Annotated in this window: 52 protein-coding genes and 1 pseudogene (1 of these 53 only partly in view); 28 read left to right on the top strand and 25 right to left on the bottom strand. The window is 69.0% G+C overall.

The features are described from left to right. The 4 genes from VHB92_RS10915 to VHB92_RS10900 form a co-directional block, all read right to left on the bottom strand. Window positions 1-1,164 carry the 5' portion of an extracellular solute-binding protein gene (locus tag VHB92_RS10915; RefSeq protein ID WP_325453779.1) on the bottom strand. It extends 162 nt beyond the left edge of the window, so the window shows 1,164 of its 1,326 coding nt (coding positions 1-1,164); its start codon is at window positions 1,162-1,164; the stop codon falls past the left edge of the window. A 405-nt stretch (window positions 1,165-1,569) separates the two neighbouring features. Continuing rightward, window positions 1,570-2,328, bottom strand: coding sequence for a DNA alkylation repair protein (locus VHB92_RS10910; RefSeq protein ID WP_325453778.1), 759 nt, complete (start codon window positions 2,326-2,328; stop codon window positions 1,570-1,572). Between the two features lie 293 nt (window positions 2,329-2,621). Then, on the bottom strand, window positions 2,622-3,497 hold the full coding sequence (locus VHB92_RS10905; protein ID WP_325453777.1) for a phospholipase: 876 nt from the start codon (window positions 3,495-3,497) through the stop codon (window positions 2,622-2,624). 588 nt (window positions 3,498-4,085) lie between these two features. After that, on the bottom strand, window positions 4,086-5,192 hold the full coding sequence (locus tag VHB92_RS10900) for an ionic transporter y4hA (protein ID WP_325453776.1): 1,107 nt from the start codon (window positions 5,190-5,192) through the stop codon (window positions 4,086-4,088). A gap of 107 nt (window positions 5,193-5,299) precedes the next feature. On the opposite strand from VHB92_RS10900, the gene VHB92_RS10895 reads away from it, so the two are divergent. The 4 genes from VHB92_RS10895 (at window position 5,300) to VHB92_RS10880 (ending at window position 11,173) form a co-directional block, all read left to right on the top strand. Continuing rightward, a complete protein-coding gene (locus VHB92_RS10895) occupies window positions 5,300-6,229 on the top strand; it encodes a biopolymer transporter Tol (protein WP_325453775.1) in 930 nt (309 codons plus the stop codon). A 268-nt stretch (window positions 6,230-6,497) separates the two neighbouring features. Continuing rightward, window positions 6,498-7,916: a DUF6421 family protein gene (locus VHB92_RS10890; RefSeq protein ID WP_325453774.1), complete on the top strand. Its 1,419-nt coding sequence runs from the start codon at window positions 6,498-6,500 to the stop codon at window positions 7,914-7,916. A gap of 498 nt (window positions 7,917-8,414) precedes the next feature. Then, a complete protein-coding gene (locus tag VHB92_RS10885) occupies window positions 8,415-9,494 on the top strand; it encodes a low specificity L-threonine aldolase (protein ID WP_325453773.1) in 1,080 nt (359 codons plus the stop codon). Window positions 9,495-9,787: 293 nt separating this feature from the next. Beyond that, window positions 9,788-11,173, top strand: coding sequence for an L-serine ammonia-lyase (locus VHB92_RS10880; protein WP_325453772.1), 1,386 nt, complete (start codon window positions 9,788-9,790; stop codon window positions 11,171-11,173). 66 nt (window positions 11,174-11,239) lie between these two features. On the opposite strand, the gene VHB92_RS10875 is transcribed toward VHB92_RS10880, so the two are convergent. Beyond that, window positions 11,240-11,809, bottom strand: a complete 570-nt coding sequence (locus VHB92_RS10875) for a TetR/AcrR family transcriptional regulator (protein WP_325453771.1) — start codon at window positions 11,807-11,809, stop codon at window positions 11,240-11,242. 495 nt (window positions 11,810-12,304) lie between these two features. Here VHB92_RS10875 and VHB92_RS10870 point away from each other — a divergent pair, with 495 nt between their 5' ends. Beyond that, window positions 12,305-13,804 (top strand): MFS transporter, encoded by a 1,500-nt coding sequence (locus tag VHB92_RS10870; protein WP_325453770.1) that lies wholly within the window; start codon window positions 12,305-12,307, stop codon window positions 13,802-13,804. Between the two features lie 191 nt (window positions 13,805-13,995). On the opposite strand, the gene VHB92_RS10865 is transcribed toward VHB92_RS10870, so the two are convergent. From VHB92_RS10865 to VHB92_RS10855, 3 genes are read right to left on the bottom strand one after another with little or no spacing between them, the layout of a single operon-like run. Continuing rightward, window positions 13,996-14,772, bottom strand: coding sequence for an SDR family NAD(P)-dependent oxidoreductase (locus VHB92_RS10865; protein ID WP_325453769.1), 777 nt, complete (start codon window positions 14,770-14,772; stop codon window positions 13,996-13,998). Beyond that, on the bottom strand, window positions 14,769-15,785 hold the full coding sequence (locus tag VHB92_RS10860; protein ID WP_325453768.1) for a zinc-dependent alcohol dehydrogenase family protein: 1,017 nt from the start codon (window positions 15,783-15,785) through the stop codon (window positions 14,769-14,771). Before VHB92_RS10860 ends, VHB92_RS10865 begins: the two co-directional genes overlap by 4 nt. A gap of 43 nt (window positions 15,786-15,828) precedes the next feature. After that, a complete protein-coding gene (locus VHB92_RS10855; RefSeq protein WP_325453767.1) occupies window positions 15,829-16,314 on the bottom strand; it encodes an FBP domain-containing protein in 486 nt (161 codons plus the stop codon). A 697-nt stretch (window positions 16,315-17,011) separates the two neighbouring features. On the opposite strand from VHB92_RS10855, the gene VHB92_RS10850 reads away from it, so the two are divergent. Together VHB92_RS10850 and VHB92_RS10845 are read left to right on the top strand one after the other, a co-directional pair. Then, window positions 17,012-17,440: a DUF6916 family protein gene (locus VHB92_RS10850; protein ID WP_325453766.1), complete on the top strand. Its 429-nt coding sequence runs from the start codon at window positions 17,012-17,014 to the stop codon at window positions 17,438-17,440. Next, a complete protein-coding gene (locus VHB92_RS10845) occupies window positions 17,437-17,940 on the top strand; it encodes a GNAT family N-acetyltransferase (RefSeq protein ID WP_325453765.1) in 504 nt (167 codons plus the stop codon). The genes VHB92_RS10850 and VHB92_RS10845 overlap by 4 nt, the downstream gene beginning before the upstream one ends. A 73-nt stretch (window positions 17,941-18,013) precedes the next feature. Here the strand turns inward: VHB92_RS10845 and VHB92_RS10840 are convergent, their stop codons facing one another. Next, window positions 18,014-18,892 (bottom strand): AraC family transcriptional regulator, encoded by an 879-nt coding sequence (locus tag VHB92_RS10840; protein ID WP_325453764.1) that lies wholly within the window; start codon window positions 18,890-18,892, stop codon window positions 18,014-18,016. 91 nt (window positions 18,893-18,983) lie between these two features. Between VHB92_RS10840 and VHB92_RS10835 the strand changes: the two genes are divergently transcribed. From VHB92_RS10835 to VHB92_RS10800, 8 genes are all read left to right on the top strand, one after another. Further along, window positions 18,984-20,357, top strand: coding sequence for a cellulase-like family protein (locus tag VHB92_RS10835; protein ID WP_325453763.1), 1,374 nt, complete (start codon window positions 18,984-18,986; stop codon window positions 20,355-20,357). Window positions 20,358-20,395: 38 nt separating this feature from the next. Further along, window positions 20,396-21,679, top strand: a complete 1,284-nt coding sequence (locus VHB92_RS10830; RefSeq protein ID WP_325453762.1) for an ABC transporter substrate-binding protein — start codon at window positions 20,396-20,398, stop codon at window positions 21,677-21,679. Then, entirely contained in the window at window positions 21,676-22,611 is a 936-nt protein-coding gene (locus tag VHB92_RS10825) for a sugar ABC transporter permease (RefSeq protein WP_325453761.1), read from the top strand. The genes VHB92_RS10830 and VHB92_RS10825 overlap by 4 nt, the downstream gene beginning before the upstream one ends. 1 nt (window position 22,612) lies before the next feature. Next, on the top strand, window positions 22,613-23,482 hold the full coding sequence (locus VHB92_RS10820; protein ID WP_325453760.1) for a carbohydrate ABC transporter permease: 870 nt from the start codon (window positions 22,613-22,615) through the stop codon (window positions 23,480-23,482). Window positions 23,483-23,542: 60 nt separating this feature from the next. After that, the gene (locus tag VHB92_RS10815; RefSeq protein WP_325453759.1) at window positions 23,543-25,720 is read left to right on the top strand and encodes an alpha-galactosidase; all 2,178 of its coding nucleotides are present in this window, start codon (window positions 23,543-23,545) and stop codon (window positions 25,718-25,720) included. A gap of 122 nt (window positions 25,721-25,842) precedes the next feature. Further along, window positions 25,843-28,794 carry a DUF5107 domain-containing protein gene (locus tag VHB92_RS10810; RefSeq protein ID WP_325453758.1) on the top strand — a complete coding sequence of 984 codons (2,952 nt, stop codon included), beginning with the start codon at window positions 25,843-25,845 and terminating at the stop codon, window positions 28,792-28,794. 41 nt (window positions 28,795-28,835) lie between these two features. Then, window positions 28,836-29,807, top strand: coding sequence for a DUF4380 domain-containing protein (locus VHB92_RS10805; RefSeq protein WP_325453757.1), 972 nt, complete (start codon window positions 28,836-28,838; stop codon window positions 29,805-29,807). Window positions 29,808-29,809: 2 nt separating this feature from the next. Further along, window positions 29,810-30,187: a DUF977 family protein gene (locus VHB92_RS10800; protein ID WP_325453756.1), complete on the top strand. Its 378-nt coding sequence runs from the start codon at window positions 29,810-29,812 to the stop codon at window positions 30,185-30,187. A gap of 3 nt (window positions 30,188-30,190) precedes the next feature. Here the strand turns inward: VHB92_RS10800 and VHB92_RS10795 are convergent, their stop codons facing one another. Then, window positions 30,191-32,347 carry an ATP-dependent Clp protease ATP-binding subunit gene (locus tag VHB92_RS10795; RefSeq protein ID WP_325453755.1) on the bottom strand — a complete coding sequence of 719 codons (2,157 nt, stop codon included), beginning with the start codon at window positions 32,345-32,347 and terminating at the stop codon, window positions 30,191-30,193. Window positions 32,348-32,537: 190 nt separating this feature from the next. Between VHB92_RS10795 and VHB92_RS10790 the strand changes: the two genes are divergently transcribed. The 3 genes from VHB92_RS10790 to VHB92_RS10780 all read left to right on the top strand — a co-directional run bounded on the left by VHB92_RS10790 (window position 32,538) and on the right by VHB92_RS10780 (window position 33,743). Further along, a complete protein-coding gene (locus VHB92_RS10790) occupies window positions 32,538-32,897 on the top strand; it encodes a hypothetical protein (protein WP_325453754.1) in 360 nt (119 codons plus the stop codon). Further along, a complete protein-coding gene (locus VHB92_RS10785) occupies window positions 32,894-33,145 on the top strand; it encodes a hypothetical protein (RefSeq protein WP_325453753.1) in 252 nt (83 codons plus the stop codon). The genes VHB92_RS10790 and VHB92_RS10785 overlap by 4 nt, the downstream gene beginning before the upstream one ends. Window positions 33,146-33,302: 157 nt before the next feature. Beyond that, window positions 33,303-33,743 carry a hypothetical protein gene (locus VHB92_RS10780; RefSeq protein WP_325453752.1) on the top strand — a complete coding sequence of 147 codons (441 nt, stop codon included), beginning with the start codon at window positions 33,303-33,305 and terminating at the stop codon, window positions 33,741-33,743. A gap of 27 nt (window positions 33,744-33,770) precedes the next feature. Here the strand turns inward: VHB92_RS10780 and VHB92_RS10775 are convergent, their stop codons facing one another. From VHB92_RS10775 to VHB92_RS10760, 4 genes and pseudogenes are all read right to left on the bottom strand, one after another. Next, window positions 33,771-34,283 carry a glycine cleavage system protein R gene (locus VHB92_RS10775; protein WP_325453751.1) on the bottom strand — a complete coding sequence of 171 codons (513 nt, stop codon included), beginning with the start codon at window positions 34,281-34,283 and terminating at the stop codon, window positions 33,771-33,773. A gap of 60 nt (window positions 34,284-34,343) precedes the next feature. Then, window positions 34,344-34,523: pseudogene (locus VHB92_RS10770) on the bottom strand (isocitrate lyase/phosphoenolpyruvate mutase family protein); the annotation flags it as partial. Window positions 34,524-34,525: 2 nt separating this feature from the next. Beyond that, the gene (locus tag VHB92_RS10765; protein ID WP_325453750.1) at window positions 34,526-35,806 is read right to left on the bottom strand and encodes an RNA polymerase sigma factor; all 1,281 of its coding nucleotides are present in this window, start codon (window positions 35,804-35,806) and stop codon (window positions 34,526-34,528) included. A 36-nt stretch (window positions 35,807-35,842) separates the two neighbouring features. Continuing rightward, on the bottom strand, window positions 35,843-36,271 hold the full coding sequence (locus tag VHB92_RS10760; protein WP_325453749.1) for a YciI family protein: 429 nt from the start codon (window positions 36,269-36,271) through the stop codon (window positions 35,843-35,845). 320 nt (window positions 36,272-36,591) lie between these two features. Between VHB92_RS10760 and argG the strand changes: the two genes are divergently transcribed. Next, window positions 36,592-38,019, top strand: a complete 1,428-nt coding sequence (argG, locus tag VHB92_RS10755) for an argininosuccinate synthase (protein WP_325453748.1) — start codon at window positions 36,592-36,594, stop codon at window positions 38,017-38,019. A 200-nt stretch (window positions 38,020-38,219) separates the two neighbouring features. Here argG and VHB92_RS10750 read toward each other — a convergent pair whose 3' ends face one another. The 3 genes from VHB92_RS10750 to VHB92_RS10740 form a co-directional block, all read right to left on the bottom strand. Beyond that, window positions 38,220-39,428: a glycoside hydrolase family 3 N-terminal domain-containing protein gene (locus VHB92_RS10750; RefSeq protein ID WP_325453747.1), complete on the bottom strand. Its 1,209-nt coding sequence runs from the start codon at window positions 39,426-39,428 to the stop codon at window positions 38,220-38,222. A 172-nt stretch (window positions 39,429-39,600) separates the two neighbouring features. Continuing rightward, window positions 39,601-40,602 carry a type I glyceraldehyde-3-phosphate dehydrogenase gene (gene gap, locus VHB92_RS10745; RefSeq protein WP_325453746.1) on the bottom strand — a complete coding sequence of 334 codons (1,002 nt, stop codon included), beginning with the start codon at window positions 40,600-40,602 and terminating at the stop codon, window positions 39,601-39,603. 380 nt (window positions 40,603-40,982) lie between these two features. Next, window positions 40,983-41,972, bottom strand: a complete 990-nt coding sequence (locus tag VHB92_RS10740) for a GlxA family transcriptional regulator (RefSeq protein WP_325453745.1) — start codon at window positions 41,970-41,972, stop codon at window positions 40,983-40,985. A gap of 340 nt (window positions 41,973-42,312) precedes the next feature. Between VHB92_RS10740 and VHB92_RS10735 the strand changes: the two genes are divergently transcribed. Further along, window positions 42,313-42,720 (top strand): hypothetical protein, encoded by a 408-nt coding sequence (locus VHB92_RS10735; RefSeq protein ID WP_325453744.1) that lies wholly within the window; start codon window positions 42,313-42,315, stop codon window positions 42,718-42,720. Between the two features lie 90 nt (window positions 42,721-42,810). After that, the gene (locus VHB92_RS10730) at window positions 42,811-43,701 is read left to right on the top strand and encodes an EamA family transporter (RefSeq protein WP_414653103.1); all 891 of its coding nucleotides are present in this window, start codon (window positions 42,811-42,813) and stop codon (window positions 43,699-43,701) included. Window positions 43,702-43,717: 16 nt separating this feature from the next. Here VHB92_RS10730 and VHB92_RS10725 read toward each other — a convergent pair whose 3' ends face one another. The 3 genes from VHB92_RS10725 to VHB92_RS10715 all read right to left on the bottom strand — a co-directional run bounded on the left by VHB92_RS10725 (window position 43,718) and on the right by VHB92_RS10715 (window position 46,489). After that, entirely contained in the window at window positions 43,718-44,185 is a 468-nt protein-coding gene (locus VHB92_RS10725; protein WP_325453742.1) for a hypothetical protein, read from the bottom strand. A gap of 259 nt (window positions 44,186-44,444) precedes the next feature. Beyond that, window positions 44,445-45,743, bottom strand: a complete 1,299-nt coding sequence (locus tag VHB92_RS10720; RefSeq protein ID WP_325453741.1) for an alpha/beta hydrolase — start codon at window positions 45,741-45,743, stop codon at window positions 44,445-44,447. Window positions 45,744-45,916: 173 nt separating this feature from the next. After that, window positions 45,917-46,489 (bottom strand): helix-turn-helix transcriptional regulator, encoded by a 573-nt coding sequence (locus VHB92_RS10715; RefSeq protein WP_325453740.1) that lies wholly within the window; start codon window positions 46,487-46,489, stop codon window positions 45,917-45,919. Window positions 46,490-46,583: 94 nt separating this feature from the next. Here VHB92_RS10715 and VHB92_RS10710 point away from each other — a divergent pair, with 94 nt between their 5' ends. The 5 genes from VHB92_RS10710 (at window position 46,584) to VHB92_RS10690 (ending at window position 49,711) form a co-directional block, all read left to right on the top strand. Continuing rightward, window positions 46,584-47,585 carry an NAD(P)/FAD-dependent oxidoreductase gene (locus VHB92_RS10710; RefSeq protein WP_325453739.1) on the top strand — a complete coding sequence of 334 codons (1,002 nt, stop codon included), beginning with the start codon at window positions 46,584-46,586 and terminating at the stop codon, window positions 47,583-47,585. 276 nt (window positions 47,586-47,861) lie between these two features. Continuing rightward, window positions 47,862-48,224, top strand: a complete 363-nt coding sequence (locus tag VHB92_RS10705; protein ID WP_325453738.1) for a hypothetical protein — start codon at window positions 47,862-47,864, stop codon at window positions 48,222-48,224. 4 nt (window positions 48,225-48,228) lie between these two features. Further along, window positions 48,229-48,579, top strand: coding sequence for a UBP-type zinc finger domain-containing protein (locus tag VHB92_RS10700; RefSeq protein ID WP_325453737.1), 351 nt, complete (start codon window positions 48,229-48,231; stop codon window positions 48,577-48,579). Next, entirely contained in the window at window positions 48,576-49,271 is a 696-nt protein-coding gene (locus VHB92_RS10695; RefSeq protein ID WP_325453736.1) for a uracil-DNA glycosylase, read from the top strand. Before VHB92_RS10700 ends, VHB92_RS10695 begins: the two co-directional genes overlap by 4 nt. Then, complete coding sequence (locus tag VHB92_RS10690) at window positions 49,268-49,711, top strand: YchJ family protein (protein WP_325453735.1); 444 nt, start codon at window positions 49,268-49,270, stop codon at window positions 49,709-49,711. Before VHB92_RS10695 ends, VHB92_RS10690 begins: the two co-directional genes overlap by 4 nt. A 738-nt stretch (window positions 49,712-50,449) precedes the next feature. Here the strand turns inward: VHB92_RS10690 and VHB92_RS10685 are convergent. Together VHB92_RS10685 and VHB92_RS10680 are read right to left on the bottom strand one after the other, a co-directional pair. Then, window positions 50,450-51,166 carry a PadR family transcriptional regulator gene (locus VHB92_RS10685; protein ID WP_325453734.1) on the bottom strand — a complete coding sequence of 239 codons (717 nt, stop codon included), beginning with the start codon at window positions 51,164-51,166 and terminating at the stop codon, window positions 50,450-50,452. Between the two features lie 286 nt (window positions 51,167-51,452). Further along, a complete protein-coding gene (locus VHB92_RS10680; RefSeq protein ID WP_325453733.1) occupies window positions 51,453-51,965 on the bottom strand; it encodes a VOC family protein in 513 nt (170 codons plus the stop codon). An 84-nt stretch (window positions 51,966-52,049) separates the two neighbouring features. Between VHB92_RS10680 and VHB92_RS10675 the strand changes: the two genes are divergently transcribed. Next, window positions 52,050-52,898 (top strand): helix-turn-helix domain-containing protein, encoded by an 849-nt coding sequence (locus VHB92_RS10675; RefSeq protein ID WP_325453732.1) that lies wholly within the window; start codon window positions 52,050-52,052, stop codon window positions 52,896-52,898. A 9-nt stretch (window positions 52,899-52,907) separates the two neighbouring features. Here VHB92_RS10675 and VHB92_RS10670 read toward each other — a convergent pair whose 3' ends face one another. Both VHB92_RS10670 and VHB92_RS10665 read right to left on the bottom strand, forming a co-directional pair. Continuing rightward, window positions 52,908-53,348 (bottom strand): YdeI/OmpD-associated family protein, encoded by a 441-nt coding sequence (locus tag VHB92_RS10670; protein ID WP_325453731.1) that lies wholly within the window; start codon window positions 53,346-53,348, stop codon window positions 52,908-52,910. A 152-nt stretch (window positions 53,349-53,500) separates the two neighbouring features. After that, on the bottom strand, window positions 53,501-54,112 hold the full coding sequence (locus VHB92_RS10665; RefSeq protein WP_325453730.1) for a helix-turn-helix domain-containing protein: 612 nt from the start codon (window positions 54,110-54,112) through the stop codon (window positions 53,501-53,503). A gap of 72 nt (window positions 54,113-54,184) precedes the next feature. Between VHB92_RS10665 and VHB92_RS10660 the strand changes: the two genes are divergently transcribed. Beyond that, window positions 54,185-55,069, top strand: a complete 885-nt coding sequence (locus VHB92_RS10660; RefSeq protein ID WP_325453729.1) for an NmrA family NAD(P)-binding protein — start codon at window positions 54,185-54,187, stop codon at window positions 55,067-55,069. 178 nt (window positions 55,070-55,247) lie between these two features. Here VHB92_RS10660 and VHB92_RS10655 read toward each other — a convergent pair whose 3' ends face one another. After that, window positions 55,248-56,666, bottom strand: coding sequence for a hypothetical protein (locus VHB92_RS10655; protein ID WP_325453728.1), 1,419 nt, complete (start codon window positions 56,664-56,666; stop codon window positions 55,248-55,250). Window positions 56,667-57,018 lie beyond the last annotated feature (352 nt).

Genomic DNA, 57,018 nt, shown 5'->3' with positions numbered 1-57,018 from the left:
CACGTGCGGATCGGTGATCTGCTCGACGGCGGCCTGCGTCGACGGCATCGCGCTCGACGCGTTCATGAGCTTCGAGTACACGCCCTCGGAGTAGAGGTATTTGAGGAACGTGAGGGCGGCATCCTTGTTCTTGCTCGTCTCGGAGACCGCGAGGCCGGCGCCCGCCTGGTCGGCGGTCCAATGCCGCGCACCGCTCTTGATCGCGGGCGTCTTCATGATCTTGTAGCGCTTCACGAAGTCGGGCGACGCGTTCTGGATGAGACCAGACGGCGTCCACGATCCGGCGAAGAACATCGCGGCGCCACCCGTGTAGAACAGCTGCTGCGACTGGTCGCCCGAGGTGCCCGTGGTTCCCGGCTGGAAGACCTTGGCCTTGACGATCTTGTCGTTCAGCTCGAGCGCCTGCACCACGGGCTTGCTGGTGTAGCTGTAGCCCTTCTCGAGCTGGTCGAGCTTGAGGTACCACGTCGGGTCGTTCGTGACCTGCGTGATGAGCGGCAGGAAGAAGTCGAGCGCGCTGGTGCCGGGGTTGCAGCTGATCGAGACGGCGGACTTGCCGATGGCGTTGATCTTCGCGGCGACGTCGATGAGGTCGTCCCAGGTCTCCGGCTCGCCGTCGACGCCCGCCTTGGCGAACAGGTCGGGGTCGTAGAAGATGCCGAACGTCTGGGCCTCGAACCCGAGCGCGTACTGCTTGCCGTTCTTCGTGTACTCCTGGTTGGTCGACGGGAAGAAGCCCTTCAGGAAGCTCGATCCGAACTCCTTCTTGAGGTCGGCCGAGATGCCCTGCTCGCCGTACGTGATGGCGCGCACGTGCGGGGCGAAGATCTCCGGCACGTCGCCGCCCGAGACGGCCGCCGTGAGCGCAGGCAGGTACTGGTCGGGCGTTCCGAAGATGCGGCTCTCGATCTTGATGTTCGGATGCTTCGCCTCGAAGTCGGCGATCACCTTCGGCAGGGTGTCCTTCACCTCGGTGTACCAGGTCCACATGCGCACGGTGGCCTTGCCGCCGGATGACGACTGGCCACCGGACGAGCAGGCGGCCAACAGGCCCGTGAGCCCGAGGGCGGCGGCGCCGGCCCCCGTCGCCTTCAGAAGGCCGCGACGGGTGATGGGGGCGTTCGCCGCATCGGCGAAGAAGGATGACCCGCGGTTGCTTGGCATTCTCTACTACTCCTCGTTGAGTCGGCGTCGGTCCCTTCGGGCCGCGCTGTCAAGTGGGTGCTCGGTTTGGGCTCTCACCGGATGTTGCCGGTTCGATCGCCGTCGTCACTTTCTATCTCAAGGTAAGGAAGTTTGTCAACGGAGAGTGCGGCCATTGCACGTCGCCCACCGAGGCCGCCGCACCGTCTCCGTCACAGCACCACCGCCATCACCGCCATCGCCATCGCTGCCGCCCTCGCGATCGCCATCGAGAATCCGTCTCACTGACAGAAAATGCGGCGCGCATCCGCTCAGACGACAATTTCTGCGAGTGAAACGGCTGCGGCGAATGACTCAACAGGGGCATCAAGGCGTCGCGGCAGGCTCAGCGCGATTCCGCTGCCCGCCGGCTCAATCGGATGTCGCTCAGCGAGCCGGGATGCGCAGCGCGCGGTACGCTGCGCGCTCGTCCGCGCTCAGGTGCTCCGTCGCGTAGGACAGCATGACGGCGGGCATCCGTGCCGCGTTGTCGTCGAGGAACGCGATGAGCAGCGCCCGGTCGACGCGCTTGCCGACCTCGCGGAGCATCCAGCCGACGGCCTTCTGCGTGAGGTCGCGCCGGTCACCCGTGTCGAGCACGCGGGACGCGAGCTCGAGCGTCGTGGAGGCATCCGACCGCTTGATGAACGCGAACGTGGACAGCATCGCGACCCGGCGCCACCAGAGGTCGTCGGAGTCCGCGAGCTCGAACAGCACGGCGCGCGGCTTGTCGACGAGGAACTCGCCGAGCACGTACTCCGCCGAGGCGTCCACGAGATCCCAGTTGTTCACCCGTCCTGCGCGCACGACGCTGAGGTAGAAGCCGGCGAGGCGTTCGCGCTCCGCCTCGTCTCGCCCGCGGGATGCCGACGCTCGAGCGAACAGCGCATTCAGGCCCACCAAGGCGGCGAGCCGGTGCTCGTGCACGCGGCTCTCGAGCAGCTCACGGATGCTGTCCAGGTCGAGCGGACCGAGCCGCTTCACGACGGAACGCACCACCGGCACGCGCACGCCGATGAAGACGTCGCCCTCGCCGTACTCGCCCGGTGCCGTCTTGAAGAACCGCTGCAGAAAGGCGGCGTCATCGGCATCCGCAACGGATGCGAGCGCCGCGACGACCTCGTGCGCCTGGTCCACATCGCCCACGCCATCACTGTACGTTCCGCGTCTGTCGCGCCCGCGTCGCCCGGTGCTTCTACCCGATCGGACACCCGCGCTCGATCGCGTCCGTCAGCCGTCGAGTCCGAACCCCGTTTGAAATGCAGAAAATGCTCTTCGCCCCGAGGGGAAGAGCATTCTCTGCGAGTGAGACGCGATCTCACGAGCGCGATCTCACGGCGCGATCTCACGGCGCGGTCACGCGGTTGATGCGGTGGCGCAGTCGCTGGGCGACTACGCCTCGCACCGGCGGGACGGAGGACCGCCGGCCTAGCGCGGGATCAGTACCAGCCGGACGACTGCGAGTGGCCCCAGGCGCCGCACGGAGTTCCGTAGCCGCGCGCGATGTAGTCGAGGCCCCACGAGATCTGCGTGGCGGCGTTCGTGGCCCAGTCGCTGCCGGCCGATGCCATCTTGGAGCCGGGGAGCGCCTGCGGGATGCCGGTGGCACCACTCGGGTTCTCGGCCTGGTAGTTCCAGCCGGACTCGCGGTTCCACAGGCTGTTCAGGCACTGGAACTGGTCGGCTCCCCACCCGTACTTGCTGGCCATCATGGACTGCGCGACCGAGCGAGCGCCATCCGGCGTGTTGACGCGCGCAAGGGCCTCCGCGGCCGCTTGCGCTTCCGCAGCTGCCTTGGCGGCGGCCTCCGCTGCTGCCTTCTGCGCGGCTGCGACGGCGGCATCGTGAGCCTTCGCCGCCTTGTTCGCGTTCGCCACCGCGGTGTCGGCTGCGGCGGTCAGCTTGTGCAGCGTGCCAGCGTCCGACGAGTAGTTGTGCTGGAGCGCGGAGATCGCGCCGTCGAGCTCGGTGAGGTCGGCTCTGCCGGCCACCTGCTGCTCGGTGATCTGGGCAACGGCGAGCGCGTCGAACGAGTCCTGCGCCGCCTTGTGGTCATCGGAGATGGGGTCGATGGGCGAGCCCTTGGCCACCTCGGATGCCTCGACACCGGTGTGCTTGGCCGGCTCGGCGTACGCGTTCTGCACGACCACAGGGGTGACCACGGCGGCCACGGCGACGGCCGCAGCAGCGCTGACGATCAGTGCGCGCTTGTGCTGCGCGATGGTGGTCGAGCCGCGATGACGAGCGGACGTTCCGACCAGCGAGCGGAGCGAGTTTCGGATGTTGTCTGGAGCGATTCTCGTGAAGAAGGTCAAAGGGTTCCAATGCTGGGGGCTTCCCCGCTTCGTCCACTCGGCGGCACGCGTACGCGCCTTCCGGGCAACGGATGCCCGCCACGCGCGTGCGCGGCGTCATCCGAGCGGGCCGGTCACCCCGGATGCCGGCACGGCTCACCGCCGTGTGGGGGCACGACGGCGGCCGCGACGCGCGCACTGCGCGCCGGCCTTAGGCCCCGCGGAGGCAACAGGCGGCATCCGTCGGGTCGGGGCGTCCGCCGGAACGGCACGCGCCCCTGAGGCTTGGGGTATTCGGAACGTCATGCCAAAATCCGACGACTCCGACACGGTACTCATGCGCTCTGGACAGGCTGTGCACAGAACCTCCGAGGGCCCTGGGAGGCGATTTGCCCCGGAATCACGCGGATTTCGCGGCCGTGATCACGATGTCCCCGAAATCGCAAGCCGAGCCGCCCTCGCTCGGATGCCGTTTGACAGGTTGGCCGGACCGCCGGTTGAGCTCGTCGAAACCGCACCGGTACCGGGTTTCGACGAGTTCAACCCAGGGTGGGACACGCTTAACCCGCGGCGGGCACCCTCGGTGGGACAGGCCCACCCTCGATGGCGTTACGGCGATACGGAGAGGAACAGGAACGCCGCGAAGATCACCAGGTGCACGCCGCCCTGCAGCTTCGTCGCCCTGCCGGGCACGACCGTGAGGATGCTCACCACGATCGAGAGCAGAAGCAGCACGATCTGCGTTTCGCCGAGTCCGAGCACGAGCTGCTGCGGCATCCAGATGGATGCGACGGCCACCGCGGGAATCGTCAGCCCGATGCTCGCCATGGCCGAGCCGAGCCCGAGGTTGAGGCTCGTCTGAATGCGGTTGCGCTGCGCGGCGCGCACGGCGGAGATGCCCTCGGGAAGCAGGATGACGAGCGCGATGATCACGCCGACGACGGATTCCGGCAGACCGAGAGCGACCACGCCGCCCTCGATCGACGGCGACTCCACCTTCGCCAGCCCGACGACCGCGACAAGGGCCACGAGCAGCAGCACGAGGCTGGTCAGCGTCGCGGCCAGGCTCGGCGGGTCACCGTGCTCCTCCGCTTCCTCATCGGCGGCGGGCGCGGATCCGGACTCCGTGACGGGCAGGAAGAACGTGCGATGCGAGATCGTCTGCGTGATGACGAACAGCACGTACAGCAGAAGCGAGGCGATCGCCGCGAACGTCAGCTGCATCGGCGAGAAGCGCGGTCCGGATGCCTCGGTGAAGTCCGGGAGCACGAGGCACAGCACCGCGAGCGTCGAGAGCGTCGCCAGCGCGGCGCCGGATCCTTCCGAGTTGAACCGCACCGTGCCGAACTTGAACGCACCGATGAGTATGGCCAGCCCGACGATGCCGGTCGTCGTGATCATGAAGGCAGAGAAGACGGTGTCCCTGGCGAGCGTGGCCGCATGCTCGTCGCCTCCGGCGGACAGCGACACGATGAGCCCGACCTCGATGATGGTGACCGACACGGCGAGGATGAGCGAGCCGAACGGCTCGCCGACGCGGTGGGCGATCACCTCGGCATGGTGAACCGCGGCCAGGATGGCGGCGATCAGCACGATCGCGAGCACGATGGCCACACCGATTCCGGGTTTCGTTCCCCAGGCGAGCACGAGCACGACCGCCGCGATCACCGGCACCCCCAGCGGGACCCATCTGTTGATCGCGTGCAGCGTCGTCACCCGTCCATCTTCTCAGGCGAGCGATCGGCGCCCAGGGGCATCCGGCGACACGTCGAGGGCGGCTAGGGCAACAATGGGAGCGATTCCCCGAGCGAAAGCGAAGACCTATGGCAGTGCGTGCATGGCGCAACCTCGAACCCGGCCAGCTCTCCCGACTCGTCGTCGTCGACATCCGCAACGGTGAGCGACGCGTGGTGCACGAGAGCACGGATGCCGTCTTCGAGGCGCCGAACTGGACCGTCTCTCCCAACTGGGGCGACGACGAGTGGCTCGTGTTCAACCAGGACGGCCTCATGTACCGCGTTCCCGTCGCGGGCGGCGACGTCGAGCACGTGCCGACGGGCAGCATCGACAGCTCGAACAACGATCACGTGGTCTCCCCAGACGGACGCTTCCTGTACGTCTCGGCCGAGGACAAGCACATCCACGAGGTCTCGCTCGCCGACGGCACGACCCGGCGCGTGACGCACGAGCACGACCGCCCGTTCAACCACTACCTGCACGGCATCTCGCCGGACGGCCGCACGCTGTCGTACATCGGCTTGGAGCCGCTGGGCGAGCCCGGTCCTGGGGCTCCCGCCAGAACCAACGTGTTCACCATCGGGGTCGACGGATCGGATGACACCCAGTTGACCCATTCGGACAAGCCGCACGACGGGGCGGAGTTCGACCCGACCGGCGAGTGGATCTACTTCAACTCGGAGCGCGAGTCGGTGCATCCCGGTCACGCTCAGCTGTTCCGCTGCCGACCTGACGGGTCGGCCGTGGAGCAGCTCACGTTCGACGAGCGGGTGAACTGGTTCCCCCATGTGGCGCCGGGCGGTCGCGACCTCGTGTACGTGAGCTACGGCCCTGGTGTGGTCGGGCATCCGGCCAACGAGCGTGTGCGCATCCGGCGCATCCATCCCGACGGCGGCGAGCCCACGGATGTCGTGGACCTGTTCGGCGGTCAGGGCACGATGAACGTCGGCAGCTGGTCGCCCGACGGCACGCGCTTCGCCTACGTGGAGTACCCGATCGCCCCCGCCGCCGGTTGACCCCCACCGGTTGACCTCCGCCGCCGGTTGACCCCACCGCCGGTTGAGCGTGTCGAAACCGCGCTCCGGAACGGGTTTCGACAAGCTCAACCCGCGGTAGGTGCGGGCTCAACCCTCGGGGTTGGGGGCTTCCGGCCTCGGACGCAAGGACGTTGCGCCGATGTGCCTGTAGACGCAGCTCTGATCCGCTACTCGGCAAACTCGACCCCGAACCTCGTCGTTACCCTCGAAAGAGACGCAAAAGAGTCGCCAACGAGGAGGTCTCGTCATGTCCATCGCTCTTTCCCAGACGGCCGACGAGGCCCTCGGAGCCGCGGCCGCCACACGCCTGGCGCAGATCGCCACCGATCCGGCGTGGCTCGCGCTGAAGCAGGCGGCCACCGACATCCAGGCCGATCAGATCAAGGATGGTTCGATCCCCGACGAGGCCCGCCATGAGGATGCCCGTGCCCGGGTCGCCACCATCGTGGAGTCGATCCGCGACCTGGCCCCGCTCTTCCCGCACGACGCCGACTACCTCACCGCCCTGCGATCGGACTTCGACCGCTGGGCCGATGGCGGCTTCGGGGTGCCGGACTTCTACGACGCGCTCGTCGCCTTCCAGCCGCAGCTGCACCGCGTGGACGGCCTCCGGCACCTCGTGGTGTTCCCCATGTACACGCAGAACGGATCGACCGATCGGCACGTCGAGGCGCTGATCGTCGAGACCATCTGGCCCGAGTTCGTCGCGGAGCTCGAGCGCACCGACTACGGCAACAAGCTGTTCGTCTCGCTGCGGCTGATCGACTTCACTCCCGGTTACGACACGAACTCGGCCGTGCTGTTCCCCGAGACGGTCGCCATGCGCGAGCTGCCGACGTTCACCTGGGGCGCGATCTTCCAGGACCGGGAGGCCGCGCGCTACCGCGTGGTCGTGCGTGCGGCATCCGAGATCACGAAGCTCGAGCTTCCGGACGACGCCGCCCGGCTCCTGGATGACCAGGGGCTCGTCGAGGAGACGTTCGTGATGTGGGACATCATCCACGACCGCACGCACATGCGCGGCGACCTGCCGTTCGACCCGTTCATGATCAAGCAGCGCATGCCGTACTTCCTGTACTCGCTGGAGGAGCTGCGCTGCGACCTGACGGCGTACCGCGAGGCGTTCCGCCTGGAGAAGACGCTGTCGGGTGAGCAGGACCTCACGGCCGACCAGCAGCAGATTCTCGAGCACGCCAAGCTCGTGCGTTATGCGATCCTGTTCGACCGCATCTTCCGGTTCCCGATCACCGGAACGCGCGTGCGCAACTACGACGGCCTGGGCGGCCAGCTGCTGTTCGCGTGGCTGCATCAGCACCACGTGCTGGACTGGACGGACACGCAGCTATCGATCGACTGGGACGCGGTCGGCGACGCCGTCGTCTCGCTCAGCGACGCGATCAACGAGCTGTACTGGCGCTCGATCGACCGCCCCAAGACGGCGCACTGGCTCGCCGCCTACGAGCTGGTGAGCAGCGTGCTCACCCCGAACCCGGCATCCGTCTGGGCGAAGGGCCTGCCGGCCGAGGTGCTCGCCGGGGCAGCGAAGGGGTACACGGATGCCGTGCTCGACGACGAGTTCCCGCTCTCGATGTTCTACGAGGCGCTGAACAAGAAAATGGCAGCGACCATCGAGTCGACGAAGGGCATCACGGCGACGACCGTCTGACGACGCCGAGCGGGTGCGAGCCGAGCGGGCCTGCCGGGAGAAGGTGCGAGCGAGCAGCGCGCGAGACGACCGGGCGCGAGCCGAGCAGCGCGCAAGACGACCGGGCGAGCCGAGCAGCACGCAAGACGACCGGGCGCGAGCCGAGTGCAGGTCGAGCCGTCGCGAGGCGACTACCGCGCAGCGAGCATCCGAGTCGAACGGGCGCCCGGAGCAGCGCGAGCCCCTGGCCGCGCTACGACCGCCCAACCGTAGAGCACCTGCGGCCCGGCGAACGCCGGCACTCGCAACAGCTCCCACGAGCTCGAGCTCGCACCGACGCCGAGCCGGTGCGGACCCCGACACCGACGCGACGCCTACGCATACGCCGACATCGACGCCGACGCCGACGCCGACGCCGACGCCGACGCGCAAGCATGCGCCACGCGAAGACGGCGTCTCACCCTGCCGTCGACTTCCGCGTCGCGCGACGCCTCGACCGAGACGAGAGAATGGATCACTGTGACCCTCCGACTGCACGACCCCGAAGCCCGCGCGTTCGCCTCCGACAACTATGCGGGGGCGCATCCCGAGATCATCGACGCGATCGCCGCGGCCAACGGCGGGCACCAGATCTCGTACGGCGAGGATGCCTACACCGAGCGCCTGCACGAGGTGTTCGCCGAGCAGTTCGGCGAGGGTGTCGAGGTGTATCCCGTGTTCAACGGCACGGGTGCGAATGTGACGGCGCTCCAGTCGATGCTTCCGCGGTGGGGCGCCGTGGTGACGTCGGCGACGGCGCACATCAACACCGACGAGAACGGCGCGCCGGAGCGCGTGGGCGGACTGAAGCTGCTCACCGTCGAGACCCCTGACGGCAAGCTCACACCCGAGCTGATCGACAAGCAGGCGTGGGGCTGGGGCGACGAGCACCGCGCGCAGCCCCTCGCGGTCTCGATCACGCAGACGACCGAGCTCGGCACGTGCTACACCGTCGAGGAGGTGCGCGCCATCGCCGAGCACGCGCACTCCCTGGGCATGCGCGTGCACATGGACGGCGCTCGCATCGCCAACGCCGCCGCCCACCTGGATGCTCCGCTGCGCGCGTTCACGACGGACGCCGGCGTCGACGTGCTCAGCTTCGGCGGCACGAAGAACGGTCTGCTGTTCGGGGAGGCGGTCGTCGTGCTCAACTCCGAGGCATCCGAGGGGATGTCCTACCTGCGCAAGCTGGACATGCAGCTCGCCTCCAAGATGCGTTTCATCTCGGCGCAGCTCATTGCACTGCTCACCGACGACCTGTGGCTGCGCAGCGCGCGCCACTCCAACGCGATGGCCGCCAGGCTGCGGTCCGAGCTGGAGGATGCCGTCGCATCCGGCCGCGCCCCTGGCCTCGGGTTCACCCAGGCGACGGAGTCGAACGGCGTCTTCGCGACGCTGCCGAAGGATGCCGCCAACGCGGTTCGCGAGCAGTACCGCTTCTACGACTGGGATGCGGCGCGCGGCGAGGTGCGCTGGATGTGCTCGTGGGACACCACGGAAGACGACATCGACGGCTTCGTCGCCGCCATCGTGGAGTCGCTGCAGCCCGACGCCCGCTGAACCCGTCTCCCACGGAACCCCGCCCGCTGCGCCCGTCCACCCGAGCTTCCCGTCCGCCACGAGGGCTCGGACATACCGATCCGGATGAGGCATGCCGCCTGGCGGTCGGTCTCGACCCGATCCGTATGTCTCGGCGGTTGTGGGGCGGGCGGGAGAGGGCCGGGGTCCGGCGCCGGGCGGGAGGGACGCCGGAGAGACGGGCTGCGGGTCCTGACCCGCCAGGGCGGCGCACGGTCCGGGATGCCGGACCCGCGCACGGTCGCGAGGCGCGGCCGCCGGCGCACACTGAGGGTATGTCCGTGTACGTGTCAGCGCTGGAGCTGTTCTCGATCGGCATCGGGCCGTCGAGCTCGCACACGGTCGGTCCGATGCGCGCCGCAGGATCGTTCGTGTCCGGGCTCGCAGAGGGGGGCATCCTCGGCGACGTGACGCGCATCGAGTGCACGCTGTACGGATCCCTCGCCGCCACCGGGGTGGGGCACGGAACACCGGATGCCGTCGTCGCAGGGCTCGCAGGCGAGCGCTCCGAGACCTGCCACCCGGCCGCCGTGCACGGCGCATGGGCGCGTGCGACGGAATGCGGTGAACTAGCGCTCGCCGCGAGCAGCGGGGGACCGAGTGTGAGCGTGCCGTTCCGGGCATCCGATCTCACGTTCGAGCCGCGCACGCGGATGCCCGAGCATCCGAACGCGCTCACGCTCCGCGCTTACACAGCCGACGACGACGTGCCGGCGGCCGAGCGCACCTTCTTCTCGATCGGCGGCGGATTCGTCGCCGAGCGCGGCGTCGTCTCCGAACCGGATTCCACGGCGACGGCCACTCGGTGGCCGTTCTCGACCGCGGCCGAGCTGCTCGCGCTGTGCGCCGAGCACGCGCTGGGGGTGTGCGACATCGCGTACCGCATCGAGCTCGAGCGGCGCGGCGAGCCGGACGTGATCGCCGGACTCGACGCCATCCGCAACGCCATGCACGACTGCGTCGAGCGCGGCCTCCACTCCGACGGGGAGCTGCCAGGTGGACTGCACGTGCCGCGCCGCGCCGATGCGATGCGCGAGCAGCTCGAGACGATGCCGCCGGAGTCGCCCGACTTCGCCGCCGAATGGATGCGGGCCTTCGCCCTGGCCGTCAACGAGGAGAACGCGGCGGGCGGTCGTGTCGTCACGGCTCCCACCAACGGTGCTGCGGGCATCGTGCCCGCCGTGCTCGAGTACCACCTGCGGTTCAACCCGCGCGCGACGGATGCGGACGCCCGCCGTTACCTGCTCACCGCCGCCGCGATCGGCTCCATCCTCAAGGCGAACGCGTCGATCTCCGGCGCGGAGGGCGGATGCCAGGCCGAGGTCGGATCCGCGTGCGCGATGGCGGCGGCCGGGCTGTGCGCCGTGCTCGGTGGAACGCCCGATCAGGTGGAGAACGCGGCGGAGATCGCCGTCGAGCACCACCTGGGACTGACGTGCGATCCGGTGGGCGGCCTCGTGCAGATCCCGTGCATCGAGCGCAACGCGATCGCGTCGTCCACCGCCGTTACGGCGGCCCGGCTAGCGCTGCACGGCGACGGCAGGCACCTGGTGCCGCTCGACGTGGCGGTGGAGACCATGCGCCAGACCGGCGCCGACATGAGCGACAGGTACAAGGAGACGAGCGCCGCGGGCCTCGCCGTCAACGTCATCGAGTGCTGACGCGGAACTCGCGCGCGTTGGGTTCGCCTTGATGGCCCCTGCCGTATGGGGCCGCGGTCCTGGGACTCAGTGGATGCCTGAGGTGGCGAGCGCGAGCATCCGCTCGAGCCCGGCATCCGAGTCGCGGCGCCGCTGCGATGCCCATGCCACCGACGAGACGAGGGCGAAGAGATCCCGCGAGTCGACGTCGTCTCGGATCGCGCCAGCCTCCTTGGCCCGCGCCACGAGCACGGCCGTCGTGTCGGTGAGCGGCCGGCACGAGTTGCGCAGCGGGGAGTCGTCGGTGCGGAACGCCTGCGCGATCGACTCCGGCAGGTTGTCGTAGGTGCGCAGGTGGTTGGCGAGCGCGAGCATCCACTCGTCGAGCGCTGCTGCCGGGTCATCGGATGCCGTGAGCTTCGTCGAGAGCGCCTCCAGCCGATCGAGGCTGTCGCCCAGTGCCGCAGCGATGAGGCCGTCGCGGGTGGGGAAATGGCGGTAGAGCGTACCGGGACCGACGCCTGCGCGGCACGCGATGTCGTCCAGCGAGGTGAGCACACCGCGCTCGGCGAAGGCGTCGCTGGCCACTTCGACTATGCGGTCGTAGTTGCGCTGCGCATCGGCTCTCAACGGCCGTGACGCTACTGCGGCGCCCATCTCGATTCGCTTCCTTCCTTCGCTGTCGCGCGACGTTCACGCGGCCTGATCGCAGGGAACCCGAAAATGTCACCCGTTCCCTGCAGACTGTTTGCCGCCGACCCGGCGGCCCGGTGCGGCGGTCTGCTCCAGGCTATGCCTCATTGCCGTGAGCGGCCTTTTTCGCCATTGCTCGCGCACCCGCCGACGCCGCGCCGTTCGCCCAGGACGAACGGCGTCTCGTTGACAAAGCGGAGACTGCCTCCGTATTGTTGAGTCCTACCCGGAGAGCTCCTCCGGATATCAACCAGGGTACGCCCCGGCCCTCGCACCCGCATTCCGTTCGCAGCGAACGAGCGGACTACCGAAGCCGAGTGCACACGTCCGCCTTCGTGGCGGCGATCCGTCCCACCACACCCACCCGCGACGCAGGCGTCGCATCCGGCGCCGGCTTCCCCGGTCGACGCCGCGACGACCCGCCTCACCCGCAGTCACTCCATCAAAGGAGAACGGCATATGGCCGATACCGCACTGATACCTCCCACCGACGGCATCCGGTTGCCGCAGCGGCACGACGCCCCTTCGGCTTCGCCCGCATCCGTCGAGGCGGATGCCCGCCCCACCCGCTTCCGCACGCTCGGGCTGATCGTCGTGTTCATCACGCAGCTCATGCTCGTGGTCGACGCGAGCATCGTGAACGTGGCGCTGCCCGACATCCAGAAGGCCCTCGGCTTCACGCCCGTCGGGCTCTCCTGGGTCGTGACGGCGTACGCCCTCGCGTTCGCCGGTCTCATGCTGCTCAGCGGCAAGGTCGGATCGATGATCGGCGCCAAGCGCGCCCTCATCATCGGCACGCTCGTGTTCATCGTCGCGTCGGCAGCGGGCGGGCTCGCGCCCACCGCGGAGATCCTGGTCGCCGCGCGCATCGTGCAGGGCATCGGCGCGGCCATCGCGGCACCCAGCACGCTCGTGCTCATCATGGCCAGCACCACTCCCGGAAAGCAGCGCAACCGCGCGCTGTCCCTCTTCGTGCTCGCCTCCGGCAGCGGCGGCGCCATCGGGCTCATCCTCGGCGGCATCCTCACCACCGGGTTCGGCTGGGAGTGGGTCATGTTCGTGAACGTGCCGGTCGGCATCCTCATCGTGGTCGGCGCCGTGCTCTTCCTTCGTGAGACGGATCGCGAGCGCGCCCGGCTCGACGTCGGCGGCGCCGTCGCCTCCACCATCGGCATGGTGGCCCTCATCTACGGGTTCACGACGGCGGCATCGGCCGGCTGGACCAACCCGGTCGCCCTGGCCGCATTCGCCGTGGCCGCTGTGTCGCTCGTCACACTCGTGTTCCTGGAGCGCAGGCACCACAGCCCGGTGGTTCCGCTGCAGCTCTTCCGCGGTCCGCGCAACATCGCTCCCCTCGTGGCGATGCTGCTCGTTCCGGCCGGCATGTTCGCGTTCTTCTACTTCATCACGCTGTTCACGCAGCAGGTGCTGGGCTTCAGCCCGCTCGAGACCGGACTCGGCCTGCTGCCGTTCGTCGTCACGCTCGTGACGGTGAGCCAGGTGGTGCCGCGCTTCCTGCCCCGCATCGGCGAGTGGATCGTGGGTGCCATCGGCCTCGGGATGCTCGCGGGCGGCCTTCTCTGGCTCAGCACGCTCGACTCGCACGACACGTTCCTCAGCGGCATCCTCGGCCCCATCCTCGTGATGGGCGTCGGGGCAGGCATGACGTTCGCGCCCATCACCGCCGTCGTGATGGATCGCGCGCCGGAGGAGCACGTGAGCGCGGCATCCAGCGTGCTGCAGACCATGCAGCAGCTCGGCGGATCCATCGGGGTCGCCGCGCTCACCACGGTGTTCGTCTCCGTCACGGCGGTGAGCGGCGAGGCCGGAGGTGTCGCAGCCGCGGTGCTCGGCGGAGCCGTGTTCGTGCTCATCGCGTTCGTGCTCTTCGCCCTGTGGGGCAGCAAAGTGACGCAGGACGGCGACGCAGAGGATGCTCCGGCTCCGATCGGCCACTGAGCGGGGCATCCGTCACTGATAAGCAGACCGAACGCGGCCCGTTCGCATCGTTCCAGCCGAACATCGGCTGCCAACCGCGGACGGGCCGCGTTGGCGTACGCGACGCCCGGGAGGGAGCAGGCGGTCCGTCGCTCTTCCGCCGCCGTCGCCGGATGCCGCGGCGGACCCACCCCTCGCGCCGGCGACTGGACTCAGCGACCGCCTGCCACCCGCAGCGTCGTCGCCGTGATGTAGGACGCATCCTTCGACACCAGCCACTCGACCGCTGCCGCGATTTCGTCCGGCTGGGCAGCGCGTCCGAGGGGCAGGTGCTGCGCCATCCGTTCCGGTCGACCGGGGTCGCCGGTGCGCGCGTGGAGTTCGGTCTCCACCAGGCCGGGGGCCACGCCGACGACCCTGATGCCGAGCGGACCCACCTCTTTGCCCAGCCCGACGGTGAAGGCGTCGACGGCGGCCTTCGCCGCCGCGTAGTGCACGTATTCGCCTGGGCTGCCGATCGTCGCCGCGCCCGACGAAAGCGTGACGATGACACCGGGAGCGCCGAGGCGTGTGAACTCCTGAACGGCTCGCCGCGCCGTGAGCACGGTCGCGGTGAAGTTCACGTCGATCGTGTGGCGTATCTCGTCGACGGGTGTATCGACGAGTGGCGCGTATCTCGTCGTGACACCCGCATTGCACACGACGGCGTCCACACGGCCGAAGCGTTCCCGCGCGACGGTGAACGGCGCCTCCACTCCGGCGTCCGTCGCGAGATCCGCCTGCACCACCTCGACGTGTGCACCGAGCTCCCGGGCCGCTGTCGCGACGGATGCGGCGACCTCGCTCTCGGAGCGGAACGTGATCACGAGGTCGTAACCTGCGCGGGCCAGGCGAAGGGCGATCGCGGCGCCGATTCCCCTCGACCCGCCGGTCACGATGGCGACGGGCCGCTCTGCCCCCACGGCATCCGCGGCCGAACCGGAGCTCACGGCCGCAGCAGCACCTTGATGCCGCGCCGCTCGTCCATGGCGGCGTAGGCCTCGGCCACGTCGGCCAGCGGCAGCTCGAGGTCGAACACGAGACCGGGCTCGATCGCACCGCTCATGATGTCGACCAGCAGCTCGTCCGCATAGTTGCGCACCGGCGCCATGCCGCCGGCAAGGCGGATGTTGTCGCTGAACAGCGGGCGGAGCGTGAGTTGCGGAACGCCGTTCGGCACGCCGACGAAGCCGACCGTGCCGCCCGGTCTCGTCGAGCGCACCGCCTGCTCCATCGATTCGGACGTGCCGACCGCCTCGAGTACCGACTGCGCACCGATGCCGTCGAACATCTCGTTCACGATGGCGGCGCCCTCTTCACCGCGCTGCTCCACGATCTCCGTCGCGCCGAAGCGCCTGGCCAGCTCCTGCCGAACGGGGTTGCGTGACATCACGACGATGCGGGATGCCTGCAGCCGCTTGGCCGCGAGCACCCCGCTCAGTCCCACGGCGCCGTCGCCGACGACGACCGCGTCGCCACCGGCGGTGACGCCTGCGGAGTGAGCGGCGTGGTGTCCGGTGCCCATGACATCCGCCAGCGTGAGCAGGTGCGGCACGAGCTCGTCGCGCACGTCGGGCACGACGACGAGCGAGCCGTCGGCGTGCGGCACGCGCACGAGCTCCGCCTGGCATCCGTCGTACCAGCCGAGCTCCCGGCACGACGAGCTGAAACCGCTGCGGCACACGTCGCACGTGAAGTCGCAGTCGTAGAACGACGCGATCACGAAGTCACCTTCGCGCACCCGCTGCACCTCGGCGCCCACGCGCTCCACGATGCCGACGAACTCGTGCCCCATGCGTCGCGGGCTCTTCGTCGGCACGACGCCGCGGTAGCCCCACAGATCGGATCCGCACACGCAGGAAGCGACGACCCGCACCACAGCGTCGAGTCCCGTCTCCAAGTGAGGGTCGGGAAGCTCCTCGAGCCGAACGTCCCGTGGTCCATACATCACCGTGCCGCGCATGCTCCGAGCGTAGAGCGTGCCGCTCGGTACCGCTGACGACCGGTTACTCGAGCACTCTGGCGGCGAAGGCCGCGACGTGGTCGCGCAGCGCCGCCACCCGCTCTGCGCGCGCGGCCTCCACGTCGAATCCCGGATAGGGAGCGGGATCTCTGCGCCGCACGTTCGTCGAGCACTGGAAGGCCTCGCAGACGAGTGTGCCGATGGTGTCGCCGTTGCGTCCCGCCTTGCCTGCACGCTTCGCGCTGTAGAAGGCGACGTCGTTGGGAAGGTGCACGTCTTCGCACCAGGAGCACTGCGACATGCGGCGGCTGCGGGCCTCGGCCTGTCGCAGCAGGATGCCGACGGGCGCGTCGCCGAGCCACACGATCAGGTAGGCGATGCCGTCGTACTTGCGGTCGCGCCATCCGAGGTAGTCGAGGCGCTCCCAATCGATGGCATCGAAGTCGGTGGGAAGCGTGAGGTTATTGCGTTCGCGGAGAGTGGCGTTGACGAAGCACGCGCGGATCTCCCGCTCGGTCACGGGAAGCATGGATGGTCCTGTTCTGGAGTGTTCGGCCGCAATGGCCGGGATTCGTGGGAGTGGCGGCAGGAGCCGCGGTCGGCACACCGTGCCGATCAGCGTTGATGCGCGCGAGCGGGACTACTGAGCCCGGTCGCGCGGACGCGGCTATCTGCCGCCGGCGCGGACGCCGGCGACCTCCTCACGCCCAGCGGGCGGAACGAACTCCAGAGAATGCATCGCCGGTAGCCTACCCGCTGCGGCCTGCACGGTCGTGGTGGTGCGGATCGGCGGGCGTCTCCCCAGGACGATCCGCAGCGCCTGCGCGCGGACAGTCAGCATGCTGTCCAACCGTCAGCATGCGGTGGCCCGAAAATCGGAGATCTGTCGAGGCGCACCGCGCCTACCTGTGCACGGCGGCGCGTCGCTGCAGATCTCCTTCATTTCGCACACTCCCTTTTCGCACACTCACTTTCACACTCGGCCGTCTCGGACACTCGCCCGTTCGGGCACTCGGCCGTCTCGGGCGCTCGGCCGTGTCCGCTGACGCTGTCAGCTGCGGCGGATGCCGCCTCCGATAACGCACGAATCGGAGGGTGTCGCGGGCGACACGCGGGCATCCGGCAAAAAAGTCGGCAGGAGTGTTCACGCACCTCTTCCGTCGGCCCCGGGAGAGTCCTAGGGTGTCACCCAGACTTACGTCGAACGACGCTGGGGGAGCGACGATATGGCGAGACGCAATGTAGGGGACGCGCGCTCGGTGACGCGGCGCACGGTCATCATGGCCGGCGCACCGCAGTACGCCGGAGTGGCGATGGCGTCGACCGTGCTGCCGGCTGTGGCACAGGCATCCCTGCCCGCTTTGGACACGTACGCGGATGCCGTCGGGCAGCACTTCGAGGCGGCCAGCGAGTACGGCCGCTACGACCTGACGCTGGCCTCGGTCGAAACGCTGGCCGGCGACGCGAGCACCGCCGCGACTCGCTTCGGCCTCATGTTCACCGCCGCCTCCGCACCGCCTCCTGCCGGCGTCTACCGGCTGAGCACCGCTTCGTGCCGCGTGCCCGACGCCCAGTTCTTCGTGGCGGAGTCGCGGCCACGGCGAACCGGATCACGCCGCTTCTCCTCGTCGCGCATCAGCGGCGGGCACCGGTGATCGCCGCGACGGAGTTGCGCTACCGTCCGACCACGGCCACCGACGGGCCCGCGCTGTTCCGCCTTTTCCAGCAACTGCACACCGACGAGATCGCGACGCTCGCCGTCGATGCCGCCACCAGGGCCGCGCTGGCCAGCATGCAGTACGTCGAGCAGCGCGTGCGCACGGCAGCCGAGTTTCCGGATGCCGTCGACGTCGCCATCGAGAACGCGGCCGGCCTCTGCGGACGCATGGTGACGGTGATGCGGGGCGGCGGCATCCAGCTGCTCCAGCTCGGCGTGCTCGTCGAGCACCGCGGGCAGGGCATAGGCACACTGGCCATGCGTCGTCTGGCCACTATCGCCGAGGAGCACGGATGCCCGATCTGGCTCCGCGCGGATGCCACCAGCAGCGACTGCCGCGGCTTCCTCGAGCGCGTGGGGTTCACGGTCTCGGGACGTGGCGGGCGCCTGCTCGTGGAGCGGGCGACAGCGGCCGCCGACCGGTTCGTGGCCGCGTAGCCGACGGGCGCGGCCGCCGCCGACGGGCCCGCACGACGTGCGGCAGCGACGCGCACGAGACGGCGCCGCCGGCTCAGATGACGTCGCGCATGGCACCGGCCCGGAATGCGCTGGGCGAGGTGCCGTTCACGGCGCGGAACTGACGTGAGAAGTAGAAGGCATCCGCGTAGCCGATCTGGGTCGCAATCTCTCCGATGGAGAGGTTGGTGGTCATGAGCAGTTCGCGTGCACGGGCGCTGCGCAGCCGCTTCACGTACTCGACGACGCCGTACCCGGTGGAGGCCTTGAACAGCGCGGAGAAGTGCGAGTTGCTGAGTCCGGCGAGGCGCGCGAGTTCGGCCACCGACACCGGGGAAGCGAGGTTCGCGCGCAGGTACTCCTGCACGACGTGGATGCGATCGCTCGTCTGAGGTTCGCCGCGCAGCCGGTCGGAGCAGAGCAGACCGAAGAGGTTCCAGGCCGCCCCGGCCGCCTGATAGAGCGTGGCCGTCGTCTCGTCGTTCTCCAACGCCGACACGACCTGTTCGGCGAGGGCGACCGCCGTGTAAACGTCGCGCAGGTGGAGGACGGGATCGGAGTCGGAGCCGAGGATCTGCGCGACCAGCTCGTCGACATCCGTGCCGGTTGCGTGCAGCCACCAGATGCTCCACGGATCGGCGGCGTCGGCGACATACACATGCGGCGTTCGCGCGGGGATCACCGCCGCGTCACCCGACTCGATCCTGCGTCGCTGACCGCCGAGCGTCAGGATGCCGCTGCCTCCCGTGCACACCATGACGATCGCCTCGCCTGCCCCATCTGGCCGCGTCCGTCCATGTGCGGCAGCGTGCGGGAAGTACCCGGCATCGGTCACGAGCAGCCGCTTCGTGACCGGCTCCTCGATCGCCTTCCGCACCAGAGGCGCGGGCAGCACCCGAAGCCGCTGGCCGGGGAATCCGTCTCGCAGAAGCATGTCCGCGAGCGTAGCAGGATCAGAGAATCGTCCAGGAATGTCGTAGGAACCGTCATTCCCGGCCGATGAGCGGCATTTCTATGCTGACCACATGCTCAATGGTGAGAATGGAAGCCGCCCCCAGACGACGAATACGTCGCACACCCGGTCTTTCGGCACCGGCTATGTTCCCGTCCAGGTTCCCGCCCACCTGCCCGACCGTCTGACGATCACGCTGTGGGACTTCTCCTGGTATGTACGCAGCGGATCCGGGGAGCCTTTCGAGGATCTGGATCGCGCTGCCGCCGAAGCGGTGGAGCGCGGGTACAACACGGTGCGGATCTGCGCCATGCCGTTCCTGCTGTTCGGATCCGGCCTCGACACGAGCAGCGTCGAACTCGATCGGCTCGGGGGCGACTACGGGCAGGGCGTGCGCTGGTACGACGTCAAAGCGCCGACCCGGTTCGACGGCAAGGCGAAGCTCCTCGAACTCTTCGAGACCTGCAGACGACACGACCTGTTCGTGATTCTGTCGTCGTGGGAGTACCAGCAGTCCTCCTCGTTCAGCGTGGACTCGCGATGGTGGGATGCGCTGCGTGCGGTCGATCCCGATGACCGCCCCGTCGCCCTCGCCGACGCGCTCTCCGAGCTCATCGACTTTCTCGCCGAACACGGTCTCGACGATCGGATCGCCTTCACCGAGTTGCACAACGAGGTGCAGGCCGGGCACCTCGCCGACGGCGTCACCCCGGGCCGGGTCGACCAGGAACGCGCCCTTGTCGAGCTCGAACCGCGACTGAGCCGCGGCCTCGCGCGCTTCCACGAACTGCAGCCGGAGCGTCCGGTCACGGTGAACTACGCCCACGTCCCCGTCGCCGCCATGCGGGCGATCCCCGCCGAGATCGATGTGCTGGTGGTTCATCCGTACATCTACGGCGTGCTCGACGAGACCACCGCAGCCTTCGACCTGCGTGGCGACCTCGCAGACTTTCCGCGAGCGGCCGTCGAGGCTGCAGGCATCCTTCGCGCGGATGCCCCGGACCCGGAGACCTGGGTTCTCACGGATGACTCGGCATGGAAGATGGACGCGACCATCGTCGGCAAGCCGGAGATCTACCTCCACGACTGGGTCGACGCGTCGGCGTTCGACCGCTTTCTGTACGAGAGATACCAGGTGCACCGCGTCGAGATGGACCGCGTTCTGCGCATCTGGATCGACGTCGCCGCCGATCGGGCCAAGGAGCGTGGCATCCCCCTGGTCTTCGGGGAGGGCTGGATCGGCTACACACCCCTCCACGGAACGTTCGAGGAAGGCCCCGTCGGGGCCGAGTTCTGCCGACGAGCGGTCAGGGAGTCCGCGCGCGTGGGCGCCTGGGGCACGATCGTGTGCTCGAACGCCGCACCCCACCATCCGATGTGGAACGACGTCGCGCTTCAGGTCGAATGCACGCGTCTTTTCACCGAGCCGCAATCAGAGAAGCACTAGCCGGCCCCTGCATCGCACGGGCTGTCAAGGAGGACACCATGGCAACACAGACACACGTGACACGCCGCACCTTCCTCGCGGGCGCGCTCGCCATCGGCGGCGTTGCAGCACTCGCCGGATGCGTGACGGGCGGCAGCGGCGGCGGAAGCTCGAGCGGATCCGGCGCGATCACCTTGCAATCCTCACTGTCCGACCCCGCGCCGAAGGCGGCCCTGACCAAGCTGGTCGGCGAGTACAAGGGCGGCAAGGTCACCCTGAACACGGTGGCTATCGAGCAGTTCAGAGCGCAGCTCTCGACCTACCTCTCGTCGAACAATCCGCCGGATGTGCTCACCTGGTATGCCGGCTCCGTCGCCCGGGACTACGCCAGCAAGGGCTACCTGCTCGACATCTCCGACCTGTGGGAGGGAGACGGCGCGGCGGCGCATTACTCGAAGGCGCTGAAGACGCTCTCCACCGACGACAAGGGGCGCCAGATCTTCATGCCCACCAACTACTACTGGTGGGGCGTCTTCTACTTCAAAGACGCCTTCCAGAAGTGGGGCGTCAAGGTTCCCACGACGTGGGACGACTTCATCGCGCTGTGCGACAAGCTCAAGTCGATGGGCGTCAACCCGCTCGCGAACGGCATCGGCTCGACGGCGTGGATGGCATCCGGCTGGTTCGACATCCTCGACCTGCGCGTCAACGGCGCCCAGTTCCACCGTGAGCTGCTGGCCGGCAAGCATTCGTTCGACAGCGCAGAGGTGAAGAAGGTGATGAAGTACTACGCCCAGCTCGTGCCCTACTTCGATCCCGACATGACCTCGTTCGCGTGGCAAGACGCGGTGACTCCGCTGGTGCAGGGCAAGGATGCGATGTACCTCACGGGCGCCTTCATCAGCCAGAACATCACGAGCAACGCCGACAACCTCGACTTCTTCAGCGTGCCGGTCATCGACAAGAGCATCCCGACGGCCGAGGAGGCACCGACAGACGGCTACTTCGCGAGCTCCAAGACCAAGAACAAGGCGGCGACGAAGAAGTTCCTCAGCTATCTGGCGAGCTCGAAGTCGCAGCAGGAGTTCATCGAGGCATCCAAGTCGTCGAACCTGCCCACCTCGCCAGACGTCGACACGTCGAAGTTCTCGCCCCTGGTGCAGAAGGGCCTGAAGATGCTCAACGACACGAAGGAGATCACGCAGTTCTTCAACCGCGACTCCTCGGATGCGCTCCAGACCACGGCGGACACGGCGCTCACCAAGTTCCTGGCCAACCCGGGTGACGTCGATCAGATCCTGAAGGACTGGCAGGCGGCGGCGCAAAAGGTGTGGAACTCGTGACCGCCACGGTGGGGGCGTCGAACCGAGCGCGTACGGCGCAACGCGGTGTGCGTTCACGCCGCGGCTCGGTGCGGCGCGTCCCACCGGTGATCTGGGCCTTCCTGGCGATACCGCTCGCCACCGAGCTCGCACTCGTGTTCTGGCCCGCGATCAACAGCTTCTACATCTCGCTCACGAAGTGGAACGGTGCAGGTGCTCCGGAGTTCATCGGGTTCAAGAACTTCCAGAATCTGACGACTGATCCCGTCTTCCTGCAGGCGCTGGTGAACAACGTCTTCTGGGTCGTCGGCTTCGGCGGGGCCTCGGTCGTGATCGGCCTTCTCCTCGCCGTCGCGCTGAACCGGCCACGGCGTGGCGTCGGCCTGTACCGCAGCGCGATCTATCTGCCCATGGTGTTCTCGCTCGCCGTCACTGGCCTCTTCTGGCGGTTGCTGTACCAGCCGAATGGCGCCGTCAACACCGTGCTCGGTGGGATCGGGCTCGGGGCGTGGGAACGCCAGTGGCTCGCGGATCCGGCCACCGCGCTGGTCGCCGTGCTGGTCGCCGCCGTCTGGCGCCAGTGCGGCTACATCATGGTGCTGTACCTCGCCGGGCTCAAGGGCGTCGACCCGACGCTCGAGGAGGCGGCAGCGGTGGATGGCGCCAACAAGTGGCAGCGATTCTGGCAGATCGTGATGCCGCAGCTGCGCGGCGTGAACGCCGTCGTGTTCGCCGTCACCGTCATCGACTCGCTGAGAACGTTCGACATCGTCTGGGCGATGACCAGGGGTGGCCCCTACAACTCGACACAGTTGCTCTCGACGTACATGTACCAGACGAGCTTCACGACGGTGAACCTAGGCTACGGCTCCGCGATCGCCGTGGTGATCTTCTTGCTCGCCATCGTCTTCATCATCGGATACCTCGTGCGCGCATCCAGGACGGAGGACTGACATGACCGCCTCTACTCTCGCTCCCGCCGAGGCGCGTCAGCACTCGCCGCGTCGCCACAAGCGCGCGTGGGGCTTCCACCTCGTCATGGCGCCGGTCTCCCTCCTGTGGATAGCGCCCATGGTGTTCGTGGTGTTCGTCGCCTTCCGGTCGTTCGACGACATCACCTCCAACGGGCTCGGTTCGCTGCCGCACTCGTTCGCCTTCGACGGCTTCGTCACGGTTTTCTCCGACGGACTCGCGGGAGGTGCGCTGCTCAACAGCGTCATCGTCACCGTCTTCACTGTCGTCTTCTCGCTGCTGCTGGCGTCGTGGGCGGCGTTCGCGCTGAGCCGTTACGAGATCCCGTTCCGGCGCGGCATCCTGCTGCTCATGCTGGCGGGCAACCTTCTGCCGCCGCAGATCCTCCTCATCCCGGTTGCGCGCATCACCGAGAGTCTCGGCATCTCCGACACGCTGTTCGCGCTCATAGTGGTGCAGGTCGCGTTCGGTCTAGGCTTCTACACCTTCGTGCTGCACGGATTCATGCGCTCGATTCCCGCCGAGATCTTCGAGGCCGCGCGAGTCGACGGTGCCGGCGAGATCCGCGTGTACCTGCGTCTCGTGATTCCGCTCACGCGGCCGTCACTTGCAGCCCTCGCCGCGCTGGCGACCACCTGGATCTGGAACGACCTCATCTGGGCTCTGACGGTGCTGCGCACGGAGACGAAGTTCCCGATCACCGCCGAGCTGCTGAACATCCAGGGCGGCTTCGTCAGCCAGTGGAACGTCGTCGCCGCCGGCGCGATCGTGGCCGCCATTCCCACGGCCGTCGTGTTCTTCATCTTCCAGAAGCAGTTCGTCTCCGGGCTCACGCTCGGGTCGAGCAAGTGAGTCGGGACGGCCGGCGCCGCCCCTTGGAAAGACGTTCCGCCGTTCGCCGGAAGGATGCCCATGCCCACCTCTGACCGCCAGCGCTGGCACCTGCGCACTCGCGGCACGTCCTACGTGGTGAGCGCCCTGGCCGACGGCTCGGGGCTGGTTCTCGACTACTGGGGTCCGGCTCTCGAGGGCGCGGACAACGCACTCGACGTCGTGCCCGCCTGGGACGAGCCGGATCGTCTGGTCTCGTTCTCGGCCAGGGCCGATGCGCAGCCGCTGGAGTACGCGAGCGCGGGGCAGCGACACGCATCCTTCAGCGAGCTCCTGCTCGACCGCGGCGACGGACGAACCGGCGCGCGCTGGACGCTCGTCCCCGATGGCGTCGTGCATCGCGCACGCCACGCGGGTGACGAGCTCATCGTGCCGTTCGTCGACGAAACCGCCACCCTGACGCTCGAGCTCCGCATGCGCACCTCGGCCGATCACGACGTCGTTCGTCGCAGCGCCCGCCTGAAGAACGACGGAGCCGCCGCGATCGATCTGCCGCGAGTCTTCTCGGCAGCGTGGAACCTGCCGCTCGGTCAGCACGTTCACGTCGACTACCTCGCGGGCGCCTGGGCCAGGGAGTTCCAGTGCCGCAGCACCGAGGTGCACTGGGGAACGTTCTCCATCGGCAGCCGGCAGGGCGTGACGAGCCTGTCGTTCAGCCCCGTCGTGACCGTCTCCGCCGTCGACGACGAGGACGCCTTCCACCGCCCGGGCGGGCGGGCGTACGGCGTCGCCCTTGACTGGAGCGGCTCCTGGCGACTGCAGGTCGAGACGACTGCCGTCGGCCAGCACGCCAGGGTCTCCTGCGGTCTGCACGAGGATGTCACGACCGTGCGCCTCGACCCGGGACAGGAGTTCACGACACCCGATGCACTCGGCGTGTTCGCACCGGATGGCGCTCATGGCGTGACGCGGGCGTGGCACGACTTCCAGCGCGCAGAGCTCGTGCGAGACCTTTCTCCCGCTACTCGGCCGATCGTCTACAACTCATGGATGGCGACGACGTTCGACGTCGCGCTCGAGCAGCAGAAGGAGCTCGCTCGGGAGGCCGCGAGCCTGGGCGTGGAGACGTTCGTTCTCGACGACGGATGGTTCACCGGGCGCGACTCCGACCGGGCCGGCCTCGGCGACTGGCAGGCCGATCCGCAGAAGTTCCCGCACGGGCTTTCCGAGCTCGCGGTCGCCGTCGAGGAGCTCGGCATGCGGTTCGGCGTATGGATCGAGCCCGAGTGCGTGAATCCCGACTCGGAGCTGTACCGACGGCATCCCGACTGGGTCTATCGGGCAGAGGGGCGACCGCTGGAGACCATCCGCAACCAGTACGTGCTCGATCTCGGCCGGAGCGACGTCGTGGAGTGGGTGATGGACACGCTGCGCGGTCTGCTGACATCAGCACCGATCAACTACCTCAAGTGGGACATGAACCGGCCCGTGACCGACGGCGGACGCCCCGGCGACCACCACGGCCGGGAATGGAGCGTTCAGCACACGCGCAACTACTACCAAGTGCTCGAGCTTCTGCGCGCGGAGCACCCTGGCGTGGTGGTCGAAGCATGTGCATCGGGCGGCGCGCGCATCGACAACGCCGTTCTGGCGCGATCGGATGTCGTGTGGCCGAGCGACCAGGTGGGCGCGCGCGACCGGCTGGTGATCCAGCACGGCTTCTTGAGCGCCTACCCGGCGTGGGTGATGAGCTCCTGGGTCTCGGACGACCACGGCCATCGGGACAGGCGCCCGGTCTCGCTCGGATACCGCTTCGCGGTCGCGATGGCGGGTGTGCTGGGCATCGGCGGCGACCTCTCCACGTGGTCGGCTGAGGACAAGAGCGAGGCCGCCGGGATGGTGCGGGCGTACAAGTCCCTGCGTGCCGTCATCCAGCACGGCGATGTGCGCACCCATGGGCGCCCGGAAGAGAACCTGTATGCCGTCGAATACGTCGCGCCACCGGGAGACGGCCGAATCGTGGTCCTCGTCTACGACGGAGACCGCGATCGCCGGCGCGACAGGGAGACCTCGCGGGTCTTCCCGACCGGCTTGCTGCCCGGTATGCGCTACGACGTCTGCGACGCTTCGGGGAATCCGACGGGAGAGACGGCGACGGCGGAGACCGCCGCGACGCTCGGTGTCGCCGTGCGCTTCGCCTGGGCGATGGACGCCGACGTGCTGGTCTTGGTTCCGCGCGACGAGCGCAGGGTCGTCTAGGTGAAGGCGCCGCTTCCCAGCGGGTCAGGGGCATCCTTCGCAACGCGGATCAGAGAAAAGTCCATGCGTCGTCGTTCATTCGCCCATTCAGCCGCTGCGATCCGCGTTTCTAGGGTGAGACCATGACGTCCGAACTCCATGTCGACAACCTCGCATCGACTCCGCCAAGCCTCCTGCGCCGACTGGAGGAAGGGGAGGCCATCGCCTGGACGGAAGACCTGGTGCTGCCGACGTACGAGCCTGCATCCCCGTCGGTGCTGCCGATGTATCTCGACCACCGCGTCTATCAGGGCTCGAGCGGGCGGGTGTATCCGCTGCCGTTCATCGAAGCAGTCGCACGGCAGCCCGTCGACCGCGCCTGGCACGCCGTGCACCTGGAGAACCGGTACCTGCGCCTGACGGTGCTCCCCGAGCTGGGCGGACGCATCCACACCGGATACGACAAGACCACGGGGTACGACTTCTTCTACCGCAACAACGTGATGAAGCCGGCGCTCGTCGGCCTGACGGGACCGTGGGTCAGTGGCGGCGTCGAGTTCAACTGGCCTCAGCACCATCGGCCGGCCACGTACCTCCCGATGGAGGCCGAGATCGAGCACGGCGACGACGGCAGTGTCACGGTGTGGTGTTCCGACCACGACCCGTTCACCCGCATGGCCGAGACACACGGCATCCGCCTCTATCCCGACCGTTCGTACGTGGAGATCGTCGTGCGTCTGCACAACCGCACGAGCCAGCGGCAGACCTTCCTGTGGTGGGCCAACGCTGCGGTCGCCGTTCACGACCAGTACCAGTCGTTCTTTCCGCAGGACGTGCGCTACGTCGCCGACCACGCCCGCCGGGCGATCACGGCGTTCCCCGCGGCGGATCGTCCCTATTACGGGGTCGACTACCCGGCCAGGGCTGCGTCTCGCCCCGGCGCGGACCGCATCGACTTCTACCGGAACATCCCTGTGCCGACGTCGTACATGGTCGTCGACTCCGACCAGGGATTCTTCGGCGGATACGATCACGCTGCCGGCGCCGGGGTGGTGCACTGGGCCGACCGGCGGATCGCGCCGGGCAAGAAGCAGTGGACCTGGGGCAATGCGCCGTTCGGGCACGCCTGGGATCGACAGCTCACCGATGCCGACGGCCCCTACGTGGAGCTCATGGCGGGCGTCTTCACCGACAACCAGCCCGACTTCTCCTGGCTGATGCCCGGCGAGGTCCGCAGGTTCTCGCAGTATTGGTATCCCATCCCGGCGATCGGCGTGGCTCACGCGGCGAACCGCGACGCCGCGATGCATGTCGACCTCGTGGCTGCCGGCAGCGGAGCCGGCGCCGAGCAGCGCAAGGTGTCGGTGGCGTGCGCCGTCACCCGGCCGATGGAGGCGACGCTCCGGGTCGCCGCGGACGGCGTGGAGTTCGGGCAACGGCGTGCGTCGCTGGTCCCTGGGGCCGTGCTGAACTTTGAGGTTCCGATCCCCGCCGACCTGCCGCAGGAGTCGGTCGTCGTCGATCTCCTGGATGCCGGCACCACCGTTCTCCAGTGGCGGCTCGCTCACGCCGACGACGTCGAACCGTGGTCGGCGACGGAGCCGCCACGGCCTCGCGATGTGGCGAGCGTGGAGGAGCTCTACCTGACCGGGCTGCACCTCCAGCAGTACCGGCATCCGACCCGCTCACCGCTTCCGTACTGGCGAGAAGCGCTGCGGCGCGATCCTGGCCACTCGCGCACCAACCTGGCGATGGCCGAGCGCGCGTTGCGCTCCGGCGACTACGCGACGGCGCTGGAGCACGCGCGCACCGCTGTCGCTCGGGTGACGGTGCGCAACGAGAACCCTCAGGATGCCGAGTCGTACTACCTGCTCGGCCTCGTGCTCGAACGCACGGGAAGGCTCGACGAGGCCGTTCGTTGCTACGCCAAGGCGACGTGGGACCGCACGTGGGCTGTTCCCGCCGGCGTGCTCGCGGCGCGGATCGCGTTGAGGCGGCGAGACGCCGCGGCGGCAGAGGCGGATGCGCGCGCGCTGGCTGCCTCGGGGGCCGAAGACCCCCGTCTGGATGCGATTCGGGTGGTGGCCCTGCGTCGCCTGGGCCGAGACGGAGAGGCGGTGGCCGTGCTCGCCGAAGCGATGAAGGCCAGCCCGCTCGATGACCTCCTGCGATACCTGGCAGACGGCTCGGTGCCCGGCGACGCAGGACTCGAGGTCGACCTCGCTCTCGACCTGCACGAGCTCGGGGAGGATGCGCAGGCGCTGGCGGTGCTCGCCAAGGCATCCACGCGGCCGCCGACTCCGGCAGGCAACATCGCACCGTTGGCGCACTACCTCCGCGCACGCATCCTCGACGGCCTCGGCGACGAGACACGAGCCCGCGAGGCCCGCACGGCCGCGCGACAGAGCGACACGACCTGGTGCTTCCCGTGCGGGCTGGATGCGCACGACGCGCTCGTCGCGGCCCTCGAAGCCGATCCAGGAGACGACATCGCCGCCGAGCTGCTCGGCATGCTGCTGTACGACGCCGGCAGACGCAAGGAGGCATTCGACCTGTGGCAACGCGCGATCGGCCTCGGCGCCGACCGTGCCCGGCTTCATCGCAACGCGGGGCTGGCGTCGTACAACGTGCTGGGCGAGGATCACGCGGCCTGGACACACTACGAGCGGGCGCGCGAGCTCGACCCGCTCGACGCCCGGCTGTTGTTCGAGCAGGACCAGCTTGCCGCACGACTCGGGCACCCCGCATCCGAGCGGCTGTCTCGGCTCGAGAACGAGCGCGCCTTGGTGGTGCAGCGGGACGACCTCGTGGTGCAGCTGGCCGAGCTGCTGACCGCGCAGGGGCGGGCGGCTGAAGCTCTGCGTCTGCTTGAATCCCGCACCTTCCAGCCCTGGGAGGGCGGAGAAGGCGAGGCGCTCGCCGCGTGGGATGCCGCCCGCTTCGCGCTCGGGATGCCCGAGACGGATCCACCCGAGAACCTCGGCGAAGGGCGCCCCGAGGTACAGGCGCCGCCAGCCGTGCGGCCGGACGGCAGCACCGACTACTTCGCGACCAGCCTTCCCGAGCTGCTGCTGTTCAATCGCCCGGAGAGCTGATGGCCGGGCCCCGACCCGGCCAAGCGGGAGGCCGAGGAACCGTGTTCGCGGCGTCGCCGTCGGCGCCGCTCGAGACTGTCGAACTGGTCGCAGCAGACCTGCACGCCGTGGTCGCGCCGGAACTCGGCGCCCGGGTGATCTCACTCACGTATCGAGGTGTGCCGTTGCTCTGGCGCAATCCCGACCTCATCGATGACGAGTTCGCCGCTCGCGTTCCGCGCGCCGATCCGCGCACCCTCGATGGCTTCGCCACGTGGCAGAACTGGGGAGGCGACAAATCATGGGTGGCACCGCAGGGCTGGGCCGACGACGACGAATGGCATGGGCCGCCCGACCCGACGTTCGACGGCGGGGCCTTCGAGGTCACCTCGCGATCCGATAGCGCCATCGCCATGCGGAGCAACCTCGACCCCGTCACCGGCGTGAGGATGACGCGTTCGGTGACCGTGACGGCGCACGGGATGCACGTGACGACCGTGCTCAGGAACGAGTCGCCATCGCCACGGCGCTGGGCGGCGTGGGAGGTGGCGCAGCTGCCCGTGCACGAGGCGGACCTGGAGTCACCGCATGCCGGGATCTTCGTCGACGTGCGGCCCGGCTCCGAACCCGTGCACCTGATGCGGCTCCGCGGAAACGTGTCGACGTCGACGACATCCGGTGTCACGCGAGTGCCGTTCCAGCGCGCCGTCGGCAAGCTGGGCTTTCCCGGATGCACCGGCGTTATGGAGCTGCGCCACGCCGACGGGGCGGGCGTTCGGCTCACTTTTCGCACGCATCCCTACGAGCGGTATCCCGACGACAGCCCGGCGCAGCTCTGGATGCAGACACCGCTGGGCCACACACTCGAGGAGCTCGGGGGTTTCGCCTCGACCGCGGCGCTCGTGGAGCTCGAGGCCATGTCGCCTCTTCAACGGCTCGAGCCGGGGGCAAGCGTCGCGCTGAGCTGCGATTGGACGCCGATTCCACGGCACGCACCGGAGACGATGACTCCTGCACCGGAGGGCGGCGACTGACCGTGCTGCCGGAATACCGTCGGCAACGCATCCACGGAATCATCTCGGAACAGGGACGCTCGACAGTGGCCGATCTGGCTCACACTCTCGGGGTGTCGGAGATGACGGTGCGCCGCGACCTCGACCGGCTGGCGGCGTGCGGCGCGATTCGACGGACTCATGGCGGCGCCGTGGCGGACGACCACCTGGCAGGGCGTGCCGACGAACTGATCGTCGACGAGTCCACTCGCCTGCGGTTCGACTCCCTCGCTGCCGAACACATCGAGAACGGCTCGATCCTCATGTGGCGAGCCATCGACGCGCTGGTGGGCGATGCCGACATCCGGGTCGTCACCGCCCACCGGCCGGCTCGCGGAGGGGCAGCGCGTCCCGACGCCTGATCCCTACTCGACCTGCGTCACGTCGAGGTGGTCGCCGTCGGAAGCGAGGTCCACACGCACGATGCTGCCGTCGCGGATGCGCCCTTCGAGCAGCGCCGTCGCGAGCCGGTCGTCGATCTCGTGCTGCATCAGCCGGCGGAGCGGCCGAGCGCCGTAGATCGGGTCGTAGCCGCGCTCGGCGAGCCAGGCACGGGCATCCGGAGTGACACCGAGGTCGAGCCTGCGCGTGTGCAGGCGGTCCTGGAGCCGGTCGATGTACAGCGACACGATCTCGCCGAGCTCCTCCTCCGTGAGGGCGGAGAACACCACGATGTCGTCGAGACGGTTCACGAACTCCGGCTTGAACGCCTGGCGCACCAGCGCCTGCACCTGCTCTTCCTTCTCGTTCCACGTCAAGGTGGGGTCGATGAGGATCGGCGAACCGAGGTTCGACGTCAGGATGAGGATCGTGTTGCGGAAGTCGACCGTGCGTCCCTGGCCGTCGGTGAGGCGGCCGTCGTCGAGCACCTGCAGCAGGATGTCGAACACCTCGGGGTGCGCCTTCTCCACCTCGTCGAGCAGGATGACGCTGTACGGGCGGCGCCGCACCGCCTCGGTGAGTTGCCCGCCCTGCTCGTAACCGACATAGCCGGGAGGCGCGCCGACCAGGCGCGAGACGGTGTGCTTCTCGCCGTACTCGCTCATGTCGATGCGCACCATGGCGTGCTCGTCGTCGAACAGGAACTCGGCGAGCGCCTTGGCCAGCTCGGTCTTGCCCACGCCTGTGGGCCCGAGGAACAGGAACGATCCGGTCGGCCGGTTGGGGTCGCTGATGCCGGCACGTGAGCGACGCACGGCATCCGCCACGGCGTGCACCGCGCGCTTCTGCCCGATGAGCCGCCTGCCGAGCTCGCTCTCCAGGTGCAGCAGCTTCTCGGTCTCGCCCTGCATGAGACGACCGACGGGGATGCCGGTCCATGCCGCGATCACGGCCGCGATGTCCTCTTCGGTGACCTGCTCGTTCACCATGCGCGGCTCATCCGGCGCGTTCTCGGCGCGCTCGGCCTCGGCAAGGTCGCGCTCCAGCTGCTTGATGGTCTCGTACTCGAGCTTGGACGCCTTCGCGTAGTCCGCCTCGCGCAGTGCGCGATCGCGCTCGGTGACCGCCTCGTCGAGCTTCTTCTTCAGCTCGCCGACACGGTTCAGGCCCATGCGCTCGCGTTCCCATCGCGCCTCGAGGTCTGCCAGCTCGCGCTCGTGCTGCACGAGCTCCTCGCGGAGCTTCGCGAGGCGCTCCTTCGATGCCTCGTCCTTCTCCTTCTTGAGCGCCAGCTCCTCCAGCTTCATGCGATCCACCTGCCGCTTGAGCTGGTCGATCTCCACCGGAGACGAGTCGATCTCCATCTTGAGCCGGCTCATCGCCTCGTCGATCAGGTCGATGGCCTTGTCGGGCAGCTGCCGTGCTGTGATATAGCGGTTGGACAGCGCAGCGGATGCCACGAGCGCGGCATCCGAGATCGTCACTCCGTGGTGCGCCTCGTAGCGTCCCTTGAGCCCGCGGAGGATCGCGATGGTGTCCTCCACGCTCGGCTCGCCGACGTACACCTGCTGGAAGCGGCGCTCGAGCGCGGCATCCTTCTCGATGTACTCGCGGTACTCATCGAGAGTGGTCGCGCCGATCAAGCGCAGCTCGCCGCGCGCCAGCATGGGCTTGAGCATGTTGGATGCCGCGACCGAGCCCTCACCGCCGCCAGCACCCATCAGCAGGTGCAGTTCGTCGACGAACGTGATGACCTGGCCGCCCGCCTCGTTGATCTCCTTGAGCACGCTCTTCAGCCGCTCCTCGAACTGCCCGCGGTACATGGCGCCCGCGACGAGCGCCGAGATGTCCAGCGACACGAGCCGCTTGTTCTTCAGCGACTCGGCGACGTCACCGGCCACGATCCGCTGGGCGAGGCCTTCGACGACGGCCGTCTTGCCGACGCCGGGCTCGCCGATGAGCACGGGGTTGTTCTTGGTGCGCCTGGTCAGCACCTGGCTGACGCGCCGGATCTCGGAGTCGCGTCCGATCACCGGGTCGAGCTTGCCCGCCTTGGCGAGCTCGGTGAGGTCGACGCCGTACTGTTCGAGCGCGCTCTTCTGCTCCTCCTGGCTGGAGGGTGCGCCCTGCATGTTCGCCATCTGAAGTCTCTTTCCCCTTCGCTTGCGGTGCGGCATCCGCGGTCCCACCCGGCCGCGATCGTCGTGGTGCAGCGGCACGTGATTCAGCGGCAGAGGGATGCCCGCACAAACTTGAGTCTATATGACTCAACTTAGGTGTGGCGAGCGCTATTCCGGTCCTCTCCCCGATTCTTCCTTTAGGGTGCCGAGCGTGCTGCTCTGGATCAATGGCGCCTTCGGTGCCGGCAAGACCCAAACGGCGTTCGAGCTCGCCCGCAGGCTGCCACGCGCCCATGTGGCCGACCCCGAGCTGCTGGGGTTCGCGCTGCAACGAACGCTTCCGCCGCGGACGGCCGGCGACTTCCAGGACCTTCCCCCGTGGCGCTCTGCCGTGGTCGACACCCTTCTCCAGGCCGATGCCGTCGAACGCGGTCGCGGACTCATACTCGTACCGATGACGATCGTGCGTGACGACTACTTCGACGAGATCGTCGGCGGGCTCCGATCCGGGGCGTCGACCTTCGCCATTACACCCTCTTGGCGAGCGCCGAGACCCTGCGCAGACGATTGAGCACCAGGATCGCCTTCCTCCGCTCGGGTCTGCGCCGCGAGACCTGGGCCATGCAGCAGATACCGCGCTGCGTGGCCGCGCTCGCATCCAGTCGCTACGCGATACACGTCGCAACAGATGGTCGGCCGACGGATGACGTCGTCGAGTGGATCGCTGCTCACGCCGGCCTCAACCTCGAGATGCCCAGGCTCTCGCCGTGGCGGTTTCAGCTGCGCCGGCTGCGGGTAGGGCTGGAGCACCTGCACTGACCGGCAAGGGGCATCCCCGAAAGTGCCCCGAGCAACCAGGTGCTTTCGCGCGGTGAACGTGTTGTGATGGAGGCATCGTGTCACGTCGATGACGCCTACACGGTCTTTAACTGTGGCGGCGTCGTTCACGACAGCGACGCGCCGCAGGAGGCATCTCATGGCCCTGACGACCGCACCCAAGGCTCTGACCGGAAGCACCCGGCACAGGTGGATCGCGGCGTGGCGCTCCCTGACGCACACGCCGCATCGCCGAGCGGTTCACGCGTTCCGGCTCGCGGCGGAGCGAGGCGACGGAAAGGAGCTGGCATCCATGCTGGCGCCCGACGTGGCGGTGGTCGTCGACTCAGGGGACGACGAATATCCGACGGTCCGCGTCGTGCGCGGCGTCGATGATGCCGCAGTGCTCCTGATGCACGGCCTGACCGATCCCGCCGACGTGGTCATCACGGAACGTCCGGTGAACGACCAGCCCGGCCTCGTCCTCGAGCGGGACAGCGAACGGGTCGCGGTGATGACGATCGACTTCATCGCCGGTCTCATGGCGGTGGTCTGGATCCGGCTGCAGCCGGAGAAGCTGCGTCACTGGATCCATGTCTAGGCAGGAGGCCCGCACAGGCCGTCGCCACTAGTCGTCGAGCGCGACGTCCACCTGGATCTCGGCCGCCAGGCGCTCCAGCTCCTCGACCACGGCGGCAGTCTCGACACCGTCGGGGACTCGCGCCGCGATCCTCGCCTCGAACAGCACGCCGCCGGCCATCGGCGCTTCTCGCGTGTGGCTGGAGAACAGGTCGATCGTGACGCCGTGACGGGAAAGGATGCCCGTCACCTCGCGCACGATTCCGGGTCGATCGTCGCCCAGCACCGAGAACGTCAGCCGCCGACCACTCGCGCCGGCACCGGCATCCGCTCCTCCGTGCACCGTGACGCGCAGGAGCCCGTCGAGCCCGTGCAGGGCTTCGCGCAGCTCCTCCAGCCGCGCATCGGGAACGGACACCAGCACGATCCCGGCGAACGCGCCCGCCAGTTCGGCGAGTTCGCTCGTCTCCCAGTTGCCACCGTGCTCGCTGACGACATCCGCGAGCGACTGCACGAGTCCGGCACGATCGTCGCCGACGACGGTGAGCACGAGCTTGGCCATACGACGAGCATAGGTGGCGCTTGCCAGCGGCCCCGACGTCAGTTCAGGCAGGAAGGGACGTCAGTTCAGGGCGGGCAGGTCGGCGGGGATGACGCCGTCTCCGTACAGGTCGACCGCGAGGTCGCGCAGGGCGAGCAACGCCGCGCGCTGCGGGAGCGGGCCGTACGAGATGCGGGCGACACCGAGCTTCTCGTACTCCGCCGCAGGGAGCGCGCCCGGAAGACCGATCACCGAGACTTCCGCTACTCGGCGGCATCCCGGCGCGCAGCGGCGTCCCCATCGCGAATGCCGGATGCCCTGAGCCGCGCGGCCTTCTCCAGCAGCACATCGCGCTCCCGTTCATTGCCCGCTAGCGCTGCCGCCGACTGCAACTCGGAGATCGCCTCATCCGTTCTGCCCAGTTGTCCCAACAGCTCACCCCGTACGCCGGGAAGCAGATGCGAGCCGCGAAGGGCGCCCTGCTCGACGAGTTCGTCGACGATCTGCAACGCGGTCGCAGGCCCCGTCGCCATCGCAACGGCAGCAGCACGGTTCAGCTCGACGACCGGATTCGGTGCGAGACGCCCGAGGGCCTCGTACAGCAGCACGATGCGAGGCCAGTCAGTCTCCTCCGGTGTGGGTGCGAGCGCGTGGACCTCGGCGATCGCCGCCTGCAGTGCGTATGGACCGCGGCCGCTGCCCAGTGCGTCCGCGCGCGCAAGCGCCGCTCGGCCACGCAGGATCTGCGCGCGATCCCATCGCGTCCTGTCCTGCTCGGTGAGCAGAATCGGCGTGCCGTCGGCGCGGGTTCTGCTCGGAAACCGGGCCGCCTGCAACTCCATGAGCGCGACCAGTGCGTGCACCTCTGGTTCTCTGGGCAGGAGGGAAGCGACCATGCGACCGAGTCGGAGCGCCTCGTTCGCGAGGTCGGTCCTGATCCAGTCCGTGCCGGATGTCGCGGCGTAACCCTCGGTGAAGACGAGGTAGATCACGCTCAGAACACCCGCCAGCCGTTCCTTCCATTCCGAGGGCTCTGGGGTGTCGAACGGAACTCGCGCGGCCGAGATCGTCTTCTTCGCACGCACGATGCGCTGCTGCACGGTCGCAACGGGCACGAAGTACAGCCGGGCGATCTCTTCGGTGCTCAGCCCCGCGACGGTCCGGAGCGTGAGCGCCACCTGAGCTTCGCGGGAGAGCACGGGGTGGCAGGCCGTGAACACAAGGCGAAGCACGTCGTCGTCGATCGGTTCCCACGCGTCGTCGGCCGATTCATCGAGGGTCGATGCCATCGCCCGGTATCGGTCATCGAGCCGCTCCTTGCGACGCCACTGGTCTATTGCGCGTCGCTTGGCGACCGCGGTCAGCCACGCGCCCGGGTTCTCGGGCACGCCATCCCTCGGCCACTGGCGCAGAGCCTCGACGAGGGCGTCCTGCGCCAGATCTTCAGCGGCGCCGACGTCGCCTGTCATCTTGGCGAGCGTGGCCACGATGCGTGCGCTCTCGATGCGCCAGACGGCGTCGACGCGCGCTGAGATCCCGTCCATGTGCGCTATGCCCCCATGTACTTCGGCCGCGTGCCGTCAGGCGTTCTCCGCCGCCTTGCGCCACTCGACCTCTTTCTGGAGGTACTCGTTGTCTTCGAAGCCTGCGAAGTCGCTCTCGTCGGTCACCCGCCGCACCTCGAGCTTGGAGCCCGGGCCGAGGGGGCAGCGGCTCGCCCATTCAGCGGCCTCTTCCTTCGAGTTCACCTGGATGATCCAGAACCCGTTGAACAACTCGTGCGTCTCGCCATAGGGTCCGTCCGTCACCGCCGGCGGCGTGCTCGAGAAGTCCACGACGAACCCCGTCGTCTCGACGTCGTCGGACAGGCCGTCGCCGGCCAGCAGAACACCGGCCTTGATGAGCTGCTCGTTGTACTGGCCCATCTTGGTGATGACCTCGTTGAAGTCCATCTCCTTGTACGCCTTCTTGGCGTCATCCGTGGCCCGCATGATCAGCATGTACTTCATGGATGTCTCCTTCATCTTCCTGGGGCGCGCTCACGCCCTTCTACTATCGCGTCGAACCTGACGCACGGCGATCGACATGGCGCCGAAATCTCTCCAGCGCCGGTCGCGCACGCCGCCGGTCCCGGCATGAAACTCCGGCATCTCAATCGCCCATATCGGCGCTGCGCACCTCACGCACTCAATCGGGCTGGCCCAGAGCGCGAGCGCTCTGGCCACCCCTCAATCGCCCATATCGTTGCTGCGCACCTCACGGACTCAATCGGGCTGGCCCAGAGCGCGAGCGCTCTGGCCACCCCTCAATCGCCCATATCCTTGAAGGCATGTCCAAAGTGCTCGCATCCCTTCCCGTCGGCGAACGTGTCGGCATCGCGTTCTCCGGCGGCCTCGACACGTCCGTCGCCGTCGCGTGGATGCGAGAGAAGGGCGCTGTGCCCTGCACGTACACGGCAGACCTCGGCCAGCCGGACGAGCCCGACGTCGAGGCCATCCCCGGTAGGGCCGCGCAGTACGGCGCCGAGCTGTCGCGTCTGGTCGACTGCAAGCTCCCGCTCGTCGAAGAGGGCCTCGTCGCCCTGCAGTGCGGCGCGTTCCACATCCGCTCGGGCGGCAAGACGTACTTCAACACGACGCCGCTCGGTCGCGCCGTCACCGGCACGCTTCTGGTGCGGGCCATGCTCGAAGACGGCGTGGGCATCTGGGGCGACGGATCCACCTACAAGGGCAACGACATCGAGCGCTTCTATCGCTACGGGCTCATGGCGAACCCGAGGCTGCGCATCTACAAGCCGTGGCTCGACCGCGACTTCGTGTCCGAGCTCGGCGGGCGCAAGGAGATGAGCGAGTGGCTGCAGGCGCGTGACCTGCCCTATCGCGCATCCGTCGAGAAGGCGTACTCCACCGACGCCAACATCTGGGGGGCGACGCACGAGGCGAAGCTGCTCGAACAGCTCGACACCCCGATGACGATCGTCGAGCCCATCATGGGCGTGCCGTTCTGGCGCGACGACGTGGAGATCGCGGCAGAGGATGTCACCGTGCGCTTCGAACAGGGCCGCCCGGTCGCCCTGAACGGTGTCGAGTACGACGATCCGGTGGCTCTCGTGCTGGAGGCGAACGCCATCGGCGGCAGGCACGGGCTCGGCATGAGCGACCAGATCGAGAACCGCATCATCGAGGCCAAGAGCCGTGGCATCTACGAGGCGCCGGGCATGGCCTTGCTGCACATCGCCTACGAACGCCTGCTGAACGCCATCCACAACGAAGACACCGTGGCGAACTACCACAACGAGGGCCGCAGGCTCGGACGGCTCATGTACGAGGGCCGCTGGTTCGACCCGCAGTCGCTCATGCTGCGCGAGAGCATCCAGCGCTGGGTCGGCTCGGCCGTCACCGGCGAGGTCGCGCTGCGGCTGCGCCGCGGCGACGACTACTCGATCGTCGACACCCGCGGCCCCGCGCTGAGCTACCACCCCGACAAGCTCTCGATGGAGCGCGTCGGGGATGCCGCGTTCGAGCCCGAGGACCGCATCGGTCAGCTCACCATGCGCAACCTCGACATCGCCGACTCGCGTGCGCGGCTCGAGCAGTATTCGGCGTCCGGCGTGATCGGCGGACCCACCGCGCTGCTGGTCGGCGACCTCGGAGCGGGCGAGTCGGCCGAGATCAGTGCCGGCGAGGGCGAGAGCGATCAGCAGGCCGGCGTGGATGCCGCCAACGAAGCCGCGGCATTCGACCTCGGCGCCGACTGAGGTCGAATGCGCATCCAGCGCGATCCCGACTGAAGCCGATCCCCGCACGAGGTCGACCCGATCGAGGTCGACGCGGCTGAGGTCGATCGCGACCGCGCACGACGCACGCCACACTGCGCCCGCCGCGCCGCAGACGAGACCGCGCCGGGCTCCAGTGGGTGCCCGACGCGGTCCGTCGATAAGCGGGTGGAACGACCAGATCAGAACAGCCCGGCGCGCAGCGACTGCACGCGACGCAGCGACTGCTTGAAGGTTCCCGGGTTCAGTGTCTTGTCGTCGACGGCCGCCGTCACGGCATCCAGTGCGTCCAGACCCTGCTGCATGTCACGAGCGGAGCAGAGCAGCAGGTCCATGCCGGCCTGTGCGGAGAGCAGTGCGCGGGCACCCGTGTCGCCGAAGGCGTTCAGGGCGCCGGCCTCGAGCGCGTCCGTGATGGTGACGCCGTCGAAGCCGAGCCGCTGCCGAAGCTCGCCCTGCACGATGGTCGACGACAGGCCTGCCGGGTACACCGGGTCGAGCGCGGGATAGATGGCCCACGACGTCATGACGAGCTGCACGCCCACGCTGATGGCCGGCGCGAAGGCGGACTCGTCGACGGCGCGCAGCTCGTCGAGCGACTGGGTCAGCGTGACGGGGCCGAGGTCGGTGTTCTCCGACGCGGTCGCCGCTCCGAGACCGGGGAAGTGCTTCGATGTCGCGGCGACACCCGCTCCCTGCTGGGCGCGAACGAAGTCGGCCCCGAGACGTCCGGCGAGCACCGGGTCCGAGCTGTACGACCTCTGGAACTGGTCGTCGAAGTTGCCCGGGGTGCGGAAGACGTCGAGCACCGGCGCCAGGTTGAGGTTCATGCCGACGTTGCGGAGCGCGCCGGCGGCGCCGGCTCCCGCGGCCGTTGCTGCGGCATCCGGGTCGGGCTGCAGGCCGATCTGCTTCTCCGAGAGCACCGGCTCCTGCCCGCGGAGACGACGGATGAGGCCGCCCTCCTGGTCGGTCATGAACAGCAGCGGCTCCTTGATGGGGGAGGATGCCTGAGCCGCCCTGAGCTGCGCGACCACGGCGGCGATCTGCGGGAGGCTCGTGATGTTCTCGCCGAAGAAGATGACACCGCCCACCTCACCGGCCGCGATCCCGTCGAGCAGGGACTGCGGGGGCGTGGCACCCGGGTACGAGTAGATGACGCGCTGGCCGACCTGCTGGCGCGTCGACAGCTTCGCCCACCACGGAGGTGCAGCCGACGCCGAGAGTGCACCGGATCCGGCGATGCCCGCTCCGGCGAGCGCAAGGCCCGCGACGGCGCCGACGCCTGCGGTGAGCACCGCGCGGCGGCTGAGGCCCTGGCCGCGCGAGAAGGCGGCCCCCTCGCTGAGCGACGCGGACGTGTGGTCGGGTTCGGACGATGAGAGGTTCATGCTGGCTCCTTCGACGTTCCGCAACGCTGCGGCACGCTTCGACCTTGGTACCCCTCGCATAGGGGTGTCAAGCACTTCTGACAGGAATTTTCGTCTCCACCGTCATCTTTGGTACTTGTTTTCGTGGCGGTGCGCCGAGCGCCGTCGCGCGAGGAGGCGCACCGCCACGGGATCACGCCGCGAGCATGCCCAGCGTGTCGATCACGCGGTTCGAAAAGCCCCACTCGTTGTCGTACCAGGACGCCACCTTCACGTGACGGCCACGCGCCATGGTGAGCCCGGCGTCGAAGATCGACGACGCAGGGTTGCCCACGATGTCGGTGGACACGAGGGGATCGGTCGAGTGCTCGAGGATGCCGGCGAGCGCTCCCTGCGCCGCAGCCAGGTAGGCGGCGTTGACCTCGTCGACCGTCACGTCACGCTCCACGGTGACGTTGAGCTCCACGAGCGAGCCGACGGGAACCGGAACACGAACGGAGTATCCGTCCAGCTTGCCGTCGAGCCGGGGGAGCACCTTGCCGATCGCTTTCGCCGCTCCCGTCGTGGTGGGCGCGATGTTGATGGCGGCGGCGCGAGCACGTCGCGCGTCGCGGTGCGGGCCATCCTGCAGGTTCTGCTCCTGCGTGTACGCGTGGACGGTGGTCATGAATCCGCCCTCGATGGTGGCGAGATCGTCGAGCACCGACGCCAGCGGCGCCAGCGCGTTCGTCGTGCAGGAGGCGTTCGAGACGATGCGGTGCGACGCCGGGTCATAGACGGACTCGTTGACGCCATACGCGATGGTGACCTCCGCGTCGGGCGACGGGGCGCTGATGAGCACGCGCTCGGCGCCGGCATCCAGGTGCGCCGAGGATGCCCCGCCCGAGGTCAGCCTTCCCGTGGATTCGAGCACGACGGAGACTCCGAGGTCGCTCCACGGCAGCTTGGCCGGGTCGCGCTCGGCGAGAACGGCGATGCGCTTTCCGTCCACGACGATGCTGTCTTCGCCCACCTCGACCGTGCCGGGGAAGCGTCCCAGCGTGCTGTCGAACCTGAGTAGCTGGGCCAGCTGGGTGGGATCGGCGAGGTCGTTCACGGCGACGATCTCGAATTCCGTGTCGCCCTCATGGGCGGCACGGAAGACGTTGCGGCCGATGCGGCCGAAGCCGTTGATGGCGATGCGTGCGGGAGGCATGGGTGTCGTTCCTTTCGGTGCTGGGTGAACGGCATCCAGCCTGAGCGAGCGGACGCCGCCCGACGATCGGCAGGAACGACGCGATTCGAAAGTTTTCTGCCACGCTGTCGGCGGCTCCCCGCGTGGGTCGCCCTGCCGGACCCCCAGTGGAGTCGCTCGGCTCCAGTCGCCCTCACGGCGCCACTCCGATCTGGCCGCAGGCTCCCGTTCCACGCCCGCCGAAATCAGGATGACGACCCACTCGGCCGCGATATACCGACGAAGCCAGACTCATCCTGATTTGCGAGGCCGGTGCCAGTGGCGAGCCGCGACTCATCCCGATTTACGCGAGGCCCGGCGCCGCTGAACACGGGTGGCACCGCGGCAGGAGCCAACGGTCGTCAGCTCGCCAGAGTGAACCGCTCAGGCGCCACGACGCGAGCCGGCGACCGGTCGGCGAACGTCTTGCGATAGGCGCTCGGCGACGTGCCCAGGATGCGCCGGAAGTGGTCGCGCAAATTCGTCGCCGTGCCGAGCCCGGTCTGGCCGGCGATCTGGTCCACGCCGAGATCCGTCGCCTCGAGCAGTTCGCGCGCCAGATCGACCCTGGCCCGGAGCAGCCACTGCAACGGCGTGTATCCGGTGTCCTCCACGAAGCGACGCGAGAACGTGCGGGATGAGACGTTCGCGTGCCGCGCCAGATCGGTGACCGTGATGGGGTCCGTCAGCCGCTGCAGCGCCCATTCCCTCGTGCGGGCGAACACCTCGCCGTGCGGCTCGGGGAGGGTGCGAGGCACGAACTGCGCCTGACCGCCGCTCCGGTACGGCGCCGCCACGATGGCGCGCGCCACCCGGTTGGACGCATGCACCCCGAAATCCCTGCGCACGATGTGCAGGCACAGATCGATCCCGGATGCCACGCCAGCGGACGTGAGGATGTCGCCGTCGTCCACGAACAGCACGTTGCGATTGAGCCGCACGAGCGGGTGCGCGCGATGGAACATCTCCACGCGGTGCCAGTGCGTCGTCGCGTTCCGGCCGTCGAGCAGTCCTGCCGCCGCGAGGGCGAACGCACCGGTGCAGATGGAGACCATGCGGGCCCCGCGGGCGTGAGCATCCCGCAGCGCGTGCAGGATGCGCGCATCCCACTCCCGCAGCTGATCGTTGAAGCCCGGCACGACGACCGTGTCGGCCGTGGCGAGTGCCTCGAGTCCGTGAGCGACGCCGATGCGGATGCCGGCATCCGTCTCGATGTCGCCCGCTTCGGGCCCGCACACCAGCCGCTCGTAGGGCACGCCGTCGCGCGGCTTGAACACCTGGATCGGAATGGCGACGTCCATCGGAACGGCCCCGGGGAGCACGAGTATGGCCACTCGATGCTGTTCGTTCACGGTGCCCTCCCGACGCGGCGGTGTCAGCGGTCGAGGATGTCTCGCCCTGGCAGCAATGCTACGCCGGTGTGCATTCGTGCCACACGTCGAGCACCGCTGTACCGGGTGCGGAAGAGCCGGGTACCGCCGCCCAAGAGCCGGGGTGCCGGGTGCCGAAGAACCGGGGTATCGGGTGCCGAAGGTCCGTCGGTGCGGCGTCCCGCAGCCCGCCGACTCCGCGTCGCCCGCTCCCGCCGGCGCGGATGCCGCACCCAGACCGTAGGATTTCGCGCATGACTCGACGCGGATGTCCGACGCCCGGGGCCAGGACCGCGACCGGCGCCGACCCACGGGTGGAGCCATGAGCGAACCGGTGCGCCGCGTGCACGTCGCACAGCTGCTGCCCCGCAACCAGTTCCTGGTGTCCGAGCCGGTGCCGGCATCCGCCTTGCGGGAAGGACGCTGGGTGGACGGCGAACTAGGACTGACCGAGGAGTGGCTGGTCTTCGCGTCCGGCGACCCGCACGACGCCCCGGACTTCGCCCTGCTCGACGGCGACGTCGGCGCAGAGGTCTCCACGTCGGGCGGACTCGACATCGTCACCATCACGATCGCGCGCACGACGCGTCGCTACCGTGCCGAGACGACCGCGATGAGGCCACTCGTCGCCGCACTCCGACGTCTGCGAGCGGATCCGCCGAGTGGTTCGCGCGTGTGGCGGGCGGATGCGGCAGGCGACTCGCCCACCGCGGGCGGCGACACGCCCTAGCGTTGAGGGGTGGATCCCCGGACGGCGAACGGCTCATCGGGCGCTGCCGTTCCGGGTGGCGCACGGTATGCCCTTCTCGTGGTCGCCGGCATGGCGTGCCAGGAGGTGGGCGCGTCCATCGCCGTGCTCGTCTTTCCGCAGGTGGGCGCCCTCGGCATGGTGTTTCTGCGCGTGCTGGTCTCCGCCGTGATCCTCGTGCCCCTCGCGCGCCCGTGGCTCGGGATGCGCCGCCTGCGCCGTGCCGAACGGCCCGCAGAGCAGGGGCCGGGCGGTCGGCGCCGCCGCGTCCACGCGAGCTCGTGGTTCACCGTCGCGGGATTCGGACTCGTGCTGGCGTTGATGAACGGGCTGTTCTATCTGTCGCTCGACCGCATCCCGCTCGGGGCGGCGGTGACGATCGAGGTGCTGGGTCCGCTCGTGCTCTCCGTCGTGGCGGCGCGGCGCGCCCTGGCCTGGCTCTGGGCCGGCCTGGCGGCCGTGGGCGTCGTGCTGCTCGGCGAGGGCAGCTTCGGGCACCTCGACCCGATCGGTGTTCTGCTCGCCGCGGGAGCCGGTACGTCGTGGGCGTTCTACATCCTGCTGTCGCGCGAGACCGGCCGCCGCTTCGCCCGGCTCGACGGCCTCGCCATCGCGATGACCATCGGAGCGCTGGCGACGGCACCGTTCGGCATCGTGTCGGCAGGCGCATCGCTGCTGCGGCCCGACGTGCTGCTGCTGGGCGCCGCGGTCGCTCTGCTCTCGTCGGCCGTGCCGTACGGGCTCGAGTTGCTGGCACTGCGCCGTTTGCATGCGTCGACGTTCGCGACGCTGATGAGCCTCGCTCCGGCGACGGCGTCGCTTGCCGGCCTCGTGCTGCTCGGGCAGGCGTTCACCTGGCTGGGTGCCGTCGCCGTGCTGCTCGTGGTGGCGGCGAGCATCGGCGCCGTGTGGTCGGCCCGCAGCCACGAACCGGCACCGGAGTCGCCCGCCGAGGTGGCGTAGGTGTCCTCTCCGCCCGTCAGGGCGTGGCGCGCACCCAGGCCTTGAGCCGTTCGTAGTCCTCGTCGACGTGCTGAACCACGGCGGCCGCTGTCGACGCCCGGTTGCCGAGCGCGAGTGCCGTGATGCGGGTGCTGCGTTCGCGGCCGGCAGCATCCGTCCACTCCAGCGACGGCTTGTTCGTCGCCCTGCGGATGCCCGACCACGGCACCGTCGTCGTGGTCACGATCCCGCGCACCACCGCGGCATCCGGCGTCAGGGTCACCGACACCGACCGGCCTCGCACCGCCACCACGACGCCGTAGGCGATGAGCACGACACCGGAGAGGGCGAGCAGCCATACGAGCGTCGACGTGAAGCCCACGACGAACCCGACGACGAGCAGGAACACGCCGATCGCGGCCACGAAGCCGCCGCCGACGACGTAGCCGCGCCTCGTCACGGGAAGGGGCCTGAGCACGACGACGGGCTGCGGCGATGGGGTCACAGCGGCACCCTACCCGGTGGCGGCCGCCTCCTCCGGCGCCGGCTCTCCCCGCGATCCTCTCCCGGGCGCCCTGTCCCTCGGCACCCCGCCCCCCGTCCGCCCTCTGCCGGGCGCCGGATCCCCGGCCGCCCTCTCCGCGACGTCGGCCATCCTTTCCACCCGGCAGAAATCAGGACCACGGCGGACTCGGCCGCAATATACGCGCGAGCCGCCGCTCATCCTGAATTGCGCGGGGTGGCCCCCGGCAAGTGCAGCGGGATCAGCTCTTCGGCGACACCGCGGAGTCGTGCGGGTCGGCCGTGCGCGGAACGGTGACCGCCGCGACGTTCGTGATCGACTCGGTGCCGGCATCCAGATAGCCGTACGTCGAGATGTGGTCGAGGTACCGCTGCGCGAACTCGTCGGCGTTCGTGAACTTGGCCCACGCGCTCGACAGCGGGTTGTCGTTCCAGCTCGAATGCAGGATGGGCGCATGCCCCGTGACGGGGAGCTCGTGCTTGTGCGGGTCGCCGTCCACGGCGAGCGGGATGGCGCCGAACGCGGGCGAACGAGGGTCGATGCGCGAGATGCGTCCCCACTGCGCCTCGGTGTCGCCCGTCGCCTCACCGGCGTAGACGTGCTTGGCGTGCAACCGCCTGGCGGACCCGATGCCCTGCTCGATTCCCGCCGAGCCGAGCATGACGAACGAGTACACCTTGAGGTCGGCCGCGGCGAGCGCATCCGCCGACGTGGTCGTGCCGTACGAGTGGGCGACGATGTTCAGCGTCACCGACGCCGGCGCCTTCGTGCCCCGCGTCGCCCAGAACCCGTCGACGGATTCGATGAGGTTTCTGGCGCCGATGTGCGCGTACTGACCGAGAGCGGCGTCGATGCCGGGCGGCGGAGTCACATAGCCGATCCACGCCACGACGGCCAGCGTCGCGCCTGCGCGTGCGACTTTCTTCTGCGCGTCGTAGAGGTTCTGTGCTCCCTGCGCCCACAACTGCATGTCGTCGGTGTACGTGCCCATCCCGGGAACCGTGAACGACACGATGCCGGCGGTGTCGAGCTTTCCGATCGCGATGGCGGCGAGCGGTTTCGCGGCGTTGGTGAGGTCCACCAGGTACCGGTGCGGGGCGTGCGGTCTGAGCGCGGCCTCGATGGCGGCCAGGCAGCGCAGTTTCTGGGCGGCTGCGGCATCCGACGGATGCTTCGCCGCCTTCTGCCTGGCGGCCGCGAGGAGCCTGCGCAGCCTCAGCCGATTCGCGATGTCTCGAGAGAGGTAGTCGGCGCCCTCCAGCTGCCCGATCACCGACGGATACTTTCTCGCCGCATCGTGCCTGTCTCGCACCGAGTACGTGCGCCACATGGATGCGATTGCTTTCGGATGCAGGTTGAGCACCCCGATCTCGGCGCCCGGGTGCGCCTTCAGGTAGGCGTCCTGCTTGTGGTACGACATGACGTCGACGAACGCATAGCGGGATGCCGCTGCGGGGCTCTGGTCGAGCGGCGCGACGGTGATGGCGACGGAGGCGATGACGACGAGCGCGATGACCGACGCCACACGGCCCCACCGCATCGAATCTCCCCCGAATGTCCGCTGCGGCGCACGCCGCCACCACGGATGCGGTGCGCCTCCCCGAGCACCCCGCTGTCGTCCACGCTAACAGCAGTCGGACGCCGAACGCAGTCGGCGAGTGCACCGAGCGGGTCGGGTGACCGGGCCGGTCGGGTGCACCGGGGCGCGGAGGCTCAGCTCGCGGTCGGATGCGACGCATGCCCGCGGCGGGCTTCACGATCGAAGATGCCGAGGATGTCGGCCGGACCGCCCTCGGCGCCGACCGCGTGCGGGATCATGGTCGGGAACTCGGCCGCCTGATCCGCTTCGACGAGATATCTGCTGTTGCCGAGGTGCAACGACACTCTCCCGGAGAGCACGACGAACCACTCCCTGCCCGGATGCGCTCGCAGCGCGGCCGTGCCCTCCGGAATGGGATCGGCGATCCTTCTGCGGATCACCGACAGGCGCGGATCGGCGCGCACCGGCCAGCGCAGCAGGCGACCGCCTTCTTCGCGAGCCGGCCGGATGACCACGTCGTCGGCATCCGTCTCGACGAGCTGGTCCATCGTCGTGTCCAGGGCATGTGCGAGTGTCACCAGCTGATCGAGCGCCAGCCTGCGCTGGCCGTTCTCGATCCTGCTCAACGTGGCCGCGCTGAGGTGCGACCGCGAAGCGAGCTCCTCGAGCGACCAGCCCTGCGCAACCCGCAGCGCACGCACGCGCTTGCGCACCAGGGCGTCGAGCCGATCATCTCCTTGCTCCATGAGCAAAATGGTATGCGGTGCGCGAATCCTCTGCCTACGGTTGTCGATCATCCGCGCCTGACAAGGGCGTGAAAGCGAGAAGGGGCAGAAGCACATGACAGATCGACCGGCGAACGAGTTGTCCGATCGAGCGTCGGAAGGCGACGTCGACGTGGTCGTGATCGGCGGAGGGGCGGCGGGGCTCAGCGGGGCTCTGATGCTCGCCCGTTCTCGTCGTTCCGTGGTGGTCGTCGACGACGGGATGCCGCGCAACGCGCCGGCCGCTGGCGTGCACGGCCTGCTCGGCCGCGAGGGCACACCGCCTGGCGAGCTACTGCGCACGGGGCGCGAGGAGGTCCGCAGTTACGGCGGTGTGGTGGTGACGGGAACCGTGCGCTCGGCGGATCCGCTGGATGTAGCATCCAATGACCACCCCAGGGCCGCGCGCTTCGCGGTGCGGCTGACGGACGGCCGTGAGCTTCGGGCCCGTCGTCTGCTGGTCGCCACCGGGGTGCGCGATCTGCTGCCCGACGTTCCGGGACTGGCGGAGAACTGGGGACGCGGCGTCGTGCATTGCCCGTACTGCCACGGCTGGGAGGTGCGAGACCAGCCGATCGGCATCATCGCGACGGGTGAGCATTCTGTGCACCAGGCGCTGCTGTTCCGCCAGCTGACCGACGACCTGATCTACTTCGCGCGTGGCACGGCGCTGAGCGAGGATGCCAGAGCCCGGCTGGATGCCCGCGGCGTCGGGATCGTCGAGCACGGGATGGCCGCCGTCGAGTCCGGCGCCGGCGGCATCACCGGTGTCCGTCTGTCGGACGGCCGATTCGTGCCACGCGCCGCCGTCGCCGTGGCGAGCACGATGGAGCCGCGCCTGGACGGCCTCGACGGGCTGGGCCTGCCGACCGAAGAGCTGCCCACAGGCGGCCGACGCGTCATCACGGGCATGGCGGGCACGACGGCGGTGGCCGGCGTGTGGGTAGCGGGGAACACGACGGATCCCGGTGCTCAGGTGGGCCCCGCAGCCGCCGGCGGAGCGCTGGCCGGCGCCCATATCAATGCCGACCTCGTCTCCGAGGAGGCTGACCGCGCGGTGCGGCTGACCGCGCGGTGAAGCTGGCCGCGCCGTAAGGCTGACCGCGCCGTGAGGCCGCCCGGCCGATGCGACCGACCACACGTTGGGGCTGGCGCTGCCGCGAGGCTGACCGCGCCATGACTGAGCGGGGTGAGGCCGCCGCAGCCGGACGGGCATGGCGTACGAGTTGCCGCTTCGCCGAGTGCCACGTCGGACGTGCGGCGTAGGGTGGCGATTGTCGGCGCGTTCGGGTCGAGCATCCGTAGGCCGCCGTCGATCCGCAGCGTCGTTTCGCCAGCATTCCGAGGAGCCAGTGTGTCCGAGCCCAGCTCGCCGATCGCCTACACCGCGTTGGAGAAGGGTGCCGTCGTCACGACCGCGAACGGCGAGCGCCTCGGCACCGTGGAGCACGTGCTTCAGGACGCCTCGCTCGACCTGTTCGACGGGCTCGCCGTGCACACGGCCCACGGCCTGCGGTTCGTGGACGCCGCCCAGGTGACATCCATCACGACCGCGGGCGTCGCAACGTCGATCCAGGAGTCGGACGTGACAGCGCTCCCCGCGCCGGATGGCGACGCCGTTCTGGATGCCGACCCCGAGCAGTACCAGGGCGAGGGCCTCACCGCCTGGTGGGGTCGCACGTTCCGGCGCTCCCACTGGCTACGCGAGAAGGAGTGACGTCATGACCGACATCGCAGGCATCGACACCGAGGTGCCACCGAGCGGCACCGGCTGCGAGGACTGCGAGCAGAACGGAGGCTGGTGGTTCCACCTCAGGCGATGCGCAGAGTGCGGCCACGTCGGCTGCTGCGACTCCTCGCCTGCCCAGCACGCCACCGCCCACTTCCGCAGCACCGGGCACCGCTACATGCAGAGCTTCGAACCCGGCGAGGACTGGTACTGGGATTACCAGACGCAGAGCATGGCGTCCGGTCCGGCGCTCGCCGACCCGTCGAGCCATCCCGTCTCCCAGCCCGCTCCCGGTCCTGAAGGCCGCGTGCCGCAGGACTGGCAAGCGCACCTGCACAGGTGAAGCGGCCTCGACCCGATCTCGCCCGGTTATTCACGGTGCTGGATGCGCTCGCGCGGCCGGGAGCGGGCGGGGCGTCGGATGACGCGGAGTTCCTCTACGACCCGGGCACGGCATCCGGGGCGCTGCGGCGGCGCAACCTCGAGCACTACCTGAACCTGATGGGCGAGGTCGGCCCGCGCGTGCTGCTGCTCGCCGAGGCCCCCGGATACCGCGGCATGTCGGTGAGCGGCGTGCCGTTCACGAGCGCGAGGGAGCTCGCGGCCCGGCCTGGCCCCATCACAGGTCGCGACGAGGGCGACGGATTCGAGATGCCGGAGCATCCGGATGCCGCGTGGGAAGCGTCGTCCGGCATCGTCTGGCGGGCGCTCGCGTCGTGGCGCGGCCCGCTGCCGCTGCTCTGGGGGGTGTACCCGAACCATCCGTTCGTGCACGGCAACCGGCTCAGCAACCGGGCGCCGCGTCCGGCGGAGGTGCGGGCGGGCACTCCCGTCGCGCTGGTGCTGGCCGAGACGTTCGGGATCGAGACGATCGCCGCGGTCGGGCGCAAGGCTCAGGGCGCGATGGCGAGCGTCGGCGTCGAAGCGCCGGCGCTGAGGCATCCGGCACAGGGCGGCGCGCTCATCTTCGCAGCCCAGCTGCGCGAGTTGGACGAGCGGATGCTTGCCGCCGAGCCGGCGGGACTCGCGCCGTGACCCACGCTCAGCCGGACCACGGCGCGGACGGCGCCTTGAGCTCTGCCCTCTGCCCCTGCGGAAGCGGCGCGACGTTCGACGCGTGCTGCGGACCGTTCCTCGACGGGAGCGCGGTGGCGCCGACCGCCGAGCGCCTCATGAGGTCGCGGTATTCGGCGTTCGCGGTCGGCAACGCGGCGTACCTGCTGTCGACATGGCATCCGTCGACGCGCCCTGAGGAGCTTCGGCTCCACGCGGAGGTCGAGTGGCGCAGGCTCGAGATCCTGGATGCCGTCGCCGGTGGACCGGACGACGGCAGAGGTGAGGTGGAGTTCAGGGCGTTCGGGCGCATCCTGCCGGCGCCCGGCCGGGCACGCGACGGCGGCGTGCTGCACGAACGCAGCCGCTTCGTCCGCGAATCGGGCCGGTGGCTCTACCTCGACGGCGACGTGAGCGCCTGACGCTTCGCCGCGGTCGCAAGTCGCACACGCGCCGCTTCGCTCCGCGGACACGACGTCGTTTCACGTTCTGTCTCACGCTCGCCCGATCCGCCCCGGGGCGTTTCACTGGCAGAGAATGCGGACGGCACTCGAATCGATCGCGTTCTCTGCGAGCGAGACGCGATCTGGGCAGGTGTGGGAACGGCGGCGCGCGCACCGACCTGGCTGTCCGAACGATCGCGCGGGCACCTACCCAAGGTGCGGACCGAGCGCGCGGGCCGCGCTCGGTCCGAGGACGGACACGGACCGACTCCGTTTCGCTGGCAGAAAATGCGGATGCCGCGGACGCTGATGACATTTCCTGCGAGTCAGACGCGATCTGGGCTGGCGCACGGACGGCACCGCGCGCCGAGAACCGAGGCGCGCAGGCTGAACGCGCGGGCGCGCACCCAGGCCGGACGCGCGGGGTCACGCACACGTCGAACGCGCCGCCCCGATGGTCTCGTCGGCGCACACGACGAGTTCCGTTTCACTGGCAGAAAATGCGGATGCCGCCGACGCTGACGACATTTTCTGCGAGTGAGACACGATCTGGGCCCTACGCGTACGGCATCGAGTGCCGGCGGAGGCCGTGCGGGGCGAGGCTCGCTGTGTCGAGTGTGCGCGCGGACCGCGGGTGGCGCGCGCACCGTGCGCGTCGGGACCGCACGGATCGCGGCAGGTGCGGCACGGGCACGATCGGTGCCCGTGCCGCACCCGTCACTCCGCGAGGATCAGGTAGAGCGCCTTGCGCAGCTCGTCGATCTTCTCGGCGGCCTGCGCGCGCTGCTCGTCGGTGGCCGCGAAGCGGTACTGCTGCACCACTCCCATCAGCTTGCCGATGGCCTCGTGGAGCACGGCCCCCGAAGCGCTGAGACCTGGTGCAGCCTGCCAGGCCGCGTCGAGCTCGGACTGGTGGTCGGCCACGTAGGCCTTGCCGGCATCCGTCAGCACGTACTCCGTGCGGCGGCCGTCTCCGGTGGCCTCGACGAGCTCCTCGTCGACCAGCTGCTGAAGCGTCGGGTACACCGAGCCCGGGCTCGGCTTCCACAGGCCGTCGGTCTTCTCGGCGATCGCCTTGATCAGCGCATAGCCGTTCTTGGCTCCGTCGGAGAGCAGGCTCAGGATGGCGGCACGGATGTCTCCACGCGACGCCCGCTTGCGCCCGCGACCTCCGAAGGCGGCCAGCATGGCCGGGTCGAAGCCGCGCGGATCGAACGACGGACCGAAGCCGCGCCGCCCGTAGCCGAACGGGCGTGGGCCGAAGCCCGGCTCGCGTCCGTCCTCGTGTTCGAACCCCGCGCCCGAGCCGTGCTGGTCGTGCCCGTGCTCGCCTCCGTGATGGTGCCGGTGCGGGCCGTGGCCGCAGTGCTCCTGGTAGGCGGGATGTTGGTGGTGGCGACGGTACTCGTCGCCGGGGAAGTTGTCGCTTCTCATGGCGAATCTCCTATCGTTGACTATCTAAGACGCGTCAACGATATATCGCTCAGAAGTATTCCGCAAGCACCGGTGAGCAAGCAGCGGTGAGGTGAGAGCGGAGCCGCAACGATGTGAGCACGAGTTGCGGGGTACAGGCCGAGCAGAGACCGTCCGTACCGGCCCAGACCGAATGCCGAGCGCGCCGGTCGAGCGCGCGGGGCGTGGGCAGTCGCCGTGAGTGCCGCCGATCCGTCGGGCGGCAACGCGATAGTTCTCGCCACTGCGGCAGCCCGTGTCAGGCGCTCTACTCCTTGGCCCACGCGGCCACTCGCGCCGCGCTCTCCTCGAAGGAGAGGTCTTCCACACGTGTCATGACCGCCCAGCGCACGCCGAACGGGTCGAGGATCGAGGAGTAGCGATCGCCCGTCACGAACGTGGCCGGCTGCTCGCGCACCGTGGCACCCGCGGATGCGGCGGCATCCGTCACCGCGTCGCAGTCGCTCACGTAGATCGCCAGGCTGAACGGCCGGCGCTCCGGGTCGTCGAGGGCGACGAGCCCGATGGACTCGAGCGGGTCGCTCAGCGTGATCATGCCGTTGCCGAAGTCGAGCACCGCGTGCGCGACGCCGTCGCCGCCGGGAAAGCGCGTGACGTCGAGCACTCGCGCTCCGAAGACGTCGCGATAGAAGTCGAGTGCGGCCGCGGCGCCGTTCACGACGATGTGCGGCGTGATGGACGTGGACCCGTGCGGCACGCCGTTCGTCGTGTGCTCGCCGTTCGCTGCCGTGGGCTTCTGCGTAGTGGTGTTGTCGGACATGCATCCGACGCTAGGCGGCGCTGTCTGCGGCGTCTTGTACTTTTGCGACAGCCCCGCCCGCGACGCCAACCGGAGTCGGTACCCATGACGAACAGTCCGCCCGGATCCCAGGGCCACCTCAATCCCGGCGACCCACGCGTGAGCTTCGAGCGGTTCGCACTGGGGCCTGAGCTGGATGCGCTCGTACGCCACGTGTGGATCGTGCGATGGTCCGTGCCAGGGGGCGAGGAGGCGACCCAACGGGTGCTGTCCTATCCAGCATTCAACGCGGTGCTCGAGACGTCGTCGCACGAGGATGGGCCGCCGGTCTCGCTCGCGCTGTTTCCCCCGACCGCGCGTGTGTCGATCCGACGGCTGCGCGGTCACGGTGAGGCCGTCGGCGTGTTGCTCCGCCCGTGCGCGGGCCGCCTGCTCCTCGAGGGCAGCGGCCTCGGCGCCGGTGACGTCCCGCCGAGTGGACATCCTTTGACGGATGCTCCCACGCGAGGCCTCCGACAGGCGCTCGGCTCCGGCGTCTCCGCCCGCGTGGCCGACGTGTTGAACGCTTGGCTGGCTCCGCTCGCGCAGCGGGTCGACGAGCGCGACAGGCTGGTGAACGAGACGTGTCGGCTGGCCGAGGAGGACGCATCCCTCGATCGCGCTTCGGACCTCGCCGAGCGGGTGGGCGTCGCGCCGCGCACGCTAGAGCGCACTTTGCGCGAGTACCTCGGGCTCAGTCCGAAATGGCTGATCGAGTGCCGCCGTCTGCAGGCCGCCGCGACCACGCTCTACGTCGAGCCGGATGCGGAGCTCAGCCGGCTTGCCGTCGAGCTCGGCTACGTCGACTATGCGCACTTCTCCCGTCGCTATCGCGCCGTGCTCGGCGAGACGCCCAACGCGACGAGAAACGCAGGGCGCGAAGCAGCCCGCCGGCGCGCGACGAGCTCAGCGTGACTTCCGCCGTCATCGCTGCAGCTCAGCGAGGATGGCAGCGAGGCGGCGCTGCCGGGTCTCGTCGGTCTTTGCCGAGGTCACCGCGAGCACGTGCCGCTTCTGGTTGCTGGGCGACAGCGCGGCGAAGGCCGCTGCGGCATCCGGATGCTCGTCCAACAGCGCCCGCAGCTCCTGCGGCACCTCCACTGTGCGGGGAGCATCATCGTGCTCCACCGTCACGGTGAGCAGTTGTCCTGCCGCGACCCCGGCGCGCGAGCGGATGTCGGCACTCACCGGGATCTTCGCGACGCCCTTCATGCGCGCGATCGTGCTCGGGTAGGTGACCGACCCGATGGTGACAGTGACAGGGATACGCCCACCGCCGCCCAGGGCCTCGACCACGTCTTCTGGCACCGCGATGCCGGTGGCCGTCGCACCGTCCAGTGACAGTTCCGCGTCGAATGTCGCCATCGTTCCTCCTCGCACGCCTCGGATCGCCGCGCCAGGTCGAGCCCGCATCATGCGACACGCACGCTGGCCGCGCGGCGACCGTTTCCGCTCTGGGCCAGTGTGCCCGAGAACGGCGCGCAACGGTACACCGGAGCCCGTCCCACGCTCGAGGGTCACCCGGGCAGGAGCGCGCGAACCGTCTCCCTGATCGCCGGGATGTCGACCTCCTCGGCGAGCCGCGACTCGTCGGGGATCTCCTCGTCGAGGTCGTCGAGCGCGAACAGCGCTCTCGGCAGCTCGGGGAAGCTGGTCGCGCCGATGAGCCGGCCTGCCAGTGCGTTCGCCTCCGCGGTCGGGAGCGTGATGCGATCGGCGAGGTAGGCACCGAGAAGCTCGATGGCCGTACCGAAGAACGCGTCGTACAAGCCGGCCGCCGCCTCGGGCAGACGGCTCGCCTCGGAGATGCACAGCCGGCAGGTCTGCGCGACCATCGACCAGCGCAGCAGCTGCCGGAAGCGTCCGCAGTAGCGCGCGACGGCCTCCGTGGGGTCGTCGGCGTAGTGCTCCGGCGAGCCGATGCGCGCGGCGAAGAGCTCTCGGATGCGCTCGGTGATGGCGAGGAACAGCACATCCTTGGTCGGGAAGTGAGCGTAGAGCGACCGCTTCGAGGTCTGCGCCTCGGCGGCGACGGCATCCATCGACGTGCGCTCGAATCCGGATTCGAGGAACACGGTCTTCGCGGCGTCGAGGATGTGCTCGCGCAGCTCGGCGCCCCGTCGTGCCATGGTTGCCGCCTTTCAAAGTAAACGGTACAGTCGAGTTTACTTATTCACCCTCTTATCGATGGGAACTCTTCCATGATCGTCGTCACAGCACCCACAGGCCGCATCGGGAGCAAACTCGTGCCGCTTCTGCTCGACTCAGGCGAGCCGGTGCGCATCGTCACCCGCGATCCCGCCAAGCTCTCACAGGAGGCCAGGGATCGCGCCGAGTTCGTCGTCGGATCGCACCGCGATCGCGACATCGTCGACCCCGCCTTCGACGGCGCGGACGCCGTCTTCTGGCTGATGCCGGCGTCGCCGACGGCGGTCAGCCCCTATGAGGCGTACGTGGCAGCGAGCATCCCGGCGGCGGACGCCGTCGTGCGGCACGATGTGCAGCGGGTCGTGACCGTCTCCGCGCTGGGGCGCGAGACCGGGCTGTATGCCGGCCACATCTCGGCCTCGTGGGCCATGGATGACCTCTTCCGCAGCACGGGCGCACACGTCAGGGCCCTCACGATGCCCTCGTTCATGGACAACTTCCTCCGCCAGGTGCCGTCGATCGCGCAGGGTGCGGTCAGCGGAACGCTCCCTGCCGACCTCGCGATGCCCTGGGTGGCGACCGCCGACATCGCGAGCGTCGCCGCCCGACTGCTGCTCGACCACGGGTGGGAGGGGCAGGACAGCGTCGCCGTGCTGGGACCAGAGGATCTCTCCATGAACGACATCGCGGGCATCCTGAGCGAGGTGGTCGGCACGCAGGTGCGATACGAGCCAGGCGATCGCACTGCCACCAAGCAGTACCTGGTGGCCAACGGCTTCTCCGAGGCCATGGCTCAGGGGCTGATCGACATGGAGATCGCGGGCGAGCGCGGGATCAACAACGGCGTCCGGCGCACACCGGAGAACAGCACGCCGACGAGCTTCCGCACCTTCGCCGAGCAGGCGATCGTGCCCGCGATCGGCGCCCTGCAGGCGTGACGGGCCGCCGCCATCCACTGCCGGTTGAGCCCGCCGGAACCCCGACCGTCGGTTGAGCCTGTCGAAACCACGCACCGCCGGTTGAGCCTGTCGAAACCACACCGCCGGTTGAGTCTGTCGAAACCACACCGCCGCTCGAGCCCGTCGAAACCGCCCATACCGCGGCCCGCGTCGCCGCCTAACCGAGCAGCGTGGCGGCTTTTGCGTCGAGGAAGTCGACGTGCAGGTGATTGCAGGTGTCGTCGATCTGTTTGAAGTGACGGAGGGACAGGCCGGACCGGCAGCCCACCTGCCCCACCGTCGCATCCTCGGGAACGACGGCGTCGAGGTCTTCGATGAGCTTGACGGAGTCGGAGTCGCCGCCGGTCAGCGCGTGACCGTTCAGACGGAAGAAGTCGACGGCGTGCCCACCGCCATCCGTGTAGTGCGCGGATGCCGTTCCTGCGCCCTCGATCTGCCCCGTGCAGTGCCGGTTGATGTCGCTCACGCCCACGGTGTTGAACTGGGTGAGCGCGAACGCGATGGTCTGCAGCACCCGATAGTCGATTCCGCAGCCTTGGACGGCCTCGCCGGCCGCCAGGTATCGGATCTCGAAGATGTGGTCGGGGGTGCTTCCGGTGAGCCGCCCCTGGGCGACGGCGGTCATGAGCTGCTGCGCGAGGGCCTGCACCTCAGGAGCCACCACGGTGCCTGTCGTCGAGTCCAGGGCGGTGGAGATGGTGTGCGCGGCGAAGTCATCCCGATCGAGCGCTCCGGTCTGCACGGCGCCCACGGCGAGGGTCTGGGTCTCGCCGGTCGTCGGGTCGACCCACGTGGGAGTCTCGAACTGCGCGTAGGCGGGAACGGCCGTCGTGGCGACGAGGCCGATCGCGGCCAGCATGATCGTGGCCTTGGAAATCAACCGGGTGAGCGGCGAGCGGCGGCGCACTGTCTGGTCCGTGCCGCGAACTCGCTTGGGCTTGACGGCCGGCCTCGCCACCGCGTGGGATTCGACACGAGATGCAGGGCGCCTGTCGTGCCTGGCGCTCAGCGGGCGCGTCACGGCGGCCGCGGGCTTCCTGCTCGCGCGTCGCCTGGTCGGCGCCGGAGCGTCGGCCGTGCTCGGCGTGTCCGCTCTGCGGGTCTCCGGTGCCGGCGTTGCCGGCAGCACGACGGGCACGGGCGCCGAGTCGGTGGACCTCGCCAGCTCATCGGGACGCAGACGCAGGCGCCCTGTCTGAGTCGACGCGTCGACGGCACCCGATCGGTGCAAGCGGGTGGGGTCCTGCGCACGCCGTGAGTCGTCGAGGCGGGTGTCGCGCTCACGAACGTCGGACTGTGTGGCCTGATGCGCGTGTGCGTCAGAGAGCCCCAGGAGCGCGGCGAACGGGTCGGGCTCGTAGTGGGTGGGCCCGGCGGCCGGCAGTAGCGGAGTGGTGGAACCCTGCGACTGCGCCTGCTCGAACTGCGACTGCGCCTGCTCGAACTCGCGGCGTTCGCGACGGCTCGTGAAGGTGCGATTCCGGCTGGACGCCTGCCCGCCTTCCGCCGATTCCGGCGTGCTCGACCGTGGGCCTGACCCGGGCACGAGTCGAGCGGGAAGGTTGGCTTCTGTCACAGGGCGGAGTCTTCGGGGGTGGCGAGGCGGGGCGCGCCGTGAGGCTCACGACACGATGGGCGCAGTGCGTCGGGGGCACAGCGCTGTCCATGTTATCCACCTGTTATCTGGATGTCACCTGGTCGTAGATCTTCGTGACGCGTCGTGTCACCGTGACGCGCCCGTCGATGGGGCGCGCTACCGTACCTCACCCCTCTTTTCTCGAGTCTCATTGTCGTGAGTGTCGGACCGGAAAACCTGGCCCATTCATACCGACGCGGATGCCCGCCCGAGATCGACAGCGACCGCTAGTTCTTTTCGTGCGGTCAGACCTTCCGTGCGGTCAGCCCTTTCGTGCGGGCAGCTCTTTCGC

Origin of the sequence: Humibacter sp. (genome assembly GCF_035547335.1) — a bacterium.
Lineage (GTDB): Bacteria > Actinomycetota > Actinomycetes > Actinomycetales > Microbacteriaceae > Humibacter.
This window is presented reverse-complemented; position numbering and strand designations above follow the sequence as displayed.

Bases quoted from the DNA above. Each gene is read 5' to 3' on its own strand.
- VHB92_RS10870 (WP_325453770.1), top strand. From the start codon at position 12,305: ATGGCCGATACCGCACTGATACCTCCCACCGACGGCATCCGGTTGCCG.
- VHB92_RS10850 (WP_325453766.1), top strand. From the start codon at position 17,012: ATGGCGAGACGCAATGTAGGGGACGCGCGCTCGGTGACGCGGCGCACG.
- VHB92_RS10730 (WP_414653103.1), top strand. From the start codon at position 42,811: ATGGCGTGCCAGGAGGTGGGCGCGTCCATCGCCGTGCTCGTCTTTCCG.
- VHB92_RS10680 (WP_325453733.1), bottom strand. From the start codon at position 51,965: ATGTCCGACAACACCACTACGCAGAAGCCCACGGCAGCGAACGGCGAG.
- VHB92_RS10715 (WP_325453740.1), bottom strand. From the start codon at position 46,489: ATGGAGCAAGGAGATGATCGGCTCGACGCCCTGGTGCGCAAGCGCGTG.
- VHB92_RS10765 (WP_325453750.1), bottom strand. From the start codon at position 35,806: ATGGACGGGATCTCAGCGCGCGTCGACGCCGTCTGGCGCATCGAGAGC.
- VHB92_RS10780 (WP_325453752.1), top strand. From the start codon at position 33,303: ATGGCCCTGACGACCGCACCCAAGGCTCTGACCGGAAGCACCCGGCAC.
- VHB92_RS10840 (WP_325453764.1), bottom strand. From the start codon at position 18,892: ATGCTTCTGCGAGACGGATTCCCCGGCCAGCGGCTTCGGGTGCTGCCC.
- argG (WP_325453748.1), top strand. From the start codon at position 36,592: ATGTCCAAAGTGCTCGCATCCCTTCCCGTCGGCGAACGTGTCGGCATC.
- VHB92_RS10795 (WP_325453755.1), bottom strand. From the start codon at position 32,347: ATGGCGAACATGCAGGGCGCACCCTCCAGCCAGGAGGAGCAGAAGAGC.
- VHB92_RS10815 (WP_325453759.1), top strand. From the start codon at position 23,543: ATGCCCACCTCTGACCGCCAGCGCTGGCACCTGCGCACTCGCGGCACG.
- VHB92_RS10735 (WP_325453744.1), top strand. From the start codon at position 42,313: ATGAGCGAACCGGTGCGCCGCGTGCACGTCGCACAGCTGCTGCCCCGC.
- VHB92_RS10665 (WP_325453730.1), bottom strand. From the start codon at position 54,112: ATGGCACGACGGGGCGCCGAGCTGCGCGAGCACATCCTCGACGCCGCG.
- VHB92_RS10660 (WP_325453729.1), top strand. From the start codon at position 54,185: ATGATCGTCGTCACAGCACCCACAGGCCGCATCGGGAGCAAACTCGTG.
- VHB92_RS10890 (WP_325453774.1), top strand. From the start codon at position 6,498: ATGTCCATCGCTCTTTCCCAGACGGCCGACGAGGCCCTCGGAGCCGCG.
- VHB92_RS10875 (WP_325453771.1), bottom strand. From the start codon at position 11,809: ATGGGCGCCGCAGTAGCGTCACGGCCGTTGAGAGCCGATGCGCAGCGC.
- VHB92_RS10675 (WP_325453732.1), top strand. From the start codon at position 52,050: ATGACGAACAGTCCGCCCGGATCCCAGGGCCACCTCAATCCCGGCGAC.
- VHB92_RS10835 (WP_325453763.1), top strand. From the start codon at position 18,984: ATGCTCAATGGTGAGAATGGAAGCCGCCCCCAGACGACGAATACGTCG.
- VHB92_RS10750 (WP_325453747.1), bottom strand. From the start codon at position 39,428: ATGAACCTCTCATCGTCCGAACCCGACCACACGTCCGCGTCGCTCAGC.
- VHB92_RS10860 (WP_325453768.1), bottom strand. From the start codon at position 15,785: ATGCGCGGCACGGTGATGTATGGACCACGGGACGTTCGGCTCGAGGAG.
- VHB92_RS10670 (WP_325453731.1), bottom strand. From the start codon at position 53,348: ATGGCGACATTCGACGCGGAACTGTCACTGGACGGTGCGACGGCCACC.
- VHB92_RS10775 (WP_325453751.1), bottom strand. From the start codon at position 34,283: ATGGCCAAGCTCGTGCTCACCGTCGTCGGCGACGATCGTGCCGGACTC.
- VHB92_RS10685 (WP_325453734.1), bottom strand. From the start codon at position 51,166: ATGAGAAGCGACAACTTCCCCGGCGACGAGTACCGTCGCCACCACCAA.
- VHB92_RS10895 (WP_325453775.1), top strand. From the start codon at position 5,300: ATGGCAGTGCGTGCATGGCGCAACCTCGAACCCGGCCAGCTCTCCCGA.
- VHB92_RS10760 (WP_325453749.1), bottom strand. From the start codon at position 36,271: ATGAAGTACATGCTGATCATGCGGGCCACGGATGACGCCAAGAAGGCG.
- VHB92_RS10820 (WP_325453760.1), top strand. From the start codon at position 22,613: ATGACCGCCTCTACTCTCGCTCCCGCCGAGGCGCGTCAGCACTCGCCG.
- VHB92_RS10830 (WP_325453762.1), top strand. From the start codon at position 20,396: ATGGCAACACAGACACACGTGACACGCCGCACCTTCCTCGCGGGCGCG.
- VHB92_RS10810 (WP_325453758.1), top strand. From the start codon at position 25,843: ATGACGTCCGAACTCCATGTCGACAACCTCGCATCGACTCCGCCAAGC.
- VHB92_RS10880 (WP_325453772.1), top strand. From the start codon at position 9,788: ATGTCCGTGTACGTGTCAGCGCTGGAGCTGTTCTCGATCGGCATCGGG.
- VHB92_RS10700 (WP_325453737.1), top strand. From the start codon at position 48,229: ATGACCGACATCGCAGGCATCGACACCGAGGTGCCACCGAGCGGCACC.
- gap (WP_325453746.1), bottom strand. From the start codon at position 40,602: ATGCCTCCCGCACGCATCGCCATCAACGGCTTCGGCCGCATCGGCCGC.
- VHB92_RS10710 (WP_325453739.1), top strand. From the start codon at position 46,584: ATGACAGATCGACCGGCGAACGAGTTGTCCGATCGAGCGTCGGAAGGC.
- VHB92_RS10720 (WP_325453741.1), bottom strand. From the start codon at position 45,743: ATGCGGTGGGGCCGTGTGGCGTCGGTCATCGCGCTCGTCGTCATCGCC.
- VHB92_RS10855 (WP_325453767.1), bottom strand. From the start codon at position 16,314: ATGCTTCCCGTGACCGAGCGGGAGATCCGCGCGTGCTTCGTCAACGCC.